This window comes from Stenotrophomonas sp. PA-6-5C, from assembly GCF_021605635.1.
GTDB classification, from domain to species: Bacteria; Pseudomonadota; Gammaproteobacteria; order Xanthomonadales; family Xanthomonadaceae; genus Stenotrophomonas; species Stenotrophomonas lactitubi.
Genome location: NZ_WKEE01000037.1, coordinates 1 through 51,466, shown reverse-complemented (window position 1 = coordinate 51,466; position 51,466 = coordinate 1). Strand labels below are relative to the sequence as shown.

Sequence of the window (51,466 nt, the reverse complement as noted above, 5' to 3'; positions counted from 1 at the left end):
CGACCAAGGTCGACACCTGCCAACAGCCGCCGGAACCTGTCGGGGGTGGGGCGGTGTGGGGCTGCAGGACCGTTGGCGCCATGGGCCCGAGGCATGCCTCGGGCGGGTTGGGCAGGACGCCCAACCCCGGTCTTGCCGTGTGCGCAGGACAGCGCACACGAGCAAGGCGCCATCGAGCCCCCATTGATGGGTTCACGGCGTGTCCTGCAGCCCCACACCACCCCGCCCAACCCTCAGCAACCCAGAGCCGCTTTGGCTTTGGCTTTGGCCTCTGCAGGTGCAGGGCTGCAAGCCCTGCAAAGCAACTAGGTCACCCAGCCTGCAATCACCAGCACGGCCAGCGCCGCCAACCACAGCAGCAACATCCGCCACACCAGGCTCATCGCATCACGCAGGTCCGGCAGCCGCTGCCACACCGGCAGCAGGCCGGCTTCGGTGTAATCGTGCGCATCTTCGCGCAATTCGGCATTGACGCTGGCACGCGCCACCGCGCCCAGGAAACCAATGCCGCCGGCCAGGCGCTCACCATGCGCCTGGCGCCATGCCTTCCAGGCCGTGTCGAAGTTGCCGACCAGGGCCATCGAGAACGCCATCAACTGGGCAACGGGCCATTCAATCCAGCCCAGCAACCGCTGCGCCAGCGCCAGTGGCTCCACCGGCACGCGTGCGCGCATCGGGCTTTCCGCCATCAATGCCAGCAGGCGATAACCGAGGGCGCCCACCGGGCCCAGCAGCAGGAACCAGAACAGCACCGCGAACCAGCGCCGCAGCGCGTTGAGCACGGTCGCCTCGACCAGCGAAGGAACATCCTCGCGCAGGCTGCCACCGGCCGACTGCAGGTTGCGTACCGCCGCCTGCCGGGTCGGTGCATCGTCGGCATCGATGATCGCTTCGATATCGCGGTCCAGATCCCGCGGGCCCCAGCACCAGGCCAGCACGGCCACGCCCAGCAGCAGCGCCGGCAGGCCGAACAGCACCCCGCGCAGCAGCCAGGCCACCAACGCCATCAGCAGCAGTGGCGGTACGATCGCCAGCGCCACGCCGGCGGCACCCTGCCAGGCCCGCCCACCGCGCGCGTCCAGCCAGCCCAGCCAGCGCCGGAAGCCGTCGAAACGGCGCAGCGACGCGGCAGCGGCCGGGGCGACATGGCCAAGGGCCAGTGCCACCAACACGGCGACCAGGGTGGTGAACATGGCAGGTCTCCCTACGAGCAAGCGTTCGGCGTCGCTACCTTACCTGTCGCAGCGCCGCCGTCAGCGGTGAACCGTACTGTAACCGGCAGCGTGTTCAGGTGGCGGCAATGCTGGCGGCTGCTGACGCCGGCTGCTGGCGGTACCAATGCTCGATCAGGCCCCGCGAAATGGAGATCGGCGGTGACAGACGGATGCCTTCACCATCGTCCTCGACGTCACGTGCGAGGGCCGCGCCGACTTCCTCGGCGCTGAACCAGCGCGCGTCTTCCAGCTCGCCGTCCACGGTCGGCACGTCGTCCTGTGCCTGCGCACGAAAACCGACCATCAATGCACCCGGGAACGGCCAGGGCTGCGAGCCGAGGTACTGGCAGGCGGTCACCCGCACCTTGCTCTCTTCGTGTACTTCGCGCGCTACGGTCTGTTCGAAGGTCTCGCCCGGCTCGACAAAGCCGGCCAGCACCGAATAGCGGCGCGGCGCCCAGTTGGACTGGCGGCCCAGCAACAGCCGTCCCTGGTTTTCCACGGCGACGATCACTGCCGGATCGACGCGCGGGTAGTGCTCGGTCGCGCACTGCGGGCAGCGGCCGACGAAGCCGCCACGGGCGAACGTCACGGCCGTGCCGCAGACGCCGCAGAAGCGGGTACGCGACTGCCAGTAGGACATGCCGCGGGCATAACTGAAGGCGGTCGCATCGGCCACGGTCCACAGCAGTGCGGCCTGGCGCAGATCGAGCCGGCGTGGCGCGGTGACGGTCACGCTGGCAGCTTCCACCGAGAACCACGCCTGCTCGCCACGCAGGCCGAGGAAGATCGCGACACCGGGCCCGCCACCGACATCAGCGCCGGTCAGCGCCAGCGGCTGGTCGTCATCACCGGTGAAGGCGGTGCCGTCCTGGTCCAGAACAAGAATGCGCGCATCGGGCCACAGGCGCGCCAGAGCATCGGCATCTTCGCGCATGGCATCGGCGCGCTCCAACGGTTCACCCACGAAGGCAAAACCGGAAAGCGGCGAAGGAGAAGTGAGCATCCAGCTAGCCTGCCGCCAATCGACGCGGGTGGCAAGGTCGGCGCTGTGCGCAATCTGCTGTTGTGGTTGCAGGAAGGGCCGTCCACGCATGGCGTGGATCTACCGAAGGCACCGCGCGGGGCGCATGCCCCACGCCCTGCAATCACATGCTGAAACTGCTGCCGCAGCCGCAGGTGGTCTTGGCGTTCGGATTGCGGATCACGAACTGCGCACCGGTCAGGCTCTCGGTGTAATCCACCTCGGCGCCCATCAGGTACTGCAGGCTGAGCGGATCGACCAGCAGGGTGACCCCGCTGGTCTGCACCGCCAGGTCATCGCCGGCACGGTTCTCGTCGAACTCGAACCCGTACTGGAAGCCCGAACAGCCGCCACCCTCGATGTACACGCGCAACGACAGGTCGGGGTTGCCCTCGTCCTGGATCAGTTCCTTGACCTTGGCCGCAGCGGCCTCGGTGAAGTTCAGCGGCCGATCCAGCGACTGGTAGTCGGGCGCGGCGGCCGGCGTGGCGCCGGGGAGGGAGACGAGCGTGTTCATGGGCTCAGCATGGGGGCGCCGGCGATGGCTTTCAAGCCATCGCCTCGGCCAGCTTGCGCCGTGCCGCGGTGTCGCCCTTGCCGTCACCGGCGTCCTGGCTCTCCGGCGCTGGCAGGGCCTGCATCGGGGCGCTGGCATGGATCAGCCGGCCGTTCAGCTGGGCGCCCGCGTTCATTTCCACTACCTGGTAATGAACGTTGCCGTTGACCCGGGCACTCGGGGTCAGTTCGACCTTCTCGGTGGCATGCACGTCGCCGTCCAGGCGGCCACTGATGACCACCACCTGGGCACGGATCTCACCCTCGATCACGCCATGCTCGGCGAGGGTCAGGGTGGCGGCGCTGGCGCCCTCCTGGGCAATCACCTTGCCGTGGATGCGACCTTCCACGTACAGGCCACCACTGAATTCCACATCGCCACGGATCACCACCTGGTTGCCGATCAGGGCATCCACCACCAGTTGGCCATCACGGCTGGATTTGCTGCTTCCGAACATCTGCCTACTCCCCTTTGCTGGCCGGTGCGCCGGCCTGTTTCCAGTCGAATACCTGCGTGGTGCCCCCCGCACCACTCCCCAATGTCACCTTCACCCGTTGCGGAGTGAAGTCAGCCGGCAGCATCACGCTGCCGGTGAGCTGCTGGAAGTACCGGAACGAGTAATCCTGTCCCGGCACCTTGCTGCGCTGGTGCAGCTCGTCCCAGCTGATGGTGGCCAGCTTGCCGTTCTTCACGCCTTCCACCGTGAAACGCATCTGCCCCTGGCTGATCGCGCCCCGGTTGAGGTTCTGGGTCAGCACCACGCTGTACTGCCAGGTGCCGGCCGATTCCGGGCTGAATTCAATCGAATGGGTGTTCAGGCCCTTGCGCTGGCTGGTCGAGCCCACCAGGCGTTCGTAGAAGGCGACGTCAGCGCGCAGGCCGGCGATCTCTTCATCGCGCTCGGCCAGTGAAGACTGCACTTCGTTGTTGGCGGCGCGGCTGATGCGGTCCGACGCTTCCAGCGTGGCCTGCTTCTGCTGCAGCTCGGTCAACTGGGTCTGCAGGGTATCGGCGCGCTTCTCGGCAACCTGCACACGCTGGCCCTGTTCACCGCGCGGCGCGCCCAGCCAGCAGCCACCCAGCACCGCAAGCACCAGGCTGAGCAGCCAGATGCCCGCGATCACCAGCAGGCGACGGCGGTCGGCAGGTGGTTGCGGGGCACCGGGAAGGCGGACCTGCACACGCATGGGAGGGCGGTTGTTCATGGGTAGTCTCCGTGGCATCGCAGTGGCGACGCCAGTACGGCCCCTGGGGCAAACGACGGGCTAGTGTATGACAGGAACGACAGGTTTCCCCCGTGCCGGCCGGCACCGGGCGGTGGCATTCAGCCACTCCATCGTCGATAGTGTGGCACCCCGCACAGTTCCGCCGCCGGAGTCCGCCATGACCGAAGCCCACCTGTTCGTGATCGGCATCCTGCTGGCCTGGCTGGCCGGTATCCGCGTCTACCTCACCGTATTCGGCGTCGGCATTGCCGGCCTGCTCGGCTGGGTCGACCTGCCACCGGCACTGCAGGCCACCGAGTCGTGGTGGGTGCTGGGCACGTCGGCGGCGCTGGCCATCGCCGAATTCTTCGCGGACAAGATTCCCGGCGTCGATTCAGCCTGGGACCTGGTGCAGACCCTGGCGCGCGTTCCCGCCGGTGCCTTCCTCGCAGCAGCGACATTGTCACCCGATGGCGACTTGGGCACCGGTGCACTGGTCGCCGGCGCGGGCGTTGCACTGGCCAGCCACGGCCTGAAGGCCGGCACCCGCGCCCTGCTCAACACATCGCCGGAGCCGGCCAGCAACTGGGTCGCCTCGGCGGCCGAAGATACCGTGGTGATCGGCGGGCTGGCGCTCGCGCTGGCGCACCCATGGATCGCGCTGGTGGTGGTGCTGGCCTGCAGCCTGGCCGGTGCATTGCTGGTCTGGCTGGTCTGGCGCACCCTGTGGAAAAGCGTGCGCTGGTTGGCACGTGGCGGCAGCGACGACGGACAACGGCAACCCGGTACCGGCTGATCGGCAGGCTTGTCGCATAATGGCCGCGAACACCAGGAGCATCGATGGCCGCAAACGAATCCGCCGCGGGCCCCCGCCCGGGACGCGCTGAAACCCCTCCGGCCGATCATTGGCAACGTTGGGCCGCCCCCTTGGCTGCGGCGACGCCTGCCGAAGCACCGCCGTCAGCGACCGTGCAGGTGCCGGCCTCGTCAGCACCCAGCGACAGTGCCCGACTGGGTGCCCCGCCGCCGCTGCCCTCGGCCGCAGCACTGCCAGAGGCGGGCAACAGTGACATGGCGCCTGTCGACGCCGACTCGCCCTACCGCGTGCTGATCGTCGAAGACGACCGTGCCCAGGCGCTGTTCGCACAGAGCGTGCTGCACGGCGCCGGCATGCAGGCGATCGTGCTCGGCGATGCCGATGGCGTGCAGCAGGCCATCCGCGAGCAACGCCCGGACCTGATCCTGATGGATCTGCACCTGCCCGGGCTGGATGGCATGCGGCTGACCGCGATGATCCGCCAGCAGCCCGGCATGCAGCTGCTGCCGATCGTATTCCTTAGCGGCGACCCGGACCCGGAGCGCCAGTTCGAAGTGCTCGACTGCGGTGCCGACGATTACCTGAGCAAGCCGATCCGGCCGCGCCACCTGATCGCTGCGGTGGCCAACCGTATCCGCCGCGCACGCGCGCAGGCCGCGACCCTGCCGGGTGCCAACGGCGCACCGGCGACCAGCAACCCGGAAACCGGGCTGCCCACGCGCCACCATGTGCTGCAGCAGCTCAACGCAACGCTTGCCCAGCACGAACGCGGCGGCGTGTTCTTCGTCGAAATCTCCAGCGCGCTGGGCCTGCGCGAGCGCTACGGCTACGCGGCCTTCGAGCGGCTGATGGTGCAGGCCGGGCAACGCCTTGCCGAAGCTGGCCATCCGCACCTGTTGGCGCGCCTGAACGACAACAGCTTCCTGCTGCTGGCACGCAACACCGATGAGGACAGCCTGGAAGCGATCGCCGGCACCCTGCGCGAGCAGCTGTCCGCGCGCGCCTTCGTGATCCGCGACGACGAATCGGTGCACCTGCGTGGTGTGGTTGGCTACGCGCCGCTGTCACCGGGTTTCGACGATGCCAGCAGCGCCCTGGAAGCGGTCGAACGCACCACCCTGCAGGCACGCCTGCTCAGCGCCGGCGTGGCGGGCCACGTGCATCGCCAGGTGACCACCGAGCAGGAGCACCTGGCGTTGCTGGAAGGCCAGCTGGAGCTCGCTTACCAGCCGATCGTCGCCGTCGCCGGCGGCAGCAGCGCGCAGTACCAGCTGCTGCTGCGCCTGCGCCGGGCCGATGGCAGCGTGCTGACCGCCGGCCAGGTGATTCCGGCGGCCGAAGCTGCCGGCCGCATCGCCGATCTTGACCAGCAGGTGCTGGAGCATGCGATGGGCCTGCTCGACCTGTATCGCCACGCCACCCAGCCGCTGAACCTGTTCGTCTCGCAGTCGCTGCGTACCCTGCAGCGCGATGCGTTCGCTGACTGGCTGCTGGAATCGCTGCAGCAACGCCGCCTGCCCGGCAGCGCGCTGGTGATCGACGTGCGCCTGCCCGATGCGCTGATCCACACCGTGCCGTTGCAGCAGTTCTGCCAACGCATGGCCAGCGTCGGCGTGCGCTTCTGCCTGAGCCAGTTCGAACCGGGCAGCGAAGCGCTTGCCCTGCTCACCCAGCTGCCGCTGTCGTTCGTGCGCATGGCCGCACGCTTTTCCAGCAGCCACTCCAACCCGGATACGCGCGAAGAACTGCGCCAATCGATCGAGCAGGCGCACGCAGCCGGCCTGCAGATCATCGGCCAGCAGATCGAGGATCCGCAGGCAGCGGCCGCGATGTGGGTCGGCGGTGTCGATTACATCCAGGGCAACATGGTGCAGTCGGCCGGCAGCGACCTGAACTTCGACTTCCACAACGCGGTGCTCTGAGTGTCACCGACGGTCGCGCTGCTGGCGGTGTTGGCCTTGGCCATCATCGCCCTGCTGGTACTGGGCCTGCGATTGCGTTCGCGCAATCACATGCTGGCGGCACTGCAGCGCGACCGCATCACCCTGATCAGCGAGCGCGACCAGCTGCGGCGCACCACCGAGCGACAGGGCCAGCTGGAACATCAGCTGCTGCAGGCCAAGCAGGCGGCCGAAGCGGCGGTGCTGGCCAAGGGCGAGTTCCTGGCCACCATGAGCCATGAGATCCGCACGCCGCTCAACGGCATCCTGCCGATGCTGGAGCTGATCGCCCGAGGTCCGCTCGGCGAGGACCAGCGGCAGATGCTGGCCACTGCGTCGGCCAGCTCGCAGCAGCTGCTGCGCATCGTCGATGACATCCTCGATTACTCGCGACTGGAAGCACAGGCACTGGAACTGGAAATCACCAGCTTCAACCTGCGCGAACTGCTCGACGGCGTGGTGCAGCTGCTGCAGCGTGCTGCCGAAGCCAAGGGCCTGACGCTGAGCCTGCAGCTGGATCCGGCCGTGCGCCTGCCGGTACGCGGCGACCCGGTGCGCCTGCGCCAGGTACTGGGCAATCTGCTGGCCAATGCCATCAAGTTCACCGCACGTGGCCAGGTGCAGCTGCGCGTGCAGCGGCTGGGCGAAGGCCCCGCCCAGCACCAGCTGCGTTTCGAAGTGGTCGACACCGGCATCGGCATCGATGAGGCCCAGCAGGCGCGGCTGTTCCAGTCCTTCAGCCAGGCCGACGCGTCCACCACACGCATCTACGGTGGCACCGGCCTGGGCCTGGCCATCTGCAAGCGCATCACCGACCTGATGCATGGCGACATCGGCGTGCGTTCCACCCCGGGACAGGGGGCAACCTTCTGGTTCGAAATACCGCTGCTGAAAGTCCCCGGCGATCTGCCAGCACTGGCACGCTCGCCGGCAGCTCTGCTGCTGTACACCGCCGATGCGCAGCTGCAGCCACGCGTCGAACGCATCGCCGCGCACCACGGCCTGCAGGTACAGCTGCTGGCCAGTATCGATGAGGCGATGGAACGCCTGCGTGCAGCCCCACGTCCGGGCCAGAGCACGCCGGCATGGCTGCTGATCGACGCGCGGCAACGCCGCAATGGCGAGGCGGCCCTGCAGCGGGCCCTGGCCGAGCGCGGTGCCGACGACGCGCTGCAGGTGCTGTGGCTGCAGGACGATCCGGTCACGCTGCGACCGCGCCAGCAGCAGCTGCACAGCACATTCAACGATGCCGCCCTGCACGCGCTGCTGGCGCAGCCAGCCGCCACCGCGCGTCCGGCAGCGCTGCTGGCCAGCGCCGAAGACGCTCAGCCGGCCGCCACGCTGCCGTCATTGGATCTGTGTGTCCTGCTGGTCGAGGACAATACGGTCAACCGGATGGTGGCCGAACACCTGCTGCGGGTCTTCCAGTGCCAGGTGCGCAACGCCGCCGACGGCGAGCAGGCCCTCGCACTGCTGCGCGAAGGTGGAATCGACGTCGTGCTGATGGATTGCCAGATGCCGGTGCTCGATGGTTACAGCGCAACACAGCGCTGGCGCAGGGAGGAGGCCGATGCGGGGCGCACGCGGCTGCCGATCATCGCGATGACCGCCAACGCCATGGCGGGTGATCGCGAACGCTGCCTGCAGGCAGGCATGGACGACTATCTGTCCAAGCCGATCGCGCGGGAGGCGCTGCATGCGTTGCTGCAACGTTGGGGCCGGATATCCGCGGATCGCGGACATGCAGCGCTGCCGGAACCTGTGCAGTTGCCCGCAGCGCCGAGCATGCTCGACGGCGAAAGCCCACCTGATGACCAAGCACACTCGACCCCGATTCCCCAGCCGGTGCTTGATCGCAGCGTGCTGGATGAGCTGCACGCGGTGATCGGCGATGCCGCTGCGCAGATCGTGACGGTATTCCTGGAAGACGCGCCGCAACTGGTGCAGCAGTTGCAGCAGGCAGCGCAAGGCAACGACATCGAACGCCTGCAGGCGCTGTCGCACAGCCTGAAATCCTCCAGCGCCAACGTTGGTGCGCTGTCGCTGTCAGCAGTGGCGCGGCGGATCGAACACGAAGCCCGCAGTGGCAGCCTGCAGCGCCCTGCCGTGGCAGTGGCGCTACTGGTGGCGGAGTTCGCCCGCGCGCGCGTGGCGCTGACCGGCTACCTCGCCGGCCAGGCCCGCTGAATCACTCTTCGAGCTTGCTCAGCAGGTACTTCGGCTCACCGATGCGCTCGATCAGCTCCAGCTGGGTTTCCAGCCAGTCGATGTGCTCTTCCTCGGAGTCGAGGATCTTCACGAACAGCTGGCGGCTGACGTAGTCGCCGACCGAATCAGCGTAGGCCACGGCCTCGCGCAGGGTGACCACGCCATCGCGTTCCAGCGACAGATCGCACTGCAGGATCTCGGTCGGGTTCTCACCGATGCGCAGCTTGCCCAGCGCCTGGAAGTTCGGCAGGCCTTCGAGGAACAGGATGCGATCGGCGAGCATGTCGGCATGCTTCATCTCCTCGATCGATTCCTTGTACTCGTGTTCGGCCAGTTCCTTGATGCCCCAGTTCTTCAGCATCTTGGCGTGCAGGAAGTACTGGTTGATCGCGGTCAGCTCGTTGTAGAGGACCTTGTTGAGGAATTCGATGACCTTGGTGTCGCCCTTCATGGGGATGCTCCTGCACGCTGAAATCGCGGGCACTGTAACGCCTTGCGCGCGCGCGTGAAGGAACGCGAATCGTGCGCATTGGCCAGTGCGGCCCGCAATGAAGATGAGGAGAGGGCGGCGTCAACGCGCCGCGAAACGACTCAGGCGACCTGCGCCAGACCCAGTACCGGCAATGGCAGATCGTGGGTGGCACGTGCCTTGGCCAGCAGGTCGCCGGCCATGTCCAGGCAGGAACCGCAGGTAGCGCCGCATCCGGTACGCATGGTCAGCTCGGCCACCGACGTGACGCCATGGCTGGCGGCTTCGCGGATCTGGTGGTCGGTAACACCGTTGCAGATGCAGACGTACACAGGCGGGAACCAGGGCAACAGGCCAGTAGCGGCCTGGTCGCTATTCCAATGGAAACGAGAATGGTTGTCAATCAGAGACCTGAACCATTCTCGATACGGTTCAGAGTTCAGCAGACCCGCCCGCCATGAGTGGGCTACAGACGCATCAGCCCAAGCGCCAGCACCGGTGCACTGAAGAAGACGATCAGCCACTGCACGCCCCCGCCTGCCGCTCTCAGCCGCAGCAGGTGGTCCGCCAGCAACAGCGCACCTGCACAGGTCGCGAAGGCGAGGCACGCCCCCAGCGCAAGCGGCATCCATGCGAGGTCGCCGAGAACCACCACGCTCAACAACAGCCAGGGGAGGCTTGCCAGGCGGACAACCAGTCCTTGCCGGAAATAGCCGGCAGCGCTGCGTTGCGACCGATCGCCCTGCTTGTTGCGCAGCCTGCGCGTCAAACCGCCCCCGGTTCACCCTTGGCTTTCCGCGGCCAGTACCCGCCGCGCATGGGCGTGCGCTTCCTGGGTCTGTCGTGGCCAGCGGCATGGCCTGGCATCCAGGCCTCGGCAGCGCTCTTGGGCATGGCACTGATGCCCTGCCCCGCCACCCCCTGGGCCAACGGCGCCAGATGTCGCAGGGCGCGCGCATAGACGCCACGCTTGAACACCACCACATGCTCCACCGGGTACCAGAAGTCGACCCAGCGCCAATGATCGAACTCGGGCGAGTCGGTATGGTCCAGGCTGACGTGCGCCTCGTCACCGGTCAGGCGCAGCAGGAACCAGACCTGCTTCTGGCCGATGCAGACCTGGCGTTCATTGCGACGGATGGCCCGCGCCGGCAGCTTGTAGCGCAGCCAGCCCGGTGTCGCCCCAAGCACTTCAACGTGCTCCGGCAACAGCCCGGTCTCTTCCTGCAGTTCACGATACATGGCCTCGACAGGCGTCTCGTCGGTGTTCATGCCACCCTGCGGGAACTGCCAGCCATCCCGGCGCACACGTCGTGCCCAGAACACCTGCCCGTCCTGCCGCATCAGCACGATGCCGACGTTCGGTCGATAGCCGTCCGGATCGATCACGATGCGGACTCCTAAGAAAATCTACTGGTTGGGACTATCCCATGCCGTCTGTCGGGCCACAAGCACGATACAAAGGTGTTGACAGTCCTTGTACACATCAGCAGAATAGCGGGCTCACCAAGGCTATGTAGCTCAGCCGGTTAGAGCACAGCACTCATAATGCTGGGGTCGGTGGTTCGAGTCCACCCATAGCCACCACACTGAAAATCAAGTTGTTTTTCAGCGTGAAGAGTGAGAAAATAGTTACACGTTACATTGCCCCTTAGCCAAGCGGTAAGGCACCTGACTCTGACTCAGGCATCGGTGGTTCGAATCCATCAGGGGCAGCCAAATTAAACGCAAAAGGCCAGATCGAAAGATCTGGCCTTTTGCGTTTAATCTGGTCACGCATTCCACATTGTCCCCGCGCCTGTCGGCGCACCCCCTTGAACATCAAGGAGCCCTCCTCCAGACAGAACTCCAGGGCCGGGTATGCGGAACCACGAGGAGTGCCGGCCGCTGGCCGGCAACCTCGAAATGCACACCCCCAGAATGACAAAAGCCCGGCCGAAGCCGGGCTTTTGCGTTTCCAGCCAGCGGGCTCCCGAAGGAGCCCAACCAGGCGCGGTAAATCAGCGCTTGGAGAACTGGGTGGCGCGGCGGGCCTTGTGCAGACCGACCTTCTTACGTTCGACTTCGCGGGCGTCGCGGGTCATGAAGCCGGCCTTGCGCAGCTCGGACTTCAGGGTTTCGTCGTACTCGACCAGAGCACGGGCGATGCCCAGACGGATCGCACCGGCCTGGCCGGTGGTGCCGCCGCCAGCGGCGGTGACCAGGATGTCGAAGCTCTCGGTGTTCTTGGTCAGCTCGAGCGGCTGGCGCACGATCATGCGAGCGGTCTCACGGCCGAAGAACTCGTCCAGCGGACGGCCATTGACGGTGATGTTGCCCGAACCCTTGCGCAGGAACACGCGAGCGGTGGAGGACTTGCGGCGGCCAGTGCCGTAGTTTTGAGTGATAGCCATGATTAGATATCCAGAACCTGCGGCTGCTGTGCGGCGTGCGGATGCTCAGTGCCGGCGTAGACCTTGAGCTTGCGGTACATCTGGCGACCCAGCGTGCCCTTCGGCAGCATGCCCTTGACGGCGGTCTCGATCACGCGCTCCGGGTGGCGCTCAAGCGCCTGGGCGAGGGATTCGGTCTTCAGGTTGCCGATGTAACCGGTGAAACGGTGATACATCTTGTCCTGCAGCTTCTTGCCGGTGACGACAATCTTTTCTGCATTGATGACGACCAGGTAGTCGCCGGTATCAACGTGCGGGGTGTAGACCGGCTTGTGCTTGCCACGCAGACGGCGGGCCAGCTCGGTGCAGAGACGGCCCAGGGTCTTGCCCTCGGCGTCGACGAGGTACCAGTCGCGCTGGACGGTCTCGTTCTTGGCAGTGAAAGTGCTCATGAAGAACTCTTGGTTAGGTCGGGCTCATTGCGGCGAAGGACTCGCCGGAACTCTGCCACGCGTTGTGAAAGGTGGAGCGTAAGGGGCGGCATTGTACGCAGCTTGGCTGGCGGGTGCAACCCGGCTTCCGCCCCGGGTTGGCAGGCGGCCGGGGCCGGGCGAGAATCGGGGCCTCCCCCGCTCCACGCCGTGCCGCCATGACCGTGCTTCGCCAGACCACCCCGCTGGACCACCTGCTGACCGAGGCGCAGCGCGCCCTGGACACGGTGTTCGGCAACCCGCCGGCCAGCCGCCCCTATCCGGCCACGGACACCGGCGAGCCCGGCATGGACAGCGCGCAGCGTCGCCATGCGGCCGGGCTGATGCGGATCAACCATGTCGGTGAGGTCTGCGCCCAGGGCCTGTACTTCGGCCAGGCTGCGGTGGCGCGCGACCCGGCAACCCGCGAACACCTGCTGGAAGCGGCCCAGGAAGAGACCGATCACCTGGCGTGGTGCGCCACCCGTCTGGGCGAGCTGGACAGCCGCCCGAGCCTGTTCAATCCGCTCTGGTACGCCGGCAGCTACACCATCGGTACCCTGGCCGGGCTGCGCGGCGACGGCTGGAACCTGGGTTTCGTGGTCGAGACCGAGCGCCAGGTGGAAGCCCATCTGGACGAACACCTGGTCGACCTGCCGGCCGGCGATCTGCGCAGCCGCGCGGTCATCCGGGTGATGAAGGAAGACGAGGCCAGGCATGCCGAGCATGCGGAGCAGGCCGGCGCACGCCGCCTGCCGTTCCCGATTCCCGGCGCGATGGCGCTGGCCTCCAAGGTGATGAAGACCATTGCCTACCGCATTTGAGGGTAGCCCCCACCAACGGTAGGGGCCTAGCAAACCACACGGTGGGGCCCGACCGTTGGTCGGGCCACCTTTCAGTTGGGCGACACCAGCTTCAGGCCGATCACACCGGCCACGATCAGGCCCACGCAGGCCAGGCGGGCCGGCGAGGCGCTGTCGTTGAACAGATAGATGCCCAGCACCGTCACGCCCATGGCGCCGATGCCGGTCCAGATCGCATAGGCCGTGCCGACCGGAATGTTCTTCATCGCCTGGCTCATCAGGTACAGGCTGATCAGGGCCGACACCACCGTCAGGGCAGTCGGCACGGGTTTGCTGAAACCTTCGGAGTACTTCATTCCAAGGGCGAATCCGATCTCGAACAGACCGGCCAGCAGCAGATAGATCCAGGGCATGGGTGGGGGCTCCTTACCTTTTTTGAGAAAAACGAAACGGCCCGGTGTTTTCACACCGGGCCGTAGGTCGGTACATCGCCGTGGAACTGAAGATTGCGCCAAGCGCAGGCTCCACGGGGCGGGGCGTCCCGCCTGGGTGGCGATGCCTGACGGCATCGCGCATGGGTCACTCAGCCAGGTTGCGGCCGTGGAACAGCTCTTCGATCTCACGACGCAGCAGCGCCTCGATCTTCATGCGTTCCTTGAACGAGATGTTCTTGGCCTTCTCCTCGAACAGGTACTGGTCCAGGTCGAAGTCCTTCAGGTGCATCTTCGTGTGGAAGATGTTTTCCTGGTAGACGTTGACGTCGAACATCTCGTAACGCGACTTGATGTTCTTGGCCAGGAAGTTCTGGATCGAGTTGATCTTGTGATCGATGTAGTGCTTTTTGCCCTTCACATCACGCGTGAAGCCACGGACACGGTAGTCCATGATCACGATGTCCGATTCCAGGCTCTCGATCAGGTAGTTCAGTGCCTTCAACGGCGAAATGACGCCGCAGGTAGCCACGTCGATATCGGCGCGGAAGGTGGCAATGCCTTCCTGCGGGTGCGTTTCCGGATAGGTGTGCACGGTGATGTGCGACTTGTCCATGTGCGCGACCACGGCATCGGAAATCAACTCCTTGCCGGCCTGCTTCTTGTCGATCACCGGCTCTTCGGAGATCAGGATCGTCACCGAGGCACCCTGCGGATCGTAATCCTGGCGCGCCACGTTGAGGATGTTGGCGCCGATGATCTCAGCGACATCGGTCAAGATTTGAGTAAGCCTGTCGGCGTTGTACTCTTCATCGATGTATTCAATGTAACGCTGACGCTCCTCTTCGGTGCGCGCGTAACACACGTCATAGATGTTGAAGCTCAGCGCCTTGGTGAGGTTGTTGAAACCCTGCAACCTCAGGCGAGGCAACGGCTTGACCACGGCGGTCGATTCCTGTGTAAGAAGGGAAAGGGGGAATTATGCGGCATAAGTGTCTCCAGGGGGAACGTGAAGACGCTCAGCTTCTGGCACACTGTTTGCCCTTAACAATTGCGCTGGTTAAGCTCCGCTATCGACCCCGTGAATCCGTTCATGCGCAGAGGGAGCGCCCCTATCGTGTCAACCGTGCGCCTAGCTAGCAGCCCATTGGCCTTGGACATCGCAACAATCGACCGCTTTCTGGCCCACAGCCACAGGCGGCGCTATCCCACCCGTACCGACGTCTTCCGACCCGGTGACCCGGCTGGCACCCTGTATTACGTCATCAGCGGCTCGGTTTCGATCATGGCCGAGGAGGAGGAGGACCGTGAGCTGGTGCTGGGCTATTTCGGCGCCGGCGAGTTCGTCGGCGAGATGGGCCTGTTCGTGGAGTCGGACCGCCGCGAGGTGATCCTGCGCACCCGGACCGCCTGTGAGCTGGCCGAAATCAGCTACGAGCGGCTGCATCAGCTGTTCCTCGGCCCGCTGTCGGCCGATGCCCCGCGCCTGCTGTACGCGCTGGGCCAGCAGATCTCCAAGCGCTTGCTGGACACCAGCCGCAAGGCCAGCCGCCTGGCCTTCCTGGATGTCACCGACCGTATCGTGCGCACCCTGCATGATCTGGCGCAGGAGCCGGAGTCGATGACTCACCCGCAGGGCAGCCAGCTGCGCGTCTCACGCCAGGAACTGGCCCGTCTGGTCGGTTGCTCGCGCGAAATGGCCGGCCGGGTGTTGAAGAAGCTGCAGACCGATGGCCTGCTGCACGCTCGCGGCAAGACCGTGGTGCTGTACGGCACCCGTTGATCGACAGATGTCCGCCGGGCATGGCCCGGCGCTACCCCAAGGCCTCCACCACGGTAGCGCCAGGCCATGCCCGGCGGATCGTCGTACCTGCGACACACCATCGCATGTCGCGCGCACCCGCATCCGCTAGGCTCGATCCATGGAGCTGAGCAGCGAATTCTGGTGGTTCATCCTCATCGGCCTCGGCGCGCAGCTGGTCGATGGCGCGCTGGGCATGGCATTCGGGCTTGTTTCTTCATCAGTGCTGCTCAGCATGGGGCTGCCTCCCGCACAGGTCAGCGCCAGCGTGCATACCGCTGAAGTGTTCACCACCGGCGCCTCCGGTGTGTCGCATCTGGTCGCCGGCAATGTCGACAAGCGCCTGTTCTTCCGCCTCGCCCTGCCCGGCGCGCTGGGCGGTGCACTCGGCGCGTACGTGCTGACACAGGTCCCTGGCGACCTGATCCGCCCGCTGATCTACCTGTACCTGCTGGTGCTGGCCATCATCATCCTGGCCCGCGCGGCCGGCCGCTGGATGCCCAAGGGTGAGATCCGCCGGGTACCGGTGCTGGGATTCTTCGCCGGCCTGCTCGATGCCAGCGGCGGCGGCGGCTGGGGCCCGGTGGCCACCTCCACCCTGCTTGCCCGCGGCGGTCAGGCCAGGACCACGATCGGCACCGTCAACGCGGCCGAGTTCGTGGTCACCTTGACCATTTCGGCCACGTTCCTGCTGTCGATGGGCGTGCAGCACCTGCAGATCGTCGCCGGCCTGCTGATCGGCGGCATGATGGCCGCGCCGGTGGCGGCGGTGCTGGTGAAACGGGTGAAGGAACGCTGGGTACTGGTCGCAGTGGGCGTGCTGGTGCTGGCCATCAGCCTGTTCCAGGTGGGCCATGCGCTGTTCGGGTATCTGTACCGCTGAGCGCTCGCCGGGCATGGCCCGGCGCTACCCGCGTGGGATGCGGTAGTGCCGGCCGCTGGCCGGCAACCTCATGGCCTGCGGAAGCGCGTGCACGGTTGCCGGCCAGCGGCCGGCACTACCGGGTCCTTGCCCCACGCCCGGCGGGCAGGTGGGCAGGTGGGCAGGCGGGATCGGTTACGCCTTGTCGCCACCGCGGTCCACGCAACCCCAGTTGAGGATACGGGTACCGGCCGGCAGCACGCGGCGGAAGAATTCCACCTTGGCAGGCTTCGGGTTGACCACCACCGGCGCTTTCGCCGCAAGCAGCAGCGGCAGGTCGGCGGTGCTGTCGGAGTAGGCGATATCGATGTCGCCGTAGCCGCGCTCGCGCAGCATGCGCATCTTCTCTTCGTTGTGGCAGTGCCGGGTCGGCCCCACCCCGCCCAGCCGCGGCCCCACTTCGGTGCCGATCACCGGCACGTCCTGGTGGGCGACGAAGGCCAGGATCGCGCGGGCCAGCTCCGGCGGTGCGCCGGTGGCCACCACCACGCGATCACCCTTGGCACGGTGCGCGGCGAACACCTCCAGCGCCTGCGGCAGCAGCTTGGCGCGCATCTGCGCCTCGTTGCGCAGCACATAGGCATCGATCACCTTGTTGAACTCGCGCGCGCGATGCAGGCCGAAGCTGCCGATCCAGACGTAGACCGAGATACCGGCACGGCGGGTCGGCAGCATCGCCACCATCGGCCCGGCAATCGGGGTGACCAGCAGCGCCGCCAGCATCCGCAAGGGGTTGCGCTTGATCAGCGAGGCGAACAGGTGGGTACCCGAATCGCCGTCATACAGGGTGTGGTCGAAGTCGAAGACCACCAGCGGCGCATCCTCGCGCGGCGTTGGATAGTACGTTTTCATGCTGCGAAGAATAGCTGACGCAGACCCTCGCCCGGCTCTTCCACGCGCATGAAGGCCTCGCCGACCAGGAACGAGTGGATGCCGGCATCGCGCATCAGCGCCACATCCTGCGGGCCGAGAATGCCGCTCTCGGTGACCAGCAGGCGGTCGCGCGGTACGGCCAGGCGCATGTCCAGCGTGGTCTGCAGCGACACCTCGAAGGTGCGCAGGTTGCGGTTGTTGATGCCGATCATCGGCGCCGGCACCTGCAGCGCTCGCTCCAGCTCATCGATGTCATGCACTTCCACCAGCACGTCCATGCCCAGCGACATCGCCAGTTCGGACAGCGTGGCCAGCTGCGTGTCATCCAGCGCGGCGACGATCAGCAGGATGCAGTCGGCGCCGAGCACGCGCGCCTCGACCACCTGGTAGGCGTCGATCACGAAGTCCTTGCGCAGCACCGGCAGCGTGCAGGCTTCTCGCGCCTGCTGCAGGTAGGCGTCGGCCCCCTGGAAGAAATCGACATCGGTCAGCACCGACAGGCAGCTGGCACCGCCGAACTCATAGCTGACCGCGATGTCGGCCGGGCGGAAGTCGGGGCGGATCACGCCCTTGGACGGGCTGGCCTTCTTCACTTCGGCAATCACCGCTGGATCACCATTGGCCACGGCGGCCTGCAGCGCGCGCACGAAGCCGCGCACCGGTGGCGCATCGGCCAGCGCCGCCTGCAGCTCCTCAAGCGGGCGCTGGGCGCGGCGCTGGGCTACTTCTTCGGCCTTGCGGGCCAGGATCGTCTGCAGGATATCGCTCATCGTCGTCGGGTCGGTGCTGGGGCGGTGAGGACGACCATTATCGGCCATCGGGTGGGTCAGGCTGAACCGCGCGCTCAGGCAACCAGCGCGCGGGTGGTATCGACATACTGCTGCAGGCGGGCACGGGCGCTGCCATCGGCGATGACCGCGCGGGCACGGGCCAGGCCGTCGCCGATATCGCTGGCCACGCCGGCCACGTACAACGCCGCGCCCGCATTCAGGGCGACGATGTCCAGCGCCGGGCCCGGCTCGTTGTCGAGCACCGCGCGCAGCATGGCAATGGACTGCTCCGGGCCGTCCACGCGCAGGTTGCGGCTGGCCGACATGGCGATGCCGAAGTCTTCCGGATGGATCTCATACTCGCGCACCTTGCCGTCGCGCAGCTCACCCACCAGGGTGCCGGCGCCCAGCGAGATCTCGTCCATGTTGTCGCGGCCCCACACCACCATCGCGCGCTCGGCGCCCAGCTCGCGCAGCACGCGCGCCTGGATGCCCACCAGATCGGGATGGAACACGCCCATCAGCACCGACGGCGCATTGGCCGGGTTGGTCAGCGGACCGAGGATGTTGAAGATGGTGCGCACCCCCATCTCGCGACGCACCGGCGCCACCACCTTCATCGACGGGTGGTGGATCGGCGCGAACATGAAGCCGATGCCGGTCTGTTCGATGGCCGCGGCAACCTGCGCAGGCTGCAGCTCGATCGCCGCGCCCAGTGCTTCGACCGCATCGGCACTGCCGGATTTGGACGACACGCTGCGGTTGCCATGCTTGGCCACGCGCGCACCGGCGGCAGCGGCAACGAACATCGCGCAGGTCGAGATGTTGAAGGTATGCGAGCCATCGCCACCGGTGCCGACAATGTCGACCAGGTGGGTGGTATCGGCGACCGGCACGGCCAGCGCGAATTCGCGCATCACCGTTGCTGCGGCGGCGATCTCGTCGATGGTTTCCTTCTTCACCCGCAGGCCGGTGAGGATGGCGGCGGTCATCATCGGCGAGACGTCGCCGCGCATGATCTGCCGCATCAGGTCGACCATTTCGTCGAAGAAGATCTCGCGATGCTCGATGGTGCGTTGCAGGGCTTCCTGGGGGGAGAAGCTCATCGGAATACTCCTTGGATCAGGCAGCCGGGCGCTGCAGGAAATTGCGCAGCAGCGCGTGACCGTGTTCGGTGAGGATCGATTCGGGATGGAACTGCACACCCTCGACCGGGAACTGGCGGTGGCGCAGGCCCATGATCTCTTCGATCGAGCCATCCTCGTTCTCGGTCCACGCAGTCACTTCCAGCACGTCGGGCAGGCTGTTCTTGTCCACCACCAGCGAGTGGTAGCGGGTGGCCTGGTAACCGTCCGGCAGGCCGGCGAACACGCCCTTGCCCTGATGGCGGATCGGCGAGGTCTTGCCGTGCATGATGTTGCCGGCACGGATGACCGTACCGCCGTAGACCTGGCCGATACCCTGGTGGCCCAGGCACACGCCGAGGATCGGCGTGGTCGGCCCAAGGCGCTGGATCAGCTCCAGCGACACGCCCGCTTCGTTGGGCGTGCACGGGCCGGGCGAGATGACGATGCGCTCGGGTTTCTGCGCGGCGATCTCGTCCACGCTCATCGCATCGTTGCGCACCACCTTCACCTCGGCACCCAGCGTCTGCAGGTACTGCACGAGGTTGTAGGTGAAGCTGTCGTAGTTGTCGATCATCCACAACATGGTCAGGTTCCGTCGCTTATCAGGAAAATGGCGTACACGTTTTCGGTGTAGGTAATGGGGCCGGCTTCGATCGATTCCGGTGCAGCGGGCGCAGGCGCCGAGGCCGGCGCGTAGCTGCCGGTCACCGAGATCCGGTCGAGGTACTCGCCATCCCCGCCGAGCTGTGGCCACTGCCCGGCCCGGATGCCATAGGCGAAGTCCGGTGCCACATCGGAGATGCTGTACAGGCCACGCACCTTGGTTCCATAGGCCTTGGCCAGGCCCTGCGCAGACTCGCGGGTCTTGGCGGCCGCCTCGCCCTTGAGCTCGCGTCTCAGCGCCACTTCGCCAGAGTAGGTCGGGGCCACGCTGCTGACCTGCACGTTCTCGTTGGCCTTCAGCGCACCCAGCACGTCCTGCATCGCCTTCACGCTGGAGAAACTGGCACGCAGCTGGCGCGACACACGGGTGCCGATGAAGACCTGCCGGCTCTGCTCGTAGCGGGTGGCTGGACCAATCTGGAGGTTGTCCGCACGCACGCTGCCTTCCACGGCCTTGTGCTGCTTGAACAGCGCCAGTACGCGGGCGACGTTGTCCTGCACGCGTCGACGTGCGGCATCGGCATCCATGTCGGTCTCTTCGATGTTCAACTGCAGGCCGAACCGGTCCGGCATCACCAAGCGGCGCGCCTCGCCCTTCACCAGCAGGTGCGGCTGCGAGGGAATGGTGTTGGCCTGCGCCCACGCAGACGGGGCCATCGTGGCCAGCAGCGACGACCACAGCAGAACGCTCAGCAGCTTCATGCGGTACTCCTTGTCTTGAATGGAAACAGCGAAGGGTGCTGCGGCTCAGGCCACAGCACAGGGAAACTCACAGGCCCTTGGCGGCCTGGGCGACGGCGCGGAACAACGCGCGGCCCTTGTTCATCGTCTCGTCCCACTCCTTGTCCGGGTCCGAGTCGTAAACGATGCCGGCGCCGGCCTGCACGTACAGGCGGCCGTCCTTGATCACCGCGGTGCGGATCGCGATCGCGGTATCGGCATCGCCGTGCCAGCCGATGTAGCCGATGCTGCCGGCATAGACATTGCGCTTGATCGGTTCCAGTTCGCGGATCACCTCCAGCGCGCGGATCTTCGGCGCGCCGCTGACGGTACCGGCCGGGAAGGTGGCGCGCAGCACGTCGGCGTAGCTCAGGCCCGGCTGCAGCTGCCCGGTCACTTCGCTGACGATGTGCATGACGTGGCTGTAGCGTTCGATCACGAACTGCTCGCCCACTTCGACGGTGCCCGCCCTGGACACCCGGCCGGCGTCATTGCGGCCGAGATCGATCAGCATCAGGTGCTCGGCGCGTTCCTTCGGATCGGCCAGCAGCTCGACCTCCAGCGCCTGGTCCAGCTCCGGCGTGGCACCGCGCGGGCGGGTGCCGGCGATCGGGCGCACGGTCACTTCTCCGTCCTGCAGGCGCACCAGGATTTCCGGCGAGGAGCCGACCACCTGCAGGTCGCCGACATCCAGGAAATACATGTACGGCGACGGGTTCAGTGCACGCAGCGCGCGGTAGACATCCACCGGCCGCGCCTTGAACGGCACGCTCAGGCGCTGGCTGAGCACCACCTGGAAGATGTCGCCAGCACGGATGTACTCCTTGCTGCGCTGGACCGCGTCGACGAAGCCTTCGCGGGTGAAACCGGAAACGAAATCGGACTCGTCCAGCACGTCGCTGGTCAGCGGTGCCGGATAGCCTGCACCCGGCGCACGCAGTTTGGCGGTCAGTGCATCCAGGCGTGCCTGGGCCTGCTCGAAGGCACCTTCGACACGCGGATCGGCATGCACGATCAGGTACAGCCGGCCCTTCAGGTTGTCGAACACCGCCAGCTCATCGGAGTGCAGCAACAGGATGTCCGGCGTACCCAGCTCGTCACGGCCGGCCGGCGAGGCCAGGCGCGGCTCGATGTAGCCGATGCATTCAAAGCCGAACCAGCCGACCAGGCCACCGGTGAAGCCCGGCAGGCCTTCCAGCTTGGGCACCGAGTGGGCGCTGCGCAACGCCTCGACCTCGGCGAACGGATCGGCCACCTCGCGGGTTTCCACCACCTGGCCGTGCTCGCGTACGGTCAGGGTGTGGCCGTGGAAGGCGTACACGCGGCGTGCCGGCAGGCCGATGATCGAGTAACGACCAAAGCGCTCGCCACCTTCGACGGATTCAAACAGGTAGGTATTGGGGCCGTCGGCGAGCTTCAGATAGACCGAAAGCGGCGTGTCCAGGTCGGACAGCACTTCGCGGACAACGGGAATATGGGTGTGGCCTTCAGCGGCCTGCTGCTGAAACTGAGCGTGCGAGATCAAGACGACTTTCCTTCCGGGACACAGCGTTATAGGGACGGACGACGGCAACAGGCCACCATCGCCACCAACGGCGTGCGGAAGAAAGGGTATGCGGGGTCGTCAGGCTGGACACCCAATGACTGTATCGCAGCTTTGGCCGCAGGGAAACCCTTTGGCGACGGGCGGTTTGTCTTCGCCCCGGCCCATCCGCCGCGCCTGTTCCTGGGCCTCCCGCACCTGCTGCAGGGCCAGCGACACCCCCTGGACCTGCTCGCGACTGGCGTTGATCGCGTCGATCTGGGCGATGCTCGTGCTCAGCGGTTGGGCCATGCCCGCCGCCAGCCGGCGCACCAGGGACTTGTCCGCGGGGACACCATCCGGGGTCGATTCAAGAATCGCGAAGCCTTCAATTTCCCCACGAAGGAAGAAGACATTCCGCTGCTGAAACTGCGCTCTTAGCCCCGCGAAAGCAGCACGCAATCCTCCGGCAGGTGCATCCGTACCCTGCCCGCCACGCATGCGATGCGGAAGCTGCGCGCCTGCACCGGTTCGCCGTCCAGGTTCAAGGTCAGCGGCTGCGGGGCGTCGATCTGCAGCCACGGCAGCTGCGCGCGCGTGGCGACGCGTTCCAGCGCCGCCTCTTTGCCGCCGGTCAGCATCTGTCCAAGGGTGGCGGCGACTTCACCGTCCAGTTCCGGCACCACGGTGACGTCCAACAGGCCGTCATCGATCAGTGCCTGCGGGCACAGCTGCTGACCACCACCGGCTTGGCGACCGTTGCCGATACCCAGCGCGATGAACCCACCTTCCCACTCGAAATCCGGCCCGCTCAGGCGCGCGGTGATCGGTTCGATACGGCCGAGCTTGGCGATGCCGGTGATGACGTAGGCCAGGCCGCCGAGCATCTTCTTCAAGCCCGCATCGGTTTCCACCGTGACCTGGGTACCGAAGCCGCCGCTGGCGAGGTTGGCGCACCACCACGGCTTGCCGTCGGCATCAACACGCAGCAGGTCCATCGGACGCGGCGTACCGCTGGCAATCAGTGCGAAGGCGTCCTGCGGTTGCACCGGAATACCGGCAGCGGTTGCGAAATCGTTGGCGGTACCCATCGGCACCAGCGCCAGCGAAGGCAGCGCCTCAGCCGGCTCGTCACGATGCGCCAGCGTCTCGGCCACCGCGCTTAGCGTGCCGTCGCCACCGGCCGCCACGATCACGTCCACGCCGTGGTCGATGGCCTCGGCCACGTAGCGCTCGGCGTCACCGTCTTCCCAGGTCACCCGCACTTCCAGCTGCACGCCGCGGTCACGCCAGTGGCCCACGGCATCGCGCAGGTCATCGTTGCCTGCGGACTTGCCGTTGAGGATCAGGCGCCAGCGCGGTGTGCTCATGCAGTTCTTCCAGGGAAAGGCGGCACAGGCTAGCAATCAGGCGTTCGGGGCCAGTGAAAGACGCTGGCAACCGTTCAGGTCAGATGGTTGGGCTCGCAAATGCGGGATGTCATGCAGGTGTCATCGGCGGCCCGGAGAATGGAAGGCCATAGCAGGGACGACGGATGGAGGCAGGATCAGCCTCCCACGCATGCAGCAAGGCCACGCCAGTGTTTGGCGTGGCTTTTTTTTTGCCTGCCATGCGTGGATGCATTCCGCCTCAACCGTTGGCGAAATCGTGCAGCGCCTCGCCTTCCAGCCGGTACACCGTCCACTCGTCCTGCGGCTTGGCGCCGGCTGCGGTGTAGAAGTCGATGGCCGGGGTGTTCCAGTCCAGCACCGACCACTCGAAGCGGCCGCACCCTTCAGCCACCGCCTGGCGGGCGATGTACTTCAGCAGCGCCTTGCCCGCACCGGAGCCACGCTTTTCCGGGCTCACGTACAGGTCTTCCAGGTAGATGCCCTTGCGGCCCAGCCAGGTGGAATAGTTGTAGAAATACACCGCGTAGCCGATGGCTTCGCCGTTCGCCTCGCAGATCAGCGCGCGGGCGGTGGCGTCGGCGCCGAACAGGCTTTCAGCGATGCCGATTTCATCGGTCTGCACCGAATGCTCGGCCTTCTCGTAGATCGCCAGTTCACGGATGAAGCGCAGGATCAGGCCAGCGTCGGCGACGGTGGCCGGGCGGATGTTCAACACGGCCACCGAGTTCATGGCTCAGCCCCGTGCCGCGGCGACGTTGGCGCGCATCTGCGCGATGACGTCCTGGTAGCTGGTCTTGGCGTTGAAGATGGCCGAGCCGGCGACAAAGGTGTCGGCACCAGCAGCGGCGATCTCGCCGATGTTGTCGGCCTTCACGCCACCGTCGATCTCGAGGCGGATGTCACGGCCGCTGGCATCGATCTTCTGCCGCACCACGCGCAGCTTGTCCAACGCCGACGGGATGAACGCTTGGCCGCCGAAGCCCGGATTGACCGACATCAGCAGCACCAGGTCGAGGTCGTCCAGCACCCAGTCGAGGATGTCCACCGGGGTGGCCGGATTGAGCACGATGCCCGGCTTGCAGCCCAGCGAGCGGATCAGCTGGATGGTGCGGTGCACGTGGCGGCTGGCCTCCGGGTGGAAGCTGATGTAGGTGGCGCCGGCCTCGGCGAAGTCCGGGATGATGCGGTCCACCGGCTCGACCATCAGGTGCACGTCGATCGGCGCGGTGACGCCGTGCTTGCGCAGCGCCTGGCAGACCATCGGGCCGATGGTCAGGTTGGGCACGTAGTGGTTGTCCATCACATCGAAATGGACCCAATCGGCGCCAGCGGCCAGGACGTTGTCGACTTCCTCGCCAAGGCGGGCGAAGTTGGCCGAGAGGATGGAAGGAGCGATGAGGCAGTTGGACATGGCCGGGGCCTTCGGAACGGGGAAAGGGGTTTCCCGCCCGCAGGCGGGACTGTGGGGTCAGCGCTTGCGCAGGGTCTTGATGCGGTCGTAGGCGGCGTTGATGCGCCGCGACTTCTGCTCGGCCTGCTGCTGCAGCTCGGGGGCGGCGCCGCCCAGCTTGTCGGGGTGGTACTGGGAGATCAGCTTGCGGTAGGCGCGCTCGACCTCGGCATCGGTAGCCTCGGAGGTCAGCCCCAGCTCGCGGTACGGGTTCTCCTTGTTCAGGCGGAACCAGTCGCTGTCAAAGGCATGTCCCAGCAACAGGCCGACCACCGCGCCGAACAGCGGATTGGGCCGGAACAACAGGGCCCCGGCGATGAATCCGAGCAGTTTTCCGTACCAGCGCATGGCGCTCCGGGGTCGGCCGACGAAATGGACGCTCATTTTACGTCACAGCGGGCCCGGACCGCTTTACACTAGGCCGCCCGCTGGTCAGCGGGCCCGCCGGGTCCGTTGGGCAGCCGTATCGACGAAGCCCCAGGAGTGCCCGTGCCAACCACGCTGTTGCAATCCGATCTCCCCGGCCTGCCCTTGCGCCACCGCGGCAAGGTGCGTGATGTGTTCGATATCCCGCGCGAGCGGCTGCCGGCCGGTACCCCGCCGGGGGACTACCTTTTGATGGTCGCCACCGATCGCCTGTCGGCGTTCGACGTGGTCCTGCCCGACCCGATTCCGGGCAAGGGCGAGATGCTCTGCCAGGTGTCCAACTTCTGGTTCGCCAAGACCGCGCACCTGATGCCCAACCACCTGACCGGCATCGACGTGGCCAGCGTGCTGCCCGAGGGCGTGGACGCGGCCCTGTACGCCAAGCGTGCGGTGGTCACCCGCAAGCTGAAGCCGGTACCGGTGGAAGCGATCGCCCGCGGCTACCTGATCGGCAGCGGCTGGAAGGATTACCAGCGCACCGGCAAGGTCAGCGGCATCGACCTGCCCGACGGCCTGCGCCAGGCCGAGCAGCTGCCCGAGCCGATCTTCACTCCCTCGACCAAGGCCGCCGTTGGCGACCATGACGAGAACATCGACTTCGACGCGATGGTGAAGACGGTCGGTGCGGAGATGGCCGAGCGCGTGCGCGACGCCACGCTGCGCATCTACAAGTTCGCGGCCGATTACGCACGCGAGCGCGGCATCATCCTGGCCGACACCAAGTTCGAGTTCGGTACCGACGCCGATGGTCGCCTGTACATCATGGACGAGATGCTGACGCCGGATTCCTCGCGCTACTGGCCTGCCGACGAGTACGAGGTGGGCACCAGCCCGCCGAGTTACGACAAGCAGTTCGTGCGTGACTACCTGGAGACGCTGGACTGGGGCAAGACCGCTCCGGGCCCGAGCATCCCGGCCGAGATCATCGAGCGCACCCGCGCCAAGTACGCCGAGGCGCTGCAGCGCCTGGCCGGAATCAGCGTCGACTGATTCCCTGCGCCCCCGGCCGGTCTGGCTGGGGGCGTTTCCTGCGCCCCCCGGCAGCCAGGCATGGCCTGGCTCTACTGGCGGCCCCGGCCGGGGTATGCTGGCCGCATGCAGACCACCACCCAGCTTGCGCGTCCGATCGACCGCTATTTCGCCAGCTACTCCGACGACCACCGCAATGTGGTCAACCAGCGCATCCACGTGGTGGCGGTGCCGGCGATCCTGTGGTCGGTGGTGGCCCTGCTGTGGTGCGTGCCGCCGCTGATCACCTGGTTCCAGTACGGCATCTGGTCGGCGTTCGCGATGTTCAGCGCCTGGTGCTTCTACAACAAACTGTCGCGCCCGCTGGGCATCGGCATGCTCATCCAGTTCTTCGTGTTCGGCTGCCTGTGCCGGCTGCTGGAAGCAGAAATCGGCCTGCACAATCTGTTCTGGCTGGCCATCGGCGTCTTCGTCGTCGCCTGGATCGCGCAGTTCATCGGCCACAAGTTCGAAGGCCGCAAGCCCAGCTTCCTGACCGACCTGACCTACCTGCTGATCGGCCCGGCCTGGGTGATGGCCAAGGCCTATCGCAAGCTCGACTGGCGCTACTGACCGGCGTCGCCGCATCGACGCCTTCGTTTCCTGAACGGGCAGATGCCATCACCCACACTGCACGGCGCGCCTGCCAGCCTGCCGCGGTGACCTCCTCACTTTGCCCCGCCCAGCGGCGGCGGTCCCTGTGCGACAGGGGCTGCGGTCTCCCTGCGTGGGCGTAGGGTGGACCTGCCAACCGGGTCCAGACGGGGCATCCGCGCCGCATGCTGCATCGCAGAAAAAATGAATCAGCGCACGTTACATGCAATTGATCGCTGTTCAATGGGTTTCGGCGACATTTGGCGGCCTGTTATGCTCCCTGACCTGCTCGTGAATCATGGATTCCCTGCATGCTCCCCAGCCTGCCCCTGCTGCTGGCCCTGCCGTTCCTCATGGCAGTGGCTGTCGCAGCCTTCCCCCGTAGTTCGCGCTCGACTGCTGCCTGGCTGGCGGCGCTGGCGCCGTTGGGCGGGCTGGCGATCCTCGCCTGGCTGACCCCCTCGGTGCTCGACGGCCAGGTGGTGCGGACAATGGTACCGTGGCTGCCGCAGATCGGCCTGGACTTCACCCTGCGCCTGGATGGCCTGGCCTGGATGTTCGCGGGGCTGGTACTGGGCATCGGCGCACTGGTGGTGCTGTATGCGCGCTACTACCTGAGCCCGCAGGACAGCGCACACCGCTTCTATACCTACCTGTTGCTGTTCATGGGCGCCATGCTGGGCATGGTGCTGTCGGGCAACCTGTTGCTGCTGATGATCTTCTGGGAAATGACCAGCATCAGCTCGTTCCTGCTGATCGGCTTCTGGTCGCATCGCCAGGACGCCCGCGAGGGCGCACGGATGGCGCTGGTGATCACCGGCGGCGGCGGCCTGGCCCTGCTGGCCGGCGTGCTGCTGATCGGCCGCATCGTCGGCAGCTTCGACCTGGACGTGGTGCTGGCCGCTGGCGAGCAGATCCGCGCCAGCGCGCTGTACCCCTACGCGTTGTTCCTGGTGCTGGCGGGCATCTTCACCAAGAGCGCGCAGTTCCCGTTCCACTTCTGGTTGCCGCACGCGATGGCCGCGCCCACCCCGGTGTCGGCCTACCTGCACTCGGCCACCATGGTGAAGGCCGGCGTGTTCCTGCTGGCGCGCCTGCATCCGGCGTTGGCCGGCAGCGATCTGTTCTTCTACACGGTCAGCGGCATCGGTGCGATCACCCTGCTGATCGGTGCCTGGAACGCCATCTTCCAGCATGACCTGAAGGGCCTGCTGGCCTATTCGACGATCTCGCACCTGGGCCTGATCACCCTGCTGTTCGGCCTGTCCACGCCGATGGCGGTGGTCGCCGGCGTGTTCCACATCCTCAACCACGCCACCTTCAAGGCCTCGCTGTTCATGGCCGCCGGCATCATCGACCACGAGACCGGCACCCGTGACATGCGCAAGCTGGGTGGCCTGCGCAGGCTGATGCCGTTCACCAGCGCGCTGGCGATCATCGCCTCGCTGGCGATGGCCGGCATCCCGCTGCTCAACGGCTTCCTGTCCAAGGAAATGCTGTTCGCCGAAGCGCTCTCGGCCGGCGGCACCGACACCATGCGCACGGCGGTGTCGATCGCTGCGCTGCTGGCTGGTGTGTTCGGCGTGGCCTACAGCCTGCGCTTCGTGCACGACACCTTCTTCGGCAAGGGCCCGCATGGCCTGGACCGCGTGCCGCACGAGCCACCGCGCTGGATGAAGGTGCCGGTGGAGATCCTGGTGGTGATCTGCGTGGCGGTGGGTATCGCCCCGGCCGTGACCGTGGCCCCGGTACTGCACGTGGCAGCCGCCTCGATCCTCGGCAGCGCGATGCCCGAGTACAACCTGTCGATCTGGCATGGCTTCAACCTGCCGCTGGCGATGAGCGCCGCGGGCGTGGTCGGTGGCGTGGCCCTCTACTTCGGCCTGCGCAAGCTGATCGATCTGCACGCGGTAACCAACACCACGCCGGGACGCAACGTCTTCCACCACCAGCTGGACCTGCTGTCGGCCGGTGCGCAGCGGTTGACCGCCGGCATCGCCAACGGCAGCCTGCAGCGCATGCTGCTGGGCTTGGTACTGGTGGCGATCGTGGTCGCTGCCGCGCCCTACATCGCCAACCCGGCCTCGCCGGACTGGACCAAGCCGCAGCCGATACCGCTGCTGGGCTGGGCACTGTGGCTGGTGATGATGTCCTGCGCGGTGGCGACCCTGCGCATGTACAAGCAGCGCCTGCTGGCGGTGCTTCTGGTCGGCGGCGTCGGCCTGATGGTGGCGCTGACCTTCGTGTTCCTGTCCGCACCGGATCTGGCGCTGACGCAGTTGCTGGTGGAGATGGTGACCCTGGTGCTGATGCTGCTCGGCATGAATTACCTGCCCGCACAGTCCGGCCCGGAGCGGCCGCGCTGGCGCAAGCGCCGTGATGCGCTGATCGCGGTCGTGGCCGGTGCCGGCCTCGGCGCGCTGGCCTACAGCGCGATGACGCTGCCGCCGAACACCATGGCCGGCGAACTGCTTGCCCGCGCACTGCCCGAGGCGTACGGCCAGAACGTGGTCAACGTGATCCTGGTCGACTTCCGCGGTTTCGATACCTTCGGTGAGATCACTGTGTTCGGCATTGCCGCACTGGTCGTGCATGCGCTGCTGCGGCGTACGCGGATGGCGCCGGAGCAGATCATGCCCGGCCCGCCGATCAAGCTACCGGTGCCGGCCGATCTGGCCCAGATCATGTTCCCGCTGACCCTGACGGTCTCCATCTTCCTGTTCCTGCGCGGCCACAACGCGCCGGGCGGGGGCTTCATCGCCGGCCTGGTGCTGGCGGTGCCACTGCTGATCCAGTACGTGATCCAGGGCACCGCGTCGGTGGAATCGCGCTTCGGCTTCGACTACATCCGCTGCATCGGTACCGGCCTGCTGATCGCCATCCTCAGTGGTGGCGCCTCGATGCTGTTCGGCGTGCCGTTCCTGACCAGTGGTCACCTGGACCTGCACCTGCCGTTGATCGGTGATGTACCGCTGGCCAGCGCGATTGGTTTTGATATCGGCGTGTACCTCGTGGTGTTCGGTGGCGCGATGCTGATGCTGTCGATGATGGCCACCGTCAAACCCTCGCGGACGCGCACCGCGCGCAAGGGCGAGATCGACCTGCAACGCCGCTCGGCACGAACGGGGGAGATGCACTGATGGAACTGGCCCTGGCCTCTGCGATCGGCGTGCTGACCGCCATCGGCATCTACCTGCTGCTGCGCGCGCGCAGCTTCGATGTGATCCTCGGAATGACCTTCCTGTCCTACGCCACCAACCTGCTGATCTTTGCCGGTGGCCGCGTGGTGCAGGGCAAGGCGCCGGTGCTGCAGGAAGGCGTGGAGAGCCACCTCGGCAACTACACCGATCCGCTGCCGCAGGCGCTGGTATTGACCGCGATCGTGATCGCCTTTGCGATGACCGCCGTCAGCATCGTGCTGGCCATGCGCAGCCGCAGCGACAACCACAGTGACCATGTGGACGCACACGAGCCGGACGACGATGCACCGCCGCGCCGTGGCGAGGACCGCGCATGAATCATCTGGTGATCCTGCCGATCCTGGTTCCGCTGCTCGGCGCTGCGCTGTCGCTGTTCGTTGAACACCGCCGCTATGGGCCGAAGGTGCAGCGTGCCGTGGCGTGGACCTCGCTGGCCGCGCTGGCGGTGGTGGTCGGCCTGTTGTTCGCCGACACCGCCGGTGGCGACATCCGCGTGTACCTGCTGGGCGACTGGCCGTCGCGGCTGGGCATCGCGCTGGTCGCCGACCAGCTGTCCGCATGGATGCTGCTGACCACCCTGCTGCTGGCCATTCCCTGCCTGCTGCATGCGTGTTCGGGGTGGGACCGGCGCGCACCGCACTTCCATGCGCTGTTCCAGTTCCAGCTGGTGGGCCTCAACGGCGCCTTCCTGACCGGCGACATTTTCAACCTGTTCGTGTTCTTCGAGGTGATGCTGATCGCCTCCTACGGCCTGCTGCTCAGTGGCGGCCGTGGCCTGCGCATGCGCATCGGCCTGCACTACGTGGTGTTCAACGTCACCGCCTCGACCCTGTTCCTGATCGCGCTGGGCCTGCTGTACGCCTCGCTGGGGTCGTTGAACATGGCCGAGCTGTCGCAGCGCATTGCCGAGGTGCCGCCGGCGCAGCTGACCCTGGTGAAGGCAACGATGGGCCTGTTGCTGTTGGTGTTCTGCGCCAAGGCCGCGTTGATGCCGCTGTACCTGTGGCTGCCCGAATCGTATGCGCGTGCACCGGCGGCGGTGGCGGCGCTGTTCGCGATCATGACCAAGGTGGGCCTGTATGCCGTGCTGCGCATCCAGATGCTGTGGTTCGGCGAGGATGCGGGTGCGATGGCCGGCTACGGCCGCGACTGGCTGCTGTGGGCCGGCGTAGCGACGCTGGTGCTGGGCGGCCTGGGCGCGTTGGCCGCAGCGCGTCTGCGCGTGTTGATTTCGTATCTGGTGATCGTCTCGGCGGCGACGCTGTTCATCGCGTTCTCTGTCGGCACGCCGAAGGTGCTGTCGGCCGGCCTGTATTACCTGCCGCACAGCAGCTTCGTCGCCGCCGCACTGTTCCTGGTCGCCGACCTGATCCGACGCCGCCGCGGCGGCGCCAGCGACCGCAAGGAAGTGATCGCACCGATGCCCGGCAAGGAGACGCCCGCCGTGCTGTTCCTGATTGCGGCGGTGTCGGTGGCCGGTCTGCCGCCGCTGTCCGGCTTCCTGGCCAAGGCCGCACTGTTGGCCGGCATGCCCGCGCAGTACACCGGCGCGGTGTGGACGGCGGTGCTGGTCAGCAGCCTGCTGGTCATCATGGGCCTGACCCGCGGTGGCATCCGCCTGTTCTGGCGCGTGCCGCTGCCCGATCCCGATGCACCTCCGCCGCGCAAGGCGCCACTGCGCCGTGTGGAGCTGTTTGCCGCCTGCATCCTGCTGGCGTACGGCATCGGCATGACGCTGTTCGCTGCGCCGCTGATGCAGCACACCGACGCCATCGCCACCCAGCTGCTGCAGCCGGGCGATTATGTGCAGCAGTTGCGCGCGACCACGCCGGAGATCCGCCAGCCATGACCGCCAAGCGTTCCCCGATCCGCCGCCTGCTGCCCTCGCCCGCGCTGAGCGTGATGGTGGTGGTGTTCTGGTTGCTGATGTCCGACAGCTTCACGCTCGGCCAGTTCCTGCTGGGCCTGCTGCTGGGCGTGGTCATTCCACTGTTCGCTGCGCGCCTGGACCGCGAGTTCGCCCGCATCGGCACCCTGCGGCCGCTGCCGAAGCTGTTGTTCGTGACCCTGTGGGACATCCTGATGTCCAACATCCGCGTGGCCATCCAGGTGCTGGGCCCGGAAAAGAACATCCACCCCGGTTTCATCTGGCTGCCGCTGGACATCGCCAACATCCACGGCATTGCCGCGCTGACCAGCATGATCACCCTGACCCCCGGCACGGTGTCGGCCGCGCTCAGCGACGACCGCAAGTTCCTGCTGGTGCACGTGCTGCACCTGGAAGACCCGCAGGACCTGATCGACACGATCAAGCGCCGTTATGAAGCCCCGTTGATGGAGATCTTCCCATGACTGGATTCCAGATCATCCAGACCACCCTGGTGGTATGCATGCACGTGGTCGGCCTGGCCATGCTGCTGGCCACCTGGCGCCTGCTGCGCGGGCCGACCGTGCCCGACCGCATCCTGGCACTGGATACGCTGTCGGTGACCGCCATCGCCGAACTGATGCTGTTCGGCATGTACCTCAATTCGGCGATCTACTTCGAGGCGGCACTGATCATCGCCATGCTCGGCTTCGGCAGCACGGTGGTGCTGAGCAAGTTCGTGCTGCGCCGGGACATCGTCGAATGATCACCTTCATCCAGATCGCGCTGTCGATCCTGCTGCTGTTCGGCTGCTTCTTCATCCTGGTCGGCGCACTGGGCCTGGTGAAGCTGTCCACCTTCTTCAAACGCCTGCACGCACCGACCAAGGCCAGCACGCTGGGCGTGGGCTGCGTGCTGGTGTGCTCGGTGTGTTACCACATCTTCCTGGGCCAGGACCCGCAGCCGCGCGAGCTGCTGATCACCGTGTTCCTGTTCATCACCGCGCCGATCAGCGCGCACCTGATGGCCAAGGCGGCGCTGTCGCTGCTGATGGAAACGCGCCCCACTCTGCCGGGCAACGAACGTGCGGAAGAAGAACAGCTGCCGCCGCCGGAACCGGAGCGGGAAGAGGAAACCACCGCGCGTTGACGGTGGGTGCCGACCGTTGGTCGGCACGACATTCGATCAGGCGGCGGTCAATGCGATTTCCAGCCCCAGCCAGGCCACGAACGCGCCCAGCAGCACCGCACCTTCGATGCGGCTGATGCGCAGGTCGCCGCGCAGCATCGGGTACAGCACCAGGGCGAACGCCAGCAGCGCCGGCAGCTCCAGACGTACGAACGAGGCCGGCAACGCCAGTGGCTGCAGCAGCCCCATCGCACCGATCACCAGCATCAGGTTGACCACGCTGGAACCGAGCACGTGGCCCAGCACCATGTCGCCGTGACCACGGCGCGCCGCCGCGACGGCGGCGGCCACCTCCGGCAACGCGGTGCCGATCGCCACCGGCAACAGACCGACCAGCAGCGGCGTCCAGCCCAGCGCAGCACCAAAATCGGCGGCAGCACCGACCACCAGGCGCGCGCCCCAGTACAGCGCCACTGCGGCGATCAGCAGGCGCAACACATTCAACGGCAGGCTGGTGCGGCTCAGTGCCGACTCGGCGATGATCGCCTGTACCTCGGCGCTCTCATGGCGCCCGCGTCGCAGCAGCAGGACCTGCACCACCACGAACCCGGCCACCAGCACGCCAGCCTCCCAGCGCAGCAGGCGGCCATCGAGCCCGAACACGATCAGCAGCAGGCCCGCGGCCAGCAGCGCCCACCACAGCACCGTCTGCAGGCGGGCACGCAACAGCAACGGCGCGGCAATGGCAGCCATTGCCAGGGTCAGGCCAAGGTTGACCACGCTGCTGCCGACGGCGTTGCCCAAGGCCAGCTCCGGCTGGCCCATCACCAGCGCGCGGGCGTTGACCGCCAGCTCCGGCAGCGAAGTAGCGATGCCCAGCAACAACAAGCCGGCGGTGAATGCGCTGGCACCGAAGCGCTGCGCCAGGCCGGAAACGGCTTTGACGATGGAGTCCCCGCCCAGCGCCAGCAGCAGCAGGCCGAGCAGGAACCAGGCAATGGCAATGGCGATCATCGAGCACTCCCCAGCGGTCGTGGCGCGATTCTACGCTCGGCCCACCCGCAGCGGGTGAGCCGAGGAGGGTGGCTCAGCCGCAGCCTTCGGCGTAGTCAACCTGCGGGGTCCTGCCGACCCGCCAGGCGCCGACCTTGCCGTCAGCGCCGAGGGCGAAATCGATGATCGCCGCGCCTTCCTGCGCCGGGCGCACGCGCAGGTGCTGGGCCTTGTCGTCGTACTTGTCCGGGCCAACGTCGGCGCGCTCGGGATAGAGCACCTGCAGCTCGCCCAGGGTCATCCCGACCCGGCCGCCACCGGGGGCGACGATCGACGGGCTGCGTACGTCGTAGCGGACCAGCTTGCGCGCCTCGAACATCAGGCGCGGGTCTTCGGCATCCTGCGGGCGCAGGAAGTAGCAACCCTCATTGGCATCGTCGGCAGGCAGCGGCTTGCCAGCGGCATCGGTACCCAGGCCCTGCAAGGGCTTACCGAAGCCACTGCGGACCTCGGCGATGCCTGCGCCCAGCGTGGCGCCGCCGAAGCCATCCAGGCGCGCCGGGCTGTCGCTGCGCGGATCCACCGGCGATGCGGTGGCCAGATCGGCGTCGGCGGGAACGGAGGCGTCTTTCGCCGGTGCGGTGGCGGCGGCAGGCGCGGCGGTTTCGGGACTGCGGTTGCAGGCGGCCAGCGACAACAGCAGCAGGCCGGCAATCGGGAGGTGCTTCATCGGTGCGGATCCTTGGCACAGGGTGGGTGCACGCTACCCCAGCACGCGTGCAGGCGCTGCATTGTCATCGCGGTTTCATCGCCCTCATTCAGGCTGGGCAAGCACCGACTTGGCTGTCCACCCCATGCAACCGCGCAAGACCGACCTCGCCCGAACCGCGCTGCAGGCCCACCGCGCGCCGCTGGACATGCGCCAGCGACGGCTGCTGATCCTGTGCGATGGCCAGCGCAGCATCGCCGAGCTGACCGCACTGCTGGGGCAGGACGCGGCAGCGATGGTGATCCAGCTGATCCAGGCTGGCTACCTGGTGACCGGCGCGGACGCCGCCGTTTCCATGCAGCCTGCGCCGAGTGTGGCTGCTGCCCCGCTGGCGCCGTCAGCCGCCGCAGCGTCTGCCGCACCGGTCGAGCGACGCCGCTCGCTGGTCGCCGCGCGCATCTATGTGCTGGGAATCCTTGAGATGCAGCGGCATCCCAACGCAGCGGCGTTGTTCCGCGACCTGCAGCAGGCGCGCGCCGAAGGCGAGGTCCTGCGGGTGATGCAATCAGCGCTGCAGGTGCTGCCGGCACTGACCTCGGAAGGTTACTGCCAACGCGTGCGGCAGCGGCTGATGGAGGCGCTGCCGGTGGAGCATTGCGACGCGTTCGCGGCCATCGCCTGATCCGGCGAACAGCATCCACGCATGGCGTGGATCTACCGCATCACGAACCCGGATGGATCCACGCCAAGTGCGATATCGCGCTTCCCGATGGATCCACGCCATGCGTGGATGCGGACGATCAACGGAAATTGTTGCGCAGGCCGTTCCAGCACTGCTGGTAATCGCCCTGCCGGTGGCCCGCGGCCAGCGCCTGCGCGGTCGGGCGGATCACCCCACGGGTCTCGAACATGAAGGCCATGGTGTCCTTGATCACGTCCGGCTTGGACAGATCGGCACTGGAGGCCTTGTCGAAGGTCGGCGCATCCGGACCGTGGCCACTCATGCAGTTGTGCAACGACGCACCGCCCGGCACGAAGCCTTCGGCCTTGGCGTCGTAGGCACCATGCACCAGGCCCATGAACTCGCTGGCGATGTTGCGGTGGAACCACGGCGGGCGGAACGTGTTCTGCGCCACCAGCCAGCGTGGCGGGAAGATGGCGAAATCCATGTTGCTGGTGCCCGGCGTATCGCTGGGCGAGTGCAGCACCAGGAAGATCGACGGATCCGGGTGGTCGTGGCTGATCGAGCCGATGGTGTTGAAGCGGCGCAGGTCGTAGCGGTACGGCGCGTAGTTGCCGTGCCAGGCGACCACGTCCAGCGGCGAGTGGTCGATCGGGGCACGCCACAGGCGGCCATCGAACTTGGCGATCAGCTCGAAATCGCCGTCGATGTCTTCGAATGCGGCATGCGGGGTCTCGAAATCGCGCGGATTGGCCAGGCCGTTGGAGCCGATCGGGCCCAGGTCGGGCAGCTTCAGCAGTGCGCCGAAGTTCTCGCAGATGTAGCCACGGCTCGGGCCGTCAGGCAGCTCGACACGGAAGCGGACGCCGCGCGGAATCACCGCGATCTGCTGCGGTTCGATCTCGATCACGCCCAGCTCGGTCAGCAGGCGCAGGCTGCCCAGCTGCGGCACGATCAGCAGCTCGCCGTCGGCGTCGTAGAAGTAGCGGCCGACCATGTCACGGTTGGCGGCGTACATGTGGATACCGACGCCGGCATGCGCGTCGGGCGAACCGTTGCCGCCCATCGTGTACAGGCCTTCGACGAAATCGGTCGGCAGCTCCGGCAGCGGCAGCGGGCTCCAGCGCAGCTGGTTCGGCGAGGCTGGCTGCGCACCGAAATCGCACTGCAGCTGCGATTGCGCGAACGGAGTGAACTCACCGTGGGTCACCGCCGGACGGATCCGGTACAGCCAGCTGCGGCGGTTGCTGCCGCGCGGTGCGGTGAACGCGGTGCCGGTCAGCTGCTCGGCATACAGGCCATGGGCCACCTTCTGCGGCGAGTTCTGGCCAATGGGCAGTGCGCCGGGCACGGCCTCGCTGGCGAACTCGTTGCCGAAACCGGACTGGTAGCCGCGGGCGGTGATGGCGCTGGACATGGGGGGCTCCTGGGTACGGCGGGACCGGAACGGAAAGCAGCCGAGCATGGCTCGGCTCTACAGATGGGCAGGCGCCGGGACTGGCCCGGCGCTACCGAAGACCTTACAGCACGCCGCGGCGGATCTGGTCGCGCTCGATGCTCTCGAACAGCGCGGTGAAGTTGCCTTCGCCGAAGCCTTCGTTGCCCTTGCGCTGGATGATCTCGAAGAAGATCGGGCCGATGCAGTTCTGGGTGAAGATCTGCAGCAGCTTGCGCTGATGGGTTTCCGGGTCGGCGTCGATCAGGATCTTGTTCTTCGCCAGGCGGGCAACGTCCTCACCATGGTTCGGCACGCGCTGGTCGATCACGTCGAAGTAGGTCTCCGGCGTGTCGAGGAAATCCACGCCCTGCGCGCGCATTGCTTCAACGGTCTCGTAGATGTTCTCGGTGAAGCAGGCGATGTGCTGGATGCCCTCACCCTTGTACGCGTCCAGGTACTCGTTGATCTGGCTTTTCGGGTCGGACGACTCGTTCAGCGGAATGCGCACGATGCCGTCCGGCGCGGTCATCGCCTTGGACACCAGGCCGGTCTTCAGGCCCTTGATGTCGAAGTAGCGGATCTCGCGGAAGTTGAACAGGCGCTCGTAGTAGTCCGACCACTGCTGCATGTTGCCGAAGTACAGGTTGTGGGTCAGGTGGTCGATGAAGGTCAGGCCGAAGCCCTTCGGGCGCAGCTCGGCGCCGGCGATCAGCTCGTAGTCGCCATCGAAGATGCTGCCGGCATCGCCGTAGCGATCCACCAGGTACAGCATGCAGTCGCCGATGCCCTTGATGACCGGGGCGTTGACCGCCTTGCTCTCCGGCTTGAAGGCGATGGCTTCAGCGCCATTGCCCAGCGCGGTCTGGTAGACCTCCGCACCCGGCTTCTTGAAGCGGATGGCGAAGCCGCAGGCGCACGGGCCGTGCTTCTCGGCGAAGTCGGCAGCGAACGAATCGGGGTCTTCATTGACCAGGAAGTTGACGTCGCCCTGGCGATAGACGGTAATCGGACGCTGCTTGTGCTTGAGCACCGCGCTGAAGCCCATCTTGCGGAAGTACTCGTGCAGCTCGGCACCACGGCCGGCCGGTGCGGCGAATTCGACGAACTCGAAGCCGTCGATGCCCATCGGGTTTTCGAAGGTGGTGACCTGCATGCCGGGGTTGGGATGCGAGGCGGACGGGACTGCGGTATTCATGGCGTGGCTCCGAATCGGTGCCGCATCGGCACAAACCAGGTGCGGGCGGGGTTGGACCCGGCGAGAATGCAGGGTACGGACCCAACACTTATAGTTACACTTGAAACCACCAGCAAGGTGCACCGCAACATGAGCCCCGCCGATCCCGCTTCCACCCGCCTGCGTGCCTCCCACGTCCTGCTCGACCTGGAACAGTTCCTGCCGTACCGGCTGAGCGTGCTGTCCAACCGGGTCAGCGGCAACATCGCCAAGCTGTACGGCGACCGCTATGGCCTTGCCATCCCGGAGTGGCGGGTGATCACCATCCTGGCGCTGTACCCCGGGTCGTCGGCCAGCGAGGTCTCCGACCGCACGGCGATGGACAAGGTGGCGGTCAGCCGCGCGGTGGCGCGCCTGCTGGAGCGCGGTTTCATCAAGCGTGAGACGCATGGCGATGACCGCCGTCGTTCGGTGCTGGCGCTGTCGGCGGCGGGGTTCGAGGTGTACGAGACGATCGCACCGATGGTGATCGAGATCACCCGCAAGCTGATGTCGGTGCTGAGCGAGGAAGAGGAGCAGGTGCTGGAGAAGCTGATCCTGCGTCTGGCCGGGGATGGCCTGGAGCGGATGGGCGAAGGGGTCTGACCCCTTCGGGGCGGCGCCCACCCCGCCGCTCTTGGTAGGTGTCGACCTTGGTCGACACATGGACCCACGCCAGGCATGGATTATGTCGCGGGCTGCGCTGTGAGGGATCCGGCGCGCTCCATCGATGACGTGCAACGCGCGGTGTTCATGGCCCGCCGACGAACGGTCTTTCAGCCGGATTCGACTCGACGTGTCGCGTTTACCACCTGATGTTTCGGCATCGGGCCGGTAGAGTCCTGATCGACAGAGCGGTTGTATCGAAATTCGCGCATCGAATGGCATTGCCTATTGGACTGCCGGTCCCATCGGCCCGAGGGTAGGCGCGCAGCGGAGCACCGCTGCCGGGGTTGAAAGCCCGTCCATCAAACGCGTAACGACGCTGCACCAATGGTGCCCATCTGACGGTGGGCGCCATTCTGCAGCCGGGTCTGCCTTATGGCGGGCGGTGCGTGGGGCCTGGTGCCCACCGTTTTCGCGTTTGAGCGGTCTTTCAACCACGCATCGCCTGCCGCCTTTCCGGCGGCCTCTCCCCGGAGCTTCGCCATGACACGTCCCAATCACCCCACCACCGAGCCCATCGACCGCGAAGCCGACCTGCAGCGCATCGATGAGGCGTTGGCCACGTTGGAAACCGTCACCCAGGCGTGGTTCGAATATCAGCGCCTGAAGGCCTGCCAGCCGGGTCTGCTGCTGTCGTTGAACCGGCTGCTCGACCTGACCAGTCTCGCCAAGGGCTATGCCAGTGCGCTGCGGGTGATAGCCGAACCCTGACCCTGCTGGAAGGCACCTCATGGATGACACACCGCCCCTCACCCTGCCGCATACCCACGACCTGCTGGCTGATATCCGGGAACTGATATCCACGGCCCGCGCCGGGATGGTCAGGACCGTCAATGCCGAACTGACGCTGCTGTACTGGCGCATAGGTCGTCGCATCCATGTCGATCAGATGGGAGGACGTCGGGCACGCTATGGAGAGGTCCTGTTCAAGCGCATCGCCAGGACACTGTCTGCCGAGTTCGGCGGTTCCTTCGGTGAAAAGAGCATGCGCAGGATGGTGCAGTTCTCCATCGCATTTGCCGACGAGCAGATTGTCGTATCGCTGCTACGACAATTGAGCTGGCCCCATTTCATCGCGCTGATCCCGCTGTCTGATCCGCTCAAGCGCGACTTCTACGCCCAGATGGCCAGCACGGAAGGCTGGAGTGTCCGCATGTTGCGCCAGCGCATCGACTCGATGCTGTACGAACGTACGGCACTTTCCAGCCAGCCCGAGCAGACCATTGCCAGTGAGCTGTCGGCGTTGCGCAGGAACCAGCAGCTCTCCCCGGGGCTGGTCCTGCGCGACCCGTACGTACTGGACTTTCTCGGGCTGAAGGAGTGCTGGGACGAGCAGGAACTGGAAGGCGCCATCCTGCGTGAAATGCAGGGATTCCTGCTTGAACTCGGGGCAGGCTTCAGTTTCGTCGCCCGCCAGAAACGCATCCAGATCGACGACGATGACTTCCATCTCGACCTGCTGTTCTACAACCGCCGTCTGCGCAGGCTGGTGGCCGTCGAACTGAAGATCGGTGACTTCAAGCCAGCGTACAAGGGCCAGATGGAGCTCTATCTGCGTTGGCTGGATCGTTATGAGCGGGAGGAAGGTGAAGAGGCACCGCTGGGCATCATCCTTTGCACAGGCAAGAAGGCAGGCCAGATCGAGTTGCTGGAGCTGGACCGCTCAGGCATCCATGTGGCGGAGTACCTGACATCCCTTCCCTCCCGGGAAGTCCTCAAGCAACGTCTGCAGGCCGCCACGGAGCGTGCGCGGCAACGCATGGAGTTCACTGCGGCAGAGATCGAGCGTTAGGGCGTCAACAGACCCACGCCACGCGCAGATGGCCCACGCACTCAGCTCAGATGCTTGCGCCGCGCATGGATCCACGGCACCGCCAGCGCGCCGATGGCCCCCCCGGCAAAGCCCAGCGAGGCGGCAACGGTGGCCGCTTCAACGGCCCCGGGCAATGCCAGCGCGGCAGTGACCAGCAGCAGCGACGGCAGGCCGACAAACGTTCCGAGGAAGAACGGCCAGCGCGGCGACCAGGTGTTGAGCTGCAGCAGACTGACCGGCTGCCACGCCTCGGACGCGGCATCTTCGGCGATCTTGGCGACCACTTTGCCCAGATCCACTTCCGGCAGCAGCTTGCCCGGACGCGCGGCGGCAATCGCTTCGGCCACGGTTTCAACGGGCGGGAAACTGCCCGGCCACGCCACCGGTGCGGGCACGCCATAGGCGGTCAGCAGCGGCACGCTCAGCCACGGCGCCACCAGCGGGCGCAGCCTGCGCCGGCCATGCACGCACCAGATCTGGGGCTGGCCGTGCGCGGTCACGCTGTACAGCGCCAGCTCGCTCGGTGGCGGGTAGCCCAGCATGGTCACACGTGCCGCCAGACTGTCCTGGTCCATCGCACGCAGGAAGCCGGGGCGGCTGCGCCCTTCCTGCATCCAGGCCAGGCCCAGCGCGCCGACCAGATAGGCCTCGGCGACATCCTTGCTGCCCGCGTTGGCGCGGTCATCGCTGGCCAGGTACCAGGCCAGTGACTTCGGTTCGGGTACATCGGCCAGGCCCCAGCGGCTGTCATCGCCCAGCACATGGCGCACCGGCAGGCGGGCCGGTGCGGTTTCACCACGCTCGCCGGGCTGCAGGAACGGCAGCACGCCCTGCACGAAACTGGACAGGTCGATCGCGCGCACGCCGTTGCCGTGCCATTCCGGCGGCAGCAGACCGGCCAGCTGTCCTTCGGCGGCCAGTCGATCCAGCCGCGCCTTCTGTTCCACCAGCTTCTGCACCGCGCCCTTCAGCACCACGTTGTCGGGCAAGGCGATCTGCGGCAACCGATGCCGCGGCGGCGCGAGTTCAAGGGCGGCTTCGCCGGTGCCGGCATCGTCCAGCAGGGCTTCCTGCGGTGGCAGGGTCACGCCGTCGCCTGCTCCGCCTTCGGCCAGTTCAGTGGCAGGTTCGTGCAGACGTTCGGCGTGGTCGCTGTGCATGGGCGTTCCGGTAGGTTGCATCGACGGGTCGTCGACTGAAGTCCTTGCCGGTAACGGCGTGCGCACGCTGAAGTTGAGATGTGGAGTCGGAGAGTGTGACGGCGCGCGCAGTAGATCCACGCCATGCGTGGATGGCCGGGCAGCGGAGAGGCTGCCGGGCAGGCCCGGTGCTACCGGTCAGGCGCCCACTGCTTGAGGAACGCCATCACGCGTGCGGTCTGCACGGTCTTGCCCTTGTGCATCGCTTCGCTGGGCTGTGGCGCCAGCAGCGTGCCGTCGGCATCGATCACCAGCAGGTGCGGGTGCTCGCCTTGCAGCGGCGGGAACTGGCCCAGGAAGGCCGCGTTCGGATTCTCGGCACTGTCGTTGACCTTCACCCACACGTAGTGGGCATCACGGAAGCGGCGCAGATCGCCATTGCCTTCCACGGCTTCATCCAGCGCATGGCAGGGCTCGCAGGCGGCGTTGCCCACTTCCAGGATGATCCGCTTGTTGCCGCGCTGGGCTTCGACCTTGGCCGTTTCCAGGTCGGCAACGGGATTGCGGGCCGGGTCGAACTGCGCGCCAAGCCCGGCGATGGCGGCGATATCGGCCGCCGCCGGGGTGTTGCCCGAGGCCACCGGTTCGCTGGGGTCAGCGACCGGTGGCTCGGTGGGGCGGGTATCGAGCGGCTGCGTAGGTTCAGGGGCCGCGGGAGGTTGAGGCTGCGAACAGGCGCCGATCAGCGCCGCACACACCACTGCCACCACTGCACCACCGAACGTTGTACGCATGCCCACTACCCTCTCATTACTTCACGCCGTGCATCAGCTTGTTGATCAGCGGCGCGACCAGGAACAGGACCACACCCGAACCGATCAAGGCCCAGAACCCGAAGGTATACCCCTTCAGTGCCGATTCGACCGTCATGCCGCCTTCACCACTGACCGCGCCGGCGAAGATGCCCGACAGGTTGTTGCCGATGCCGGTGGACAGGAACCAGCCACCCATGCCGAAGCCGACCAGGCGTACCGGGGCCAGCTTGGTCACCATCGACAGGCCGATCGGCGACAGGCACAGCTCACCGACCGACTGGATGACATAGACCATGAACAGGGTCCAGAACGGGATCTTGCCGTCCACGACCATGGTCGACAGGGCGAACATCAGCAGTGCGAAGGCCGCGCCGTTGAACAGCAGGCCGAGGCCGAACTTGCGCGGGATGGACGGATTGGCGCGGCCCAGGGCCACCCAGATCCAGGCGATGATCGGCGCCAGGGTGATGATCGCCACCGAGTTGACCGACTGGAACCATGCGGTCGGGAAGGTCCACTCACCCAGCTGGCGGTTGACGATGTTCTCGGCCAGGAAGGTGAAGGAGCTGCCGGCCTGTTCGAAGAACATCCAGAACATGACGTTGAAGGCGAAGATGATCAGCATGGCGATCACGCGGTCGCGCTGCACCTTGCCCTCGCGGATGCCTTCCACCAGCAGCAGCACGGCCAGGGCGGCAAACATCACGCCGAGGATCCAGGCCAGCGCGGTGGCGCCGGTGGCGAGCAGGAAGTAAGCCACCGGAATGGCGAACAGCGAACCGACCAGCACCATGATGATGCGGCCGAAACCTTCAGCACCAGCCGGCGGTGCACCGATGCCCTTCAGGCCGGCACGACCGATGTAGAACCACACCAGCGAGATCAGCATGCCCACGCCGGAGGCGATGAACACGACCTTGTACGACGGCATTTCCGAGGTACCGAAGACCTTGCGGGCCAGGTACTCGGTCAGCACCGGGGCGATCATCGCGCCGATGTTGATGCCCATGTAGAAGATGGTGAAGCCCGAGTCGCGGCGTTCGTCCTTCAGGCCGTACAGCTTGCCGACCATGGTCGAGATGTTGGGCTTGAACAGACCGTTGCCAACGATGATCGTGGCCAGGCCGAGCTTGAAGATGTGCTCCTGCGGCAGCGAGATCATGAACAGGCCGACAGCCATGATGATCGCGCCGGTCAGGATCGAGCGCTGGTAACCCAGTACCCGGTCGGCCACGTAGCCGCCGAAGATCGCGGCGGCATACACCAGCGCCAGGTAGGCGCCGTAGATGCGGCTGGCGTCGCCTTCACCGGCGGCGTTGCCGTTGTAGAACTGGGCAACGATGTACAGCACCAACGCCCAGCGGATGCCGTAGAACGCAAAGCGCTCCCAGAACTCGGTCATGAACAGCATCCACAACGGGCGCGGGTGGCCCATCGTGGTGTTGAAGTCCGGCAGCGCCGGCTCTGGGGTGTTCGCAGTGGCGTTTACGCTCATGCGGAATTCCTGGTTCGGTGGATGGAGGCACGTCCGATGTGCGGTGAAGCAACGCGCGAGGATCACCGACTTCTGGCGTTCACGTCAAATACACGCCGTTTGAGGCAGGTCGCAGCCTGCTCGCTGAACTTGCATCTGAAACGATCCAGCCAGCCGCAGGCGGCCAAGCTGAATGGGGATCAGGCCAGATCCGGCGGGGGCGCGACCTGCAGCGTGGTGCGCACCTGGAACAATTCGGGGAAGAAGGTCAGTTCCAGCGCCTTGGCCAGGAAGCCCACGCCGGATGAGCCGCCGGTGCCGCGCTTGAAGCCGATCACCCGCATCACCGTGCGCATGTGGCGGAATCGCCACAGCTGGAAGGCCGTTTCCAGGTCCACCAGGTCCTCGCACAGCGCGTACTCGCGCCAGTAGCGGTCGGTGTCCTGGTAGATGCGTTCGAAGACCGGCTGTAGTGCGTCATCGGCCACATGCGGCTGGGTCCAGTCGTGCGCCTCGTACACCGCCGGCACGGCATGACCGAAGCGGGCCAGGTACTTCAGGAACTCCTCGTACAGGCTCGGCGCCTCCAGCACGGTGCGCAGCTGCGCCTGCCCGGCCGTGTCGTGCTCGAACACCTGCAGCATCTGCGCGTTCTTGTTGCCCAGCAGGAATTCGATGTAGCGGTACTGCAGCGACTGGAAGCCCGAGGACGGGCCCAGTACGTCGCGGAAACCCATGTACTCGGACGGGGTCAGCGTTTCCAGCACCGACCACTGCTCGGTCAGCTGGCGCAGCACCTGCTTGCTGCGCGCCAGCACCTTGCGGCACTGCCAGACCTCATCGCGCTGCAGGAAGCCGATTGCCGCACCCAGCTCGTGGCCCAACAACTTCAGCCACAGCTCGGAGGTCTGGTGCTGGATGATGAAGAGCATCTCGTCGTGATGCGGCGGATTGGACAGCGGCTGCTGCGCGCTGAGCAGCTGGTCCAGCCGCAGGTAGCCGCCGTAGGTCAGCCGCCCCTGCAGGTCGGTGTGGATACCGGCTTCGAGATCGCGTTGGTTGTTGTCGACGGACATGGGCGGGACCAGATCGGGGGCGGCAAGGGTAGCGCGTTGCTGCCGCGCTGGCAGCCGCGATGACCGTACCGGGGCGTGCGGCGCGGCTGTGGAACGGCCGTTGCGCGTGGAACCGTTTGCGCCGTTCTACTGGCGCTCAGCCCAGGGGCATTTGTGATGCTTTGCAGCAATGGCTGAATACGTTGAAGTTATTGGCATCAAGCGCCCGGAAGGGGGTACAAAGGACGGTAGGCCGTGCTGCGCCGCAGGAGAGCTTTTTCGTACGCATTCCTTAACATGGCGATTCATATCATTTGTAACTTCTCTGTCGAAGGTGCAGTACGCAATGACGGTTGCCGCTGAGTTCAAGATCGAATACCTGCAGTATCTGGACACGGACGGCACGCTCGTCCGCGATGACCTGCCCGAGGCCCTGCGCGACCCGCGCGCGTTGCTGCCGATGTTCAAGCAGATGCTGTTCGTGCGCGTGTTCGACGGCAAGTCGATCGCGCTGCAGCGCACCGGCAAGCTGGGCACCTATGCGGCCTGCCTCGGCCACGAAGCCGCGCATGTGGGCATCGGCGCGTCGATGCAGAAGGACGACGTGTTCGCACCGTCCTACCGCGAGTACGGCGCCATGTTCATGCGTGGCGTGCGCCCGCACGACGTGCTGATGTACTGGGGCGGCGACGAGCGCGGCAACGACTACGGCGGCAATGCGGCCAAGGACTTCCCGTTCTGCGTGCCGATCTCCACCCAGTGCCTGCACGCTGCAGGCGCTGCGTTGAAGTTCAAGCTCAACAAGGAACAGCAGATCGCGGTGGCCGTGTGCGGCGACGGCGGCAGTTCCAAGACCGACTTCTACGCCGCACTGAATTCGGCCGGTGCCTACAAGCTGCCGCTGATCCTGTGCATCGTCAACAACGGCTGGGCCATCTCGGTCCCGCGTTCGGCCCAGACCGGTGCCGAGACGCTGGCACAGAAGGGTCTGGCCGGCGGCCTGCACTGCCTGCAGGTGGACGGCAACGATCTGATCGCGGTGATGGCCGCCATGCTGCAGGCGCGCGAACGTGCGCTGGCCGGCGACGGTGGCACCGTGCTGGAACTGATGACCTATCGCCTGTCCGACCACACCACCGCCGATGACGCGCGCCGCTACCGCGACGACGCCGAAGTGAAGGACGCCTGGCAGCGCGAGCCGATGCTGCGCCTGCGCAAGTACCTGACCAACGCCGGCGTGTGGAGCGAGGAAGAAGAAGCGGCCTGGACCGCCGAGTGCGGCAAGCGCGTGGACGAGGAAGTGAACCTGTACCTCAACACGCCGGTGCAGCCGGTCGAGGCGATGTTCGATTTCCTCTATGCCGATCCGCCGCAGGACCTGCTGGCCCAGCGTGCCCAGGCGATCGCCCTGGAGCAGCGCCATGGATGAGATCAAGAACGGCGCGTCCAGCGCGCATACCAACGCCGCCGACAGCGCTGCCGTCGCGCGCGGAGAACAGAACATGACCGACACCCCGATCACCCTCATCGAAGCCATCACCCAGGCGCTGGCCTGGGAGCTGGAGCACGACAAGTCGGTGCTGGTGCTGGGCGAAGACGTGGGCGTCAACGGCGGCGTGTTCCGCGCCACCGCCGGCCTGCAGCAGCGCTTCGGCGCCGACCGCATCCTCGACACCCCGCTGGATGAAACCACCATCGCCGGCCTCACCATCGGCCTGGCCGCACAGGGCATGAAGCCGGTGGCCGAAGCCCAGTTCGACGGCTTCATGTACCCGATGGTCGACCACATCATCTGCCACGCCGCGCGCCTGCGTTACCGCACGCGTGGCCGCCTGCACTGCCCGATGGTGCTGCGCGTGCCGTGGGGTGGTGGCATCCGTGCGCCGGAACACCACAGCGAAGCCAACGAAGCGATCTTCACCAACGTGCCGGGCCTGCGCGTGGTGCTGCCGTCCTCGCCGCAACGCGCCTATGGCCTGCTGCTGGCCGCGATCCGCGAGCCGGATCCGGTGATCTACATGGAGCCCAAGCGCATCTATCGCCAGTACAAGGAAGTGGTCGTCAACGACGGCGAAGCCTTGCCGCTGGACGTGTGCTTCGTGCTGCGCGATGGCACCGACGTGACCCTGGTGACCTGGGGTGCGCAGGTGAAGGAGGCGCTGGAAGCGGCTGACAAGCTGGCCGGCGAAGGCATCAGTGCCGAAGTCATCGACGTGGCCACGCTGCGCCCGCTGGATTTCGCCACCATCGCCGAGTCGGTGGCCAAGACCGGCCGCTGCGTGATCGTGCAGGAGGCGCCGAAGACCGCGGGCTTCGGCGCGGAAATCGCCGCACGCCTGGCCGAGGAATCGCTGTACGACCTGCTGGCTCCGGTCGAGCGCGTTACCGGCTACGACACCCACATTCCGCTGTTCCGCCTGGAGATGAAATATCTACCGAGCGTGGAGCGGATCGTGGCGGCGGCCAAGCGCGCGGTGGCGGCAGGCTGACATGCGGGCCCGCCTTCTCGGGGCTTACCGCAGCCAGTATCCCAACCCGCTCCGGTTCCGCACCGGCCAGATCGTCGAAGTAGGCGTACGTGACGAGGAATGGCCGGCGTTTGCCTGGGTGCGCACCAGTGATGGGCGCGCCGGATGGGCACCGGTAGCGTGGTTGCAGCTGTTGGACGATGGTCGCGCAGAAGCCCTGCGCGACTATGACGCCCGCGAGCTGGATGTGGAGAACGGCGAGATGGTCAAGCTTCATCACGAACACGGCGGGTGGTGGTGGTCCGAGCGCGCCAATGGCGCGACGGGCTGGTTGCCTGCCCGCGAACTGGAACTGCTGGAAGAGAACTGCAAATGAGCCAGACCAAGAACTTCAACCTGCCCGACCTGGGCGAAGGCCTGCCGGACGCGACCATCGTCGAGTGGTTCGTCAAGGAAGGCGATGTGATCAAGCTGGACGAGCCGCTGGTCTCGATGGAGACCGCCAAGGCCGTCGTCGAAGTGCCCTCGCCGTTCTCCGGCACGGTGCTGAAGCTGTCCGGCGCTGCCGGCGACATCATCCCGACCGGCGCGGTGCTGGCCAGCTTCGCGCTGGACCCGAACCTGCCGCAGCGCGCTGACGGCCAGGACACCGGCCACAGCCACGGCCATGCCGCTCCGGCGGCTCCGGCCGCACCGACGCCGCCGCCGCTGCCGACCGCAGCCGCGCCGGTAGCTGCTGAGGAAGCCAAGCCGGCCGCCGCCGAGCGTGATGACGCCGGCACCGTGGTCGGCGCGATGCAGAGCTCCAACGCGGTGCATGCCGAACAGGCGCTGGCCGTTGGCGGCGTCAAGGCCGTGCCGGCCGTGCGTGCCACCGCGCGCAAGCTGGGCGTGGACCTGAGCCGCGTACGTGCCACCGGCGCCGATGGCGCGGTGACCATGGCCGACGTCAAGCAGGCTGCCGCCGACGGCAGCGCGAAGATCGGCGCCGCACCGGCAGTGGTTGCTGCACCGGCTGCTGCCGCACCGGCTCCGGCGCAGGTGGCCGCGCCGGTACAGTCCGACGCACGCACCCCGCTGTCTGCCGCTGGCAAGCCGATGCGCACCCAGCCGCCGGGCGTGGTCGCCAAGGGCCAGCCGGAACCGCTGAAGGGCGTGCGCCGCAACATGGCCCGCGTCATGGCCGATGCACACAGCAAGGTCGTGCCGACCACGCTGAACGACGACGCCGACATCCACGCCTGGCTGCCGGGCAACGACGTCACCGCGCGCCTGGTGCGCTCGATCGTGGTCGCCGCGCAGAAGGTGCCGGCGATGAACGCTTGGTTCGACGGTGAAGCGCTGACCCGCACCCTGCATGCGCAGGTGGACATCGGCATCGCCGTTGATACCGACGACGGCCTGTTCGTGCCGGCGCTGCGCAATGCCGACATGCTGGATGCCCGCGGCATCCGCGAAGGCGTGAACCGTCTGCGCGAGCAGGTGGAAGCGCGTTCGATCGCGGCCTCGGAACTGAGCGGCTACACCATCTCGCTGTCCAACTTCGGCATGTTCGCCGGCCGCTACGCGACCCCGGTCGTGGTGCCGCCGTGCGTGGCCATCGTCGGTGCCGGCCGTGCCCGCCACCAGATGACCCCGGTGATGGGCGGCGTGGAAGCGCACAAGGTGATCCCGTTGTCGGTGACGTTCGACCACCGTGCCGCCACCGGCGGTGAAGCGGCCCGCTTCCTGCGCGCGATGATGGACGATCTGGCGCTGGCCAGCTGATCCGGTAGGTGCCAACCTTGGTTGGCACATGAACTGGAAAAACGCCGGGCACTGCCCGGCGTTTTTTGTGCGTCTTCATCCACGCATGGCGTGGATCTACTTTGCGCTGATCAATCGCGCGCGATCATACCCTCGGCGCGGCTATAGACACGCAGGCGGTGGCCATCGGGATCGACGCCGACGAAGGTGTGGCCAAATTCCAGCGCCACCGGTGCCTGGGTGATCTGCACACCGAGTGCGCGCCAGGCATCGTGCAACTGCTGCACCTCATCAGGATTGGCCACCACCATCGCCAGTTCGGCTGCGCCCGCTTCGGCGCTCACCGGCGGCTGCACGTCATCGCGTTGCCACAGGCCCAGCGCGGCGCCATCGCCAAGCAGGAACAGGGCGAAGCCGGGCGACTGCTCGACCGGCGGTTTGCCGAGGATGCCGCTGTAGAACGTGGCGCTGGCGGCGACGTCGTGCACGTACTGCAGCAGGGTGCTGGGCTTGAACATGGGGAACCTCCGTTGTTGGGAGCATTCATGGTGATACGGCCCTGCTGACAGATCCTGTCAGTAGCGTCGAGCCTGCTCGCGCTCTGGCTCTGGTAGATGTCGAGCTTGCTCGACTGCTGTTGCTCCCGCTTTGGTAGATGTCGAGCTTGCTCGACTGCTGTTGCTCCCGCTTTGGTAGATGTCGAGCTTGCTCGACTGCTCTCCGCGAACAGCAAGAGCAGTCGAGCAAGCTCGACATCTACCAAGAGCAAAGAGCAAAGAGCAAAAGCGTCGAGCAAGCTCGACCTCTACCAAAGCGGGTACGTCACGAACGGTCCAGCCAATCCGGGGCGATGCCCTGCGCCTTCTGCCAGCGACGCAGCAAGGTGGCACGCGGCACCAGGTAGCACTCTTCCAACGCACGCACATGGCGGATGCGATCCAGGCGGAAATGGCGGAAGTCCTCGCGACCCTCACACCACGCCGCCAGCATCGGCACTTCATCGAAGTACCCCAGTGCGAACGGCCAGACCACGCGCTCGGTACGCCGTCCCTGTGCATCCTCATACGCGAACTGCAGCCGCTGCTGCGTGCCTACCGCTTCGCGCACGGCCTGCAGGCGCGCCGGAGGCACCTTCGCCGCCGTACGCGAAGGACCCACCCGCAGGCCGCTGTCACGCAGTGCTTCGCGGCGTGCTGCTGGCAGCACATGGGCGATGCGCGCCAACGCATCACGCGCGGCCTCGGCCAGCGCTGGCTCGGTGCGTGCCGCCACCCAGCGCAGGCCCAGCACCAGCGCGTCGATCTCGGCCGGTGGCAAGGTCAGTGGCGGCAGCACGTCGCCCGGTTCCAGCTGGTAGCCGACACCGGCTTCCCCACGCAGGTCGGCGCCCTGCTCGCGCAGCGTTTCGATATCGCGGTACAGCGTGCGCAGGCTGATGCCCAGCTCGTCCGCCAGTGCCTGCCCGGCGACGGGCCGGCGGTGGCGGCGCAGCACCTGCAGCAGCTGGGTCAGACGCAGCGCGCGCGACATCAGTCCACCAGGTCTTTCGAAGCCACCACGTGCTCGCCCGGTGCCGGCGCCAGTGCCGCGTTCACCAGCGCCCGCGCGATACGCGTGGCCGGATTGATGCGCCACGCACGCGGCAACACCGGCCGCAATGCACCCAGCACCTGCAGGGCGAACTGTTCGCCACGGCGCGCCTGAGGGCGGTGGCCGCCGATCAGGCCCGGCCGGACCAGGCTCAGTGAAGCAAAGCCCAGCGCGCGCAGGTCGCGCTCCAGCTCGCCTTTTACCCGGCTGTAGAAGATGGCCGAACCCGGATTGGCCCCCGCTGCCGAATTCAGTACGAAGGCACGGGCACCCTGGGTCCTGGCCAGGCGGGCGAAGGCAAGCGGGTAGTCGTGGTCGATCCGGTAGAAAGCCTCGCGGCTTCCCGCCTGGGCCATCGTGCTACCCAGCGCGCATACCACCGCATCCACCGGTGCCCAGCCGGGCGCATCCGGCAGCTGATCGAAGTCCAGCACCGGGGCGTGCAGTTTCGGGTCGCGCAGGTCCAGCGGCCGCCGGGTCGGGGCCACCACAGCGCGGCAGCGCGGGTCGTCCAGCAGCATCGGCAGGGCCAGCCCGCCCACCAGTCCGGTCGCCCCCAGCAACATCACACGCATACCCACCTCCACTGCGGCATCCTGTCGCCCATCCTATCGGTTCAAGCCACCGCCAGTTGCGCCGATATGCTCTGACCAGCCCCCTGCCACCCCAGGATTCGTTCCATGACGGACCAGCC

The 51,466-nt window shown here is 66.5% G+C and carries 57 protein-coding genes and 2 tRNA genes; 24 read left to right on the top strand and 35 right to left on the bottom strand.

The genetic code is table 11. From position 1 onward, the window contains the following. Positions 1–305: 305 nt before the first annotated feature. The 5 genes from ampE to GIW57_RS15760 all read right to left on the bottom strand — a co-directional run bounded on the left by ampE (position 306) and on the right by GIW57_RS15760 (position 3,999). Positions 306–1,193 (bottom strand): regulatory signaling modulator protein AmpE, encoded by an 888-nt coding sequence (gene ampE, locus GIW57_RS15780; protein WP_236511911.1) that lies wholly within the window; start codon positions 1,191–1,193, stop codon positions 306–308. A 94-nt stretch (positions 1,194–1,287) separates the two neighbouring features. Then, on the bottom strand, positions 1,288–2,220 hold the full coding sequence (nudC, locus tag GIW57_RS15775) for an NAD(+) diphosphatase (protein WP_100462745.1): 933 nt from the start codon (positions 2,218–2,220) through the stop codon (positions 1,288–1,290). 142 nt (positions 2,221–2,362) lie between these two features. Continuing rightward, positions 2,363–2,755 (bottom strand): iron-sulfur cluster insertion protein ErpA, encoded by a 393-nt coding sequence (gene erpA, locus GIW57_RS15770; protein WP_025874631.1) that lies wholly within the window; start codon positions 2,753–2,755, stop codon positions 2,363–2,365. A gap of 31 nt (positions 2,756–2,786) precedes the next feature. Then, positions 2,787–3,251, bottom strand: coding sequence for a polymer-forming cytoskeletal protein (locus GIW57_RS15765; RefSeq protein WP_089237350.1), 465 nt, complete (start codon positions 3,249–3,251; stop codon positions 2,787–2,789). 4 nt (positions 3,252–3,255) lie between these two features. Then, a complete protein-coding gene (locus GIW57_RS15760) occupies positions 3,256–3,999 on the bottom strand; it encodes a DUF6776 family protein (RefSeq protein ID WP_089237352.1) in 744 nt (247 codons plus the stop codon). A gap of 178 nt (positions 4,000–4,177) precedes the next feature. Here GIW57_RS15760 and GIW57_RS15755 point away from each other — a divergent pair, with 178 nt between their 5' ends. Genes GIW57_RS15755 through GIW57_RS15745 form a run of 3 tightly spaced genes read left to right on the top strand, consistent with a single transcriptional unit; the run spans position 4,178 to position 8,943 of the window. Then, positions 4,178–4,795, top strand: a complete 618-nt coding sequence (locus GIW57_RS15755; RefSeq protein ID WP_089237354.1) for a DUF4126 domain-containing protein — start codon at positions 4,178–4,180, stop codon at positions 4,793–4,795. A gap of 44 nt (positions 4,796–4,839) precedes the next feature. Continuing rightward, positions 4,840–6,738: an EAL domain-containing protein gene (locus tag GIW57_RS15750; RefSeq protein ID WP_100462174.1), complete on the top strand. Its 1,899-nt coding sequence runs from the start codon at positions 4,840–4,842 to the stop codon at positions 6,736–6,738. Continuing rightward, complete coding sequence (locus GIW57_RS15745) at positions 6,739–8,943, top strand: hybrid sensor histidine kinase/response regulator (RefSeq protein WP_236511909.1); 2,205 nt, start codon at positions 6,739–6,741, stop codon at positions 8,941–8,943. It begins immediately after the preceding gene. A 1-nt stretch (position 8,944) separates the two neighbouring features. Here the strand turns inward: GIW57_RS15745 and bfr are convergent, their stop codons facing one another. The 4 genes from bfr to GIW57_RS15725 all read right to left on the bottom strand — a co-directional run bounded on the left by bfr (position 8,945) and on the right by GIW57_RS15725 (position 10,822). Continuing rightward, a complete protein-coding gene (gene bfr / locus GIW57_RS15740; protein WP_025874625.1) occupies positions 8,945–9,415 on the bottom strand; it encodes a bacterioferritin in 471 nt (156 codons plus the stop codon). A gap of 140 nt (positions 9,416–9,555) precedes the next feature. After that, positions 9,556–9,765 (bottom strand): bacterioferritin-associated ferredoxin, encoded by a 210-nt coding sequence (locus GIW57_RS15735; protein WP_089237360.1) that lies wholly within the window; start codon positions 9,763–9,765, stop codon positions 9,556–9,558. A gap of 134 nt (positions 9,766–9,899) precedes the next feature. Then, the gene (locus GIW57_RS15730; protein ID WP_236511907.1) at positions 9,900–10,202 is read right to left on the bottom strand and encodes a hypothetical protein; all 303 of its coding nucleotides are present in this window, start codon (positions 10,200–10,202) and stop codon (positions 9,900–9,902) included. Further along, the gene (locus GIW57_RS15725) at positions 10,199–10,822 is read right to left on the bottom strand and encodes an RNA pyrophosphohydrolase (RefSeq protein WP_025874624.1); all 624 of its coding nucleotides are present in this window, start codon (positions 10,820–10,822) and stop codon (positions 10,199–10,201) included. The genes GIW57_RS15730 and GIW57_RS15725 overlap by 4 nt, the downstream gene beginning before the upstream one ends. Before the next feature lie 121 nt (positions 10,823–10,943). Between GIW57_RS15725 and GIW57_RS15720 the strand changes: the two genes are divergently transcribed. Further along, positions 10,944–11,020: transfer RNA gene (locus tag GIW57_RS15720), tRNA-Met, on the top strand. Between the two features lie 58 nt (positions 11,021–11,078). After that, positions 11,079–11,152: transfer RNA gene (locus tag GIW57_RS15715), tRNA-Gln, on the top strand. Between the two features lie 281 nt (positions 11,153–11,433). On the opposite strand, the gene rpsI is transcribed toward GIW57_RS15715, so the two are convergent. Together rpsI and rplM are read right to left on the bottom strand one after the other, a co-directional pair. After that, positions 11,434–11,826 (bottom strand): 30S ribosomal protein S9, encoded by a 393-nt coding sequence (rpsI, locus tag GIW57_RS15710; protein WP_005411311.1) that lies wholly within the window; start codon positions 11,824–11,826, stop codon positions 11,434–11,436. Positions 11,827–11,828: 2 nt separating this feature from the next. Further along, positions 11,829–12,257, bottom strand: coding sequence for a 50S ribosomal protein L13 (rplM, locus tag GIW57_RS15705; RefSeq protein ID WP_025874623.1), 429 nt, complete (start codon positions 12,255–12,257; stop codon positions 11,829–11,831). Between the two features lie 197 nt (positions 12,258–12,454). Between rplM and coq7 the strand changes: the two genes are divergently transcribed. Beyond that, positions 12,455–13,099, top strand: a complete 645-nt coding sequence (gene coq7, locus GIW57_RS15700; RefSeq protein ID WP_100462173.1) for a 2-polyprenyl-3-methyl-6-methoxy-1,4-benzoquinone monooxygenase — start codon at positions 12,455–12,457, stop codon at positions 13,097–13,099. A gap of 71 nt (positions 13,100–13,170) precedes the next feature. Here coq7 and sugE read toward each other — a convergent pair whose 3' ends face one another. Together sugE and speD are read right to left on the bottom strand one after the other, a co-directional pair. Continuing rightward, complete coding sequence (gene sugE, locus GIW57_RS15695) at positions 13,171–13,491, bottom strand: quaternary ammonium compound efflux SMR transporter SugE (protein ID WP_025874621.1); 321 nt, start codon at positions 13,489–13,491, stop codon at positions 13,171–13,173. 166 nt (positions 13,492–13,657) lie between these two features. Beyond that, on the bottom strand, positions 13,658–14,452 hold the full coding sequence (gene speD / locus GIW57_RS15690) for an adenosylmethionine decarboxylase (protein ID WP_025874620.1): 795 nt from the start codon (positions 14,450–14,452) through the stop codon (positions 13,658–13,660). A gap of 150 nt (positions 14,453–14,602) precedes the next feature. Between speD and crp the strand changes: the two genes are divergently transcribed. Together crp and GIW57_RS15680 are read left to right on the top strand one after the other, a co-directional pair. Beyond that, entirely contained in the window at positions 14,603–15,292 is a 690-nt protein-coding gene (crp, locus tag GIW57_RS15685; RefSeq protein ID WP_089238148.1) for a cAMP-activated global transcriptional regulator CRP, read from the top strand. 139 nt (positions 15,293–15,431) lie between these two features. Further along, positions 15,432–16,193, top strand: a complete 762-nt coding sequence (locus tag GIW57_RS15680) for a sulfite exporter TauE/SafE family protein (protein ID WP_100462172.1) — start codon at positions 15,432–15,434, stop codon at positions 16,191–16,193. Between the two features lie 174 nt (positions 16,194–16,367). On the opposite strand, the gene GIW57_RS15675 is transcribed toward GIW57_RS15680, so the two are convergent. From GIW57_RS15675 to GIW57_RS15625, 11 genes are all read right to left on the bottom strand, one after another. Continuing rightward, positions 16,368–17,084, bottom strand: a complete 717-nt coding sequence (locus GIW57_RS15675) for a haloacid dehalogenase-like hydrolase (RefSeq protein ID WP_099819691.1) — start codon at positions 17,082–17,084, stop codon at positions 16,368–16,370. Continuing rightward, complete coding sequence (trpC, locus tag GIW57_RS15670) at positions 17,081–17,875, bottom strand: indole-3-glycerol phosphate synthase TrpC (protein ID WP_033832398.1); 795 nt, start codon at positions 17,873–17,875, stop codon at positions 17,081–17,083. The genes GIW57_RS15675 and trpC overlap by 4 nt, the downstream gene beginning before the upstream one ends. Positions 17,876–17,949: 74 nt before the next feature. Next, a complete protein-coding gene (gene trpD / locus GIW57_RS15665) occupies positions 17,950–18,981 on the bottom strand; it encodes an anthranilate phosphoribosyltransferase (RefSeq protein ID WP_089237368.1) in 1,032 nt (343 codons plus the stop codon). A 16-nt stretch (positions 18,982–18,997) separates the two neighbouring features. Continuing rightward, a complete protein-coding gene (locus GIW57_RS15660; RefSeq protein WP_108265577.1) occupies positions 18,998–19,585 on the bottom strand; it encodes an aminodeoxychorismate/anthranilate synthase component II in 588 nt (195 codons plus the stop codon). Between the two features lie 2 nt (positions 19,586–19,587). After that, positions 19,588–20,367: an SIMPL domain-containing protein gene (locus GIW57_RS15655; RefSeq protein ID WP_236511906.1), complete on the bottom strand. Its 780-nt coding sequence runs from the start codon at positions 20,365–20,367 to the stop codon at positions 19,588–19,590. A 67-nt stretch (positions 20,368–20,434) separates the two neighbouring features. Continuing rightward, positions 20,435–21,910, bottom strand: a complete 1,476-nt coding sequence (gene trpE / locus GIW57_RS15650; RefSeq protein WP_100462168.1) for an anthranilate synthase component I — start codon at positions 21,908–21,910, stop codon at positions 20,435–20,437. A 99-nt stretch (positions 21,911–22,009) separates the two neighbouring features. Next, positions 22,010–22,369, bottom strand: coding sequence for a hypothetical protein (locus tag GIW57_RS15645; protein ID WP_236511904.1), 360 nt, complete (start codon positions 22,367–22,369; stop codon positions 22,010–22,012). After that, the gene (gene yegS / locus GIW57_RS15640) at positions 22,345–23,277 is read right to left on the bottom strand and encodes a lipid kinase YegS (protein WP_100462166.1); all 933 of its coding nucleotides are present in this window, start codon (positions 23,275–23,277) and stop codon (positions 22,345–22,347) included. Before yegS ends, GIW57_RS15645 begins: the two co-directional genes overlap by 25 nt. Positions 23,278–23,536: 259 nt before the next feature. Further along, positions 23,537–24,019 carry a GNAT family N-acetyltransferase gene (locus GIW57_RS15635; RefSeq protein WP_089238150.1) on the bottom strand — a complete coding sequence of 161 codons (483 nt, stop codon included), beginning with the start codon at positions 24,017–24,019 and terminating at the stop codon, positions 23,537–23,539. 12 nt (positions 24,020–24,031) lie between these two features. Next, entirely contained in the window at positions 24,032–24,709 is a 678-nt protein-coding gene (rpe, locus tag GIW57_RS15630; protein ID WP_046983681.1) for a ribulose-phosphate 3-epimerase, read from the bottom strand. Positions 24,710–24,766: 57 nt separating this feature from the next. After that, entirely contained in the window at positions 24,767–25,096 is a 330-nt protein-coding gene (locus GIW57_RS15625) for a DnaJ domain-containing protein (protein ID WP_025874605.1), read from the bottom strand. 141 nt (positions 25,097–25,237) lie between these two features. Between GIW57_RS15625 and GIW57_RS15620 the strand changes: the two genes are divergently transcribed. The 8 genes from GIW57_RS15620 (at position 25,238) to GIW57_RS15585 (ending at position 32,992) form a co-directional block, all read left to right on the top strand. Beyond that, positions 25,238–26,164: a phosphoribosylaminoimidazolesuccinocarboxamide synthase gene (locus GIW57_RS15620; RefSeq protein ID WP_162291998.1), complete on the top strand. Its 927-nt coding sequence runs from the start codon at positions 25,238–25,240 to the stop codon at positions 26,162–26,164. A gap of 105 nt (positions 26,165–26,269) precedes the next feature. Further along, entirely contained in the window at positions 26,270–26,755 is a 486-nt protein-coding gene (locus GIW57_RS15615; RefSeq protein ID WP_100462165.1) for an Mpo1-like protein, read from the top strand. A gap of 332 nt (positions 26,756–27,087) precedes the next feature. Further along, positions 27,088–29,916, top strand: a complete 2,829-nt coding sequence (locus tag GIW57_RS15610) for a monovalent cation/H+ antiporter subunit A (protein WP_236511903.1) — start codon at positions 27,088–27,090, stop codon at positions 29,914–29,916. Next, a complete protein-coding gene (locus GIW57_RS15605) occupies positions 29,916–30,293 on the top strand; it encodes a Na+/H+ antiporter subunit C (protein WP_025874601.1) in 378 nt (125 codons plus the stop codon). The genes GIW57_RS15610 and GIW57_RS15605 overlap by 1 nt, the downstream gene beginning before the upstream one ends. Then, on the top strand, positions 30,290–31,825 hold the full coding sequence (locus GIW57_RS15600) for a monovalent cation/H+ antiporter subunit D (protein ID WP_099819701.1): 1,536 nt from the start codon (positions 30,290–30,292) through the stop codon (positions 31,823–31,825). Before GIW57_RS15605 ends, GIW57_RS15600 begins: the two co-directional genes overlap by 4 nt. Continuing rightward, a complete protein-coding gene (locus GIW57_RS15595; RefSeq protein ID WP_089237392.1) occupies positions 31,822–32,328 on the top strand; it encodes a Na+/H+ antiporter subunit E in 507 nt (168 codons plus the stop codon). The genes GIW57_RS15600 and GIW57_RS15595 overlap by 4 nt, the downstream gene beginning before the upstream one ends. Further along, on the top strand, positions 32,325–32,609 hold the full coding sequence (locus tag GIW57_RS15590; RefSeq protein WP_025874598.1) for a K+/H+ antiporter subunit F: 285 nt from the start codon (positions 32,325–32,327) through the stop codon (positions 32,607–32,609). The genes GIW57_RS15595 and GIW57_RS15590 overlap by 4 nt, the downstream gene beginning before the upstream one ends. After that, positions 32,606–32,992: a Na+/H+ antiporter subunit G gene (locus GIW57_RS15585; protein WP_089237394.1), complete on the top strand. Its 387-nt coding sequence runs from the start codon at positions 32,606–32,608 to the stop codon at positions 32,990–32,992. The genes GIW57_RS15590 and GIW57_RS15585 overlap by 4 nt, the downstream gene beginning before the upstream one ends. Before the next feature lie 36 nt (positions 32,993–33,028). Here the strand turns inward: GIW57_RS15585 and GIW57_RS15580 are convergent, their stop codons facing one another. Next, entirely contained in the window at positions 33,029–33,985 is a 957-nt protein-coding gene (locus tag GIW57_RS15580) for a sodium:calcium antiporter (protein WP_236511901.1), read from the bottom strand. A gap of 73 nt (positions 33,986–34,058) precedes the next feature. Then, complete coding sequence (locus GIW57_RS15575) at positions 34,059–34,694, bottom strand: hypothetical protein (RefSeq protein WP_236511899.1); 636 nt, start codon at positions 34,692–34,694, stop codon at positions 34,059–34,061. A gap of 124 nt (positions 34,695–34,818) precedes the next feature. Here GIW57_RS15575 and GIW57_RS15570 point away from each other — a divergent pair, with 124 nt between their 5' ends. Continuing rightward, a complete protein-coding gene (locus GIW57_RS15570) occupies positions 34,819–35,355 on the top strand; it encodes a hypothetical protein (protein ID WP_236511897.1) in 537 nt (178 codons plus the stop codon). A gap of 118 nt (positions 35,356–35,473) precedes the next feature. On the opposite strand, the gene hmgA is transcribed toward GIW57_RS15570, so the two are convergent. Together hmgA and hppD are read right to left on the bottom strand one after the other, a co-directional pair. After that, positions 35,474–36,772 (bottom strand): homogentisate 1,2-dioxygenase, encoded by a 1,299-nt coding sequence (gene hmgA, locus GIW57_RS15565; protein ID WP_236511895.1) that lies wholly within the window; start codon positions 36,770–36,772, stop codon positions 35,474–35,476. A gap of 103 nt (positions 36,773–36,875) precedes the next feature. Further along, a complete protein-coding gene (gene hppD / locus GIW57_RS15560) occupies positions 36,876–37,988 on the bottom strand; it encodes a 4-hydroxyphenylpyruvate dioxygenase (protein ID WP_170919610.1) in 1,113 nt (370 codons plus the stop codon). 129 nt (positions 37,989–38,117) lie between these two features. On the opposite strand from hppD, the gene GIW57_RS15555 reads away from it, so the two are divergent. The 3 genes from GIW57_RS15555 (at position 38,118) to GIW57_RS15545 (ending at position 40,464) form a co-directional block, all read left to right on the top strand. Beyond that, complete coding sequence (locus GIW57_RS15555) at positions 38,118–38,612, top strand: MarR family winged helix-turn-helix transcriptional regulator (RefSeq protein ID WP_050815698.1); 495 nt, start codon at positions 38,118–38,120, stop codon at positions 38,610–38,612. Between the two features lie 543 nt (positions 38,613–39,155). Beyond that, entirely contained in the window at positions 39,156–39,383 is a 228-nt protein-coding gene (locus GIW57_RS15550) for a hypothetical protein (RefSeq protein ID WP_236511894.1), read from the top strand. A 19-nt stretch (positions 39,384–39,402) separates the two neighbouring features. Next, positions 39,403–40,464: a PDDEXK nuclease domain-containing protein gene (locus tag GIW57_RS15545; RefSeq protein WP_236511892.1), complete on the top strand. Its 1,062-nt coding sequence runs from the start codon at positions 39,403–39,405 to the stop codon at positions 40,462–40,464. A gap of 41 nt (positions 40,465–40,505) precedes the next feature. On the opposite strand, the gene GIW57_RS15540 is transcribed toward GIW57_RS15545, so the two are convergent. From GIW57_RS15540 to GIW57_RS15525, 4 genes are all read right to left on the bottom strand, one after another. Beyond that, the gene (locus GIW57_RS15540; RefSeq protein WP_236511891.1) at positions 40,506–41,645 is read right to left on the bottom strand and encodes a hypothetical protein; all 1,140 of its coding nucleotides are present in this window, start codon (positions 41,643–41,645) and stop codon (positions 40,506–40,508) included. A 170-nt stretch (positions 41,646–41,815) separates the two neighbouring features. Then, positions 41,816–42,418 (bottom strand): thioredoxin family protein, encoded by a 603-nt coding sequence (locus GIW57_RS15535; protein ID WP_100462741.1) that lies wholly within the window; start codon positions 42,416–42,418, stop codon positions 41,816–41,818. Between the two features lie 16 nt (positions 42,419–42,434). Then, the gene (locus GIW57_RS15530; protein WP_100553839.1) at positions 42,435–43,934 is read right to left on the bottom strand and encodes an oligopeptide:H+ symporter; all 1,500 of its coding nucleotides are present in this window, start codon (positions 43,932–43,934) and stop codon (positions 42,435–42,437) included. A gap of 179 nt (positions 43,935–44,113) precedes the next feature. After that, positions 44,114–44,989, bottom strand: a complete 876-nt coding sequence (locus GIW57_RS15525; RefSeq protein ID WP_205405225.1) for a tryptophan 2,3-dioxygenase family protein — start codon at positions 44,987–44,989, stop codon at positions 44,114–44,116. A 325-nt stretch (positions 44,990–45,314) separates the two neighbouring features. On the opposite strand from GIW57_RS15525, the gene pdhA reads away from it, so the two are divergent. From pdhA to GIW57_RS15505, 4 genes are read left to right on the top strand one after another with little or no spacing between them, the layout of a single operon-like run. Continuing rightward, positions 45,315–46,397, top strand: coding sequence for a pyruvate dehydrogenase (acetyl-transferring) E1 component subunit alpha (gene pdhA, locus GIW57_RS15520; protein ID WP_089237414.1), 1,083 nt, complete (start codon positions 45,315–45,317; stop codon positions 46,395–46,397). Continuing rightward, on the top strand, positions 46,390–47,457 hold the full coding sequence (locus GIW57_RS15515) for an alpha-ketoacid dehydrogenase subunit beta (protein ID WP_089237416.1): 1,068 nt from the start codon (positions 46,390–46,392) through the stop codon (positions 47,455–47,457). The genes pdhA and GIW57_RS15515 overlap by 8 nt, the downstream gene beginning before the upstream one ends. A 1-nt stretch (position 47,458) precedes the next feature. Beyond that, positions 47,459–47,812 (top strand): SH3 domain-containing protein, encoded by a 354-nt coding sequence (locus tag GIW57_RS15510; RefSeq protein ID WP_025874583.1) that lies wholly within the window; start codon positions 47,459–47,461, stop codon positions 47,810–47,812. After that, a complete protein-coding gene (locus tag GIW57_RS15505) occupies positions 47,809–49,203 on the top strand; it encodes a dihydrolipoamide acetyltransferase family protein (protein ID WP_236511890.1) in 1,395 nt (464 codons plus the stop codon). Before GIW57_RS15510 ends, GIW57_RS15505 begins: the two co-directional genes overlap by 4 nt. 110 nt (positions 49,204–49,313) lie before the next feature. Here the strand turns inward: GIW57_RS15505 and GIW57_RS15500 are convergent, their stop codons facing one another. From GIW57_RS15500 to GIW57_RS15490, 3 genes are all read right to left on the bottom strand, one after another. Continuing rightward, entirely contained in the window at positions 49,314–49,700 is a 387-nt protein-coding gene (locus GIW57_RS15500; protein WP_236511888.1) for a VOC family protein, read from the bottom strand. Positions 49,701–50,004: 304 nt separating this feature from the next. Then, a complete protein-coding gene (locus GIW57_RS15495; RefSeq protein ID WP_236511886.1) occupies positions 50,005–50,712 on the bottom strand; it encodes a YafY family protein in 708 nt (235 codons plus the stop codon). After that, on the bottom strand, positions 50,712–51,347 hold the full coding sequence (locus GIW57_RS15490; protein WP_202908230.1) for an NAD-dependent dehydratase: 636 nt from the start codon (positions 51,345–51,347) through the stop codon (positions 50,712–50,714). Before GIW57_RS15490 ends, GIW57_RS15495 begins: the two co-directional genes overlap by 1 nt. Positions 51,348–51,466: the final 119 nt, after the last annotated feature.

Excerpts from the sequence above, each read along its gene's own strand:
- hmgA (WP_236511895.1), bottom strand. The coding sequence starts at position 36,772 with ATGTCCAGCGCCATCACCGCCCGCGGCTACCAGTCCGGTTTCGGCAAC.
- crp (WP_089238148.1), top strand. The coding sequence starts at position 14,603 with ATGCGCAGAGGGAGCGCCCCTATCGTGTCAACCGTGCGCCTAGCTAGC.
- ampE (WP_236511911.1), bottom strand. The coding sequence starts at position 1,193 with ATGTTCACCACCCTGGTCGCCGTGTTGGTGGCACTGGCCCTTGGCCAT.
- erpA (WP_025874631.1), bottom strand. The coding sequence starts at position 2,755 with ATGAACACGCTCGTCTCCCTCCCCGGCGCCACGCCGGCCGCCGCGCCC.
- GIW57_RS15495 (WP_236511886.1), bottom strand. The coding sequence starts at position 50,712 with ATGTCGCGCGCGCTGCGTCTGACCCAGCTGCTGCAGGTGCTGCGCCGC.
- GIW57_RS15615 (WP_100462165.1), top strand. The coding sequence starts at position 26,270 with ATGCAGACCACCACCCAGCTTGCGCGTCCGATCGACCGCTATTTCGCC.
- GIW57_RS15610 (WP_236511903.1), top strand. The coding sequence starts at position 27,088 with ATGCTCCCCAGCCTGCCCCTGCTGCTGGCCCTGCCGTTCCTCATGGCA.
- GIW57_RS15550 (WP_236511894.1), top strand. The coding sequence starts at position 39,156 with ATGACACGTCCCAATCACCCCACCACCGAGCCCATCGACCGCGAAGCC.
- GIW57_RS15490 (WP_202908230.1), bottom strand. The coding sequence starts at position 51,347 with ATGCGTGTGATGTTGCTGGGGGCGACCGGACTGGTGGGCGGGCTGGCC.
- GIW57_RS15760 (WP_089237352.1), bottom strand. The coding sequence starts at position 3,999 with ATGAACAACCGCCCTCCCATGCGTGTGCAGGTCCGCCTTCCCGGTGCC.
- GIW57_RS15660 (WP_108265577.1), bottom strand. The coding sequence starts at position 19,585 with ATGTTGTGGATGATCGACAACTACGACAGCTTCACCTACAACCTCGTG.
- rplM (WP_025874623.1), bottom strand. The coding sequence starts at position 12,257 with ATGAGCACTTTCACTGCCAAGAACGAGACCGTCCAGCGCGACTGGTAC.
- GIW57_RS15655 (WP_236511906.1), bottom strand. The coding sequence starts at position 20,367 with ATGAAGCTGCTGAGCGTTCTGCTGTGGTCGTCGCTGCTGGCCACGATG.
- GIW57_RS15755 (WP_089237354.1), top strand. The coding sequence starts at position 4,178 with ATGACCGAAGCCCACCTGTTCGTGATCGGCATCCTGCTGGCCTGGCTG.
- GIW57_RS15530 (WP_100553839.1), bottom strand. The coding sequence starts at position 43,934 with ATGAGCGTAAACGCCACTGCGAACACCCCAGAGCCGGCGCTGCCGGAC.
- GIW57_RS15765 (WP_089237350.1), bottom strand. The coding sequence starts at position 3,251 with ATGTTCGGAAGCAGCAAATCCAGCCGTGATGGCCAACTGGTGGTGGAT.
- GIW57_RS15625 (WP_025874605.1), bottom strand. The coding sequence starts at position 25,096 with ATGCGCTGGTACGGAAAACTGCTCGGATTCATCGCCGGGGCCCTGTTG.
- rpe (WP_046983681.1), bottom strand. The coding sequence starts at position 24,709 with ATGTCCAACTGCCTCATCGCTCCTTCCATCCTCTCGGCCAACTTCGCC.
- GIW57_RS15680 (WP_100462172.1), top strand. The coding sequence starts at position 15,432 with ATGGAGCTGAGCAGCGAATTCTGGTGGTTCATCCTCATCGGCCTCGGC.
- GIW57_RS15750 (WP_100462174.1), top strand. The coding sequence starts at position 4,840 with ATGGCCGCAAACGAATCCGCCGCGGGCCCCCGCCCGGGACGCGCTGAA.
- sugE (WP_025874621.1), bottom strand. The coding sequence starts at position 13,491 with ATGCCCTGGATCTATCTGCTGCTGGCCGGTCTGTTCGAGATCGGATTC.
- nudC (WP_100462745.1), bottom strand. The coding sequence starts at position 2,220 with ATGCTCACTTCTCCTTCGCCGCTTTCCGGTTTTGCCTTCGTGGGTGAA.
- GIW57_RS15595 (WP_089237392.1), top strand. The coding sequence starts at position 31,822 with ATGACCGCCAAGCGTTCCCCGATCCGCCGCCTGCTGCCCTCGCCCGCG.
- hppD (WP_170919610.1), bottom strand. The coding sequence starts at position 37,988 with ATGAATACCGCAGTCCCGTCCGCCTCGCATCCCAACCCCGGCATGCAG.
- GIW57_RS15515 (WP_089237416.1), top strand. The coding sequence starts at position 46,390 with ATGGATGAGATCAAGAACGGCGCGTCCAGCGCGCATACCAACGCCGCC.
- GIW57_RS15570 (WP_236511897.1), top strand. The coding sequence starts at position 34,819 with ATGCAACCGCGCAAGACCGACCTCGCCCGAACCGCGCTGCAGGCCCAC.
- trpD (WP_089237368.1), bottom strand. The coding sequence starts at position 18,981 with ATGAGCTTCTCCCCCCAGGAAGCCCTGCAACGCACCATCGAGCATCGC.
- GIW57_RS15505 (WP_236511890.1), top strand. The coding sequence starts at position 47,809 with ATGAGCCAGACCAAGAACTTCAACCTGCCCGACCTGGGCGAAGGCCTG.
- rpsI (WP_005411311.1), bottom strand. The coding sequence starts at position 11,826 with ATGGCTATCACTCAAAACTACGGCACTGGCCGCCGCAAGTCCTCCACC.
- coq7 (WP_100462173.1), top strand. The coding sequence starts at position 12,455 with ATGACCGTGCTTCGCCAGACCACCCCGCTGGACCACCTGCTGACCGAG.
- yegS (WP_100462166.1), bottom strand. The coding sequence starts at position 23,277 with ATGAGCACACCGCGCTGGCGCCTGATCCTCAACGGCAAGTCCGCAGGC.
- GIW57_RS15605 (WP_025874601.1), top strand. The coding sequence starts at position 29,916 with ATGGAACTGGCCCTGGCCTCTGCGATCGGCGTGCTGACCGCCATCGGC.
- GIW57_RS15580 (WP_236511901.1), bottom strand. The coding sequence starts at position 33,985 with ATGATCGCCATTGCCATTGCCTGGTTCCTGCTCGGCCTGCTGCTGCTG.
- bfr (WP_025874625.1), bottom strand. The coding sequence starts at position 9,415 with ATGAAGGGCGACACCAAGGTCATCGAATTCCTCAACAAGGTCCTCTAC.
- GIW57_RS15590 (WP_025874598.1), top strand. The coding sequence starts at position 32,325 with ATGACTGGATTCCAGATCATCCAGACCACCCTGGTGGTATGCATGCAC.
- GIW57_RS15600 (WP_099819701.1), top strand. The coding sequence starts at position 30,290 with ATGAATCATCTGGTGATCCTGCCGATCCTGGTTCCGCTGCTCGGCGCT.
- GIW57_RS15545 (WP_236511892.1), top strand. The coding sequence starts at position 39,403 with ATGGATGACACACCGCCCCTCACCCTGCCGCATACCCACGACCTGCTG.
- GIW57_RS15500 (WP_236511888.1), bottom strand. The coding sequence starts at position 49,700 with ATGTTCAAGCCCAGCACCCTGCTGCAGTACGTGCACGACGTCGCCGCC.
- GIW57_RS15555 (WP_050815698.1), top strand. The coding sequence starts at position 38,118 with ATGAGCCCCGCCGATCCCGCTTCCACCCGCCTGCGTGCCTCCCACGTC.
- GIW57_RS15535 (WP_100462741.1), bottom strand. The coding sequence starts at position 42,418 with ATGCGTACAACGTTCGGTGGTGCAGTGGTGGCAGTGGTGTGTGCGGCG.
- trpC (WP_033832398.1), bottom strand. The coding sequence starts at position 17,875 with ATGAGCGATATCCTGCAGACGATCCTGGCCCGCAAGGCCGAAGAAGTA.
- GIW57_RS15675 (WP_099819691.1), bottom strand. The coding sequence starts at position 17,084 with ATGAAAACGTACTATCCAACGCCGCGCGAGGATGCGCCGCTGGTGGTC.
- GIW57_RS15525 (WP_205405225.1), bottom strand. The coding sequence starts at position 44,989 with ATGTCCGTCGACAACAACCAACGCGATCTCGAAGCCGGTATCCACACC.
- GIW57_RS15510 (WP_025874583.1), top strand. The coding sequence starts at position 47,459 with ATGCGGGCCCGCCTTCTCGGGGCTTACCGCAGCCAGTATCCCAACCCG.
- GIW57_RS15585 (WP_089237394.1), top strand. The coding sequence starts at position 32,606 with ATGATCACCTTCATCCAGATCGCGCTGTCGATCCTGCTGCTGTTCGGC.
- pdhA (WP_089237414.1), top strand. The coding sequence starts at position 45,315 with ATGACGGTTGCCGCTGAGTTCAAGATCGAATACCTGCAGTATCTGGAC.
- GIW57_RS15540 (WP_236511891.1), bottom strand. The coding sequence starts at position 41,645 with ATGCACAGCGACCACGCCGAACGTCTGCACGAACCTGCCACTGAACTG.
- GIW57_RS15575 (WP_236511899.1), bottom strand. The coding sequence starts at position 34,694 with ATGAAGCACCTCCCGATTGCCGGCCTGCTGCTGTTGTCGCTGGCCGCC.